This window comes from Hyphomicrobiales bacterium (assembly GCA_039973685.1).
Taxonomy (GTDB): Bacteria; Pseudomonadota; Alphaproteobacteria; order Rhizobiales; family JACESI01; genus JACESI01.
In genome coordinates, this window is the sequence record JBDWKL010000046.1 from 1 (window position 1) to 57671 (window position 57671).

General features: G+C 48.5%; 43 protein-coding genes and 2 tRNA genes (1 of these 45 running past the window's edge). 15 read left to right on the top strand and 30 right to left on the bottom strand.

What is annotated here, in order from left to right; genetic code table 11:
* Both ABJO30_12815 and fdhF read left to right on the top strand, forming a co-directional pair.
* A partial coding sequence (locus ABJO30_12815; GenBank protein MEP3233700.1) for a hypothetical protein occupies positions 1–222 on the top strand: 222 nt, incomplete at its 5' end.
* 13 nt (positions 223–235) lie between these two features.
* Positions 236–3037, top strand: a complete 2802-nt coding sequence (gene fdhF / locus ABJO30_12820; GenBank protein ID MEP3233701.1) for a formate dehydrogenase subunit alpha — start codon at positions 236–238, stop codon at positions 3035–3037.
* An 83-nt stretch (positions 3038–3120) separates the two neighbouring features.
* On the opposite strand, the gene ABJO30_12825 is transcribed toward fdhF, so the two are convergent.
* The 5 genes from ABJO30_12825 to ABJO30_12845 form a co-directional block, all read right to left on the bottom strand.
* The gene (locus tag ABJO30_12825) at positions 3121–3801 is read right to left on the bottom strand and encodes an outer membrane protein (GenBank protein ID MEP3233702.1); all 681 of its coding nucleotides are present in this window, start codon (positions 3799–3801) and stop codon (positions 3121–3123) included.
* A gap of 169 nt (positions 3802–3970) precedes the next feature.
* Entirely contained in the window at positions 3971–5404 is a 1434-nt protein-coding gene (locus tag ABJO30_12830) for an NAD(P)(+) transhydrogenase (Re/Si-specific) subunit beta (protein ID MEP3233703.1), read from the bottom strand.
* Between the two features lie 13 nt (positions 5405–5417).
* Complete coding sequence (locus tag ABJO30_12835; protein MEP3233704.1) at positions 5418–6989, bottom strand: Re/Si-specific NAD(P)(+) transhydrogenase subunit alpha; 1572 nt, start codon at positions 6987–6989, stop codon at positions 5418–5420.
* Positions 6990–7203: 214 nt separating this feature from the next.
* Complete coding sequence (locus ABJO30_12840) at positions 7204–7539, bottom strand: ArsC/Spx/MgsR family protein (protein ID MEP3233705.1); 336 nt, start codon at positions 7537–7539, stop codon at positions 7204–7206.
* A 14-nt stretch (positions 7540–7553) separates the two neighbouring features.
* A complete protein-coding gene (locus ABJO30_12845) occupies positions 7554–8531 on the bottom strand; it encodes a quinone oxidoreductase (protein MEP3233706.1) in 978 nt (325 codons plus the stop codon).
* 117 nt (positions 8532–8648) lie between these two features.
* Here ABJO30_12845 and ABJO30_12850 point away from each other — a divergent pair, with 117 nt between their 5' ends.
* The 3 genes from ABJO30_12850 to hspQ all read left to right on the top strand — a co-directional run bounded on the left by ABJO30_12850 (position 8649) and on the right by hspQ (position 11201).
* Positions 8649–9815: a UbiH/UbiF family hydroxylase gene (locus ABJO30_12850; GenBank protein MEP3233707.1), complete on the top strand. Its 1167-nt coding sequence runs from the start codon at positions 8649–8651 to the stop codon at positions 9813–9815.
* Positions 9816–9829: 14 nt separating this feature from the next.
* Complete coding sequence (locus tag ABJO30_12855; protein MEP3233708.1) at positions 9830–10801, top strand: hypothetical protein; 972 nt, start codon at positions 9830–9832, stop codon at positions 10799–10801.
* Positions 10802–10868: 67 nt separating this feature from the next.
* A complete protein-coding gene (hspQ, locus tag ABJO30_12860; protein MEP3233709.1) occupies positions 10869–11201 on the top strand; it encodes a heat shock protein HspQ in 333 nt (110 codons plus the stop codon).
* 88 nt (positions 11202–11289) lie between these two features.
* Here hspQ and ABJO30_12865 read toward each other — a convergent pair whose 3' ends face one another.
* Positions 11290–11934, bottom strand: coding sequence for an invasion associated locus B family protein (locus ABJO30_12865; GenBank protein MEP3233710.1), 645 nt, complete (start codon positions 11932–11934; stop codon positions 11290–11292).
* Between the two features lie 281 nt (positions 11935–12215).
* Here ABJO30_12865 and ABJO30_12870 point away from each other — a divergent pair, with 281 nt between their 5' ends.
* The 4 genes from ABJO30_12870 to ABJO30_12885 all read left to right on the top strand — a co-directional run bounded on the left by ABJO30_12870 (position 12216) and on the right by ABJO30_12885 (position 17918).
* Positions 12216–14048: an extracellular solute-binding protein gene (locus ABJO30_12870; GenBank protein MEP3233711.1), complete on the top strand. Its 1833-nt coding sequence runs from the start codon at positions 12216–12218 to the stop codon at positions 14046–14048.
* Positions 14045–15745 carry an AMP-binding protein gene (locus ABJO30_12875; GenBank protein ID MEP3233712.1) on the top strand — a complete coding sequence of 567 codons (1701 nt, stop codon included), beginning with the start codon at positions 14045–14047 and terminating at the stop codon, positions 15743–15745. Before ABJO30_12870 ends, ABJO30_12875 begins: the two co-directional genes overlap by 4 nt.
* Positions 15746–15820: 75 nt before the next feature.
* Positions 15821–17143: a diguanylate cyclase gene (locus ABJO30_12880; protein MEP3233713.1), complete on the top strand. Its 1323-nt coding sequence runs from the start codon at positions 15821–15823 to the stop codon at positions 17141–17143.
* 124 nt (positions 17144–17267) lie between these two features.
* The gene (locus ABJO30_12885) at positions 17268–17918 is read left to right on the top strand and encodes a DsbA family oxidoreductase (GenBank protein ID MEP3233714.1); all 651 of its coding nucleotides are present in this window, start codon (positions 17268–17270) and stop codon (positions 17916–17918) included.
* 1 nt (position 17919) lies between these two features.
* Here the strand turns inward: ABJO30_12885 and mfd are convergent, their stop codons facing one another.
* Entirely contained in the window at positions 17920–21417 is a 3498-nt protein-coding gene (mfd, locus tag ABJO30_12890; GenBank protein MEP3233715.1) for a transcription-repair coupling factor, read from the bottom strand.
* A gap of 33 nt (positions 21418–21450) precedes the next feature.
* On the bottom strand, positions 21451–21738 hold the full coding sequence (locus ABJO30_12895) for a succinate dehydrogenase assembly factor 2 (GenBank protein MEP3233716.1): 288 nt from the start codon (positions 21736–21738) through the stop codon (positions 21451–21453).
* Between the two features lie 148 nt (positions 21739–21886).
* Here ABJO30_12895 and recG point away from each other — a divergent pair, with 148 nt between their 5' ends.
* Positions 21887–24001 (top strand): ATP-dependent DNA helicase RecG, encoded by a 2115-nt coding sequence (gene recG, locus ABJO30_12900; protein ID MEP3233717.1) that lies wholly within the window; start codon positions 21887–21889, stop codon positions 23999–24001.
* Positions 24002–24005: 4 nt separating this feature from the next.
* On the opposite strand, the gene ABJO30_12905 is transcribed toward recG, so the two are convergent.
* The 3 genes from ABJO30_12905 to glmU form a co-directional block, all read right to left on the bottom strand.
* Positions 24006–24740, bottom strand: coding sequence for a DUF502 domain-containing protein (locus ABJO30_12905; protein MEP3233718.1), 735 nt, complete (start codon positions 24738–24740; stop codon positions 24006–24008).
* A gap of 116 nt (positions 24741–24856) precedes the next feature.
* A complete protein-coding gene (glmS, locus tag ABJO30_12910) occupies positions 24857–26683 on the bottom strand; it encodes a glutamine--fructose-6-phosphate transaminase (isomerizing) (GenBank protein ID MEP3233719.1) in 1827 nt (608 codons plus the stop codon).
* Between the two features lie 121 nt (positions 26684–26804).
* Complete coding sequence (gene glmU, locus ABJO30_12915) at positions 26805–28160, bottom strand: bifunctional UDP-N-acetylglucosamine diphosphorylase/glucosamine-1-phosphate N-acetyltransferase GlmU (GenBank protein MEP3233720.1); 1356 nt, start codon at positions 28158–28160, stop codon at positions 26805–26807.
* A 92-nt stretch (positions 28161–28252) separates the two neighbouring features.
* Here glmU and ABJO30_12920 point away from each other — a divergent pair, with 92 nt between their 5' ends.
* Entirely contained in the window at positions 28253–29209 is a 957-nt protein-coding gene (locus ABJO30_12920) for an SPOR domain-containing protein (protein MEP3233721.1), read from the top strand.
* Between the two features lie 52 nt (positions 29210–29261).
* Here ABJO30_12920 and ABJO30_12925 read toward each other — a convergent pair whose 3' ends face one another.
* Positions 29262–30023 carry a cytochrome c biogenesis protein CcdA gene (locus tag ABJO30_12925; GenBank protein ID MEP3233722.1) on the bottom strand — a complete coding sequence of 254 codons (762 nt, stop codon included), beginning with the start codon at positions 30021–30023 and terminating at the stop codon, positions 29262–29264.
* Positions 30024–30301: 278 nt separating this feature from the next.
* Between ABJO30_12925 and ABJO30_12930 the strand changes: the two genes are divergently transcribed.
* Positions 30302–30377: transfer RNA gene (locus ABJO30_12930), tRNA-Lys, on the top strand.
* Between the two features lie 362 nt (positions 30378–30739).
* On the opposite strand, the gene ABJO30_12935 is transcribed toward ABJO30_12930, so the two are convergent.
* Together ABJO30_12935 and ABJO30_12940 are read right to left on the bottom strand one after the other, a co-directional pair.
* A tRNA-Leu gene (locus tag ABJO30_12935) sits at positions 30740–30826 on the bottom strand.
* A gap of 100 nt (positions 30827–30926) precedes the next feature.
* Entirely contained in the window at positions 30927–31259 is a 333-nt protein-coding gene (locus ABJO30_12940; GenBank protein ID MEP3233723.1) for a FliM/FliN family flagellar motor switch protein, read from the bottom strand.
* A 94-nt stretch (positions 31260–31353) separates the two neighbouring features.
* On the opposite strand from ABJO30_12940, the gene lipB reads away from it, so the two are divergent.
* Positions 31354–32094, top strand: a complete 741-nt coding sequence (gene lipB, locus ABJO30_12945; protein MEP3233724.1) for a lipoyl(octanoyl) transferase LipB — start codon at positions 31354–31356, stop codon at positions 32092–32094.
* Here the strand turns inward: lipB and ABJO30_12950 are convergent.
* From ABJO30_12950 to ABJO30_13010, 13 genes are all read right to left on the bottom strand, one after another.
* Positions 32078–34093, bottom strand: a complete 2016-nt coding sequence (locus ABJO30_12950) for an acetyl/propionyl/methylcrotonyl-CoA carboxylase subunit alpha (GenBank protein ID MEP3233725.1) — start codon at positions 34091–34093, stop codon at positions 32078–32080. The genes lipB and ABJO30_12950 overlap by 17 nt on opposite strands.
* Before the next feature lie 37 nt (positions 34094–34130).
* Entirely contained in the window at positions 34131–35114 is a 984-nt protein-coding gene (locus ABJO30_12955) for a DMT family transporter (GenBank protein MEP3233726.1), read from the bottom strand.
* Between the two features lie 10 nt (positions 35115–35124).
* Entirely contained in the window at positions 35125–36657 is a 1533-nt protein-coding gene (locus tag ABJO30_12960; GenBank protein MEP3233727.1) for an acyl-CoA carboxylase subunit beta, read from the bottom strand.
* Between the two features lie 108 nt (positions 36658–36765).
* Positions 36766–38178: a ribosome biogenesis GTPase Der gene (gene der, locus ABJO30_12965; GenBank protein ID MEP3233728.1), complete on the bottom strand. Its 1413-nt coding sequence runs from the start codon at positions 38176–38178 to the stop codon at positions 36766–36768.
* A 52-nt stretch (positions 38179–38230) separates the two neighbouring features.
* Positions 38231–39589 carry a PQQ-binding-like beta-propeller repeat protein gene (locus ABJO30_12970; protein MEP3233729.1) on the bottom strand — a complete coding sequence of 453 codons (1359 nt, stop codon included), beginning with the start codon at positions 39587–39589 and terminating at the stop codon, positions 38231–38233.
* Between the two features lie 63 nt (positions 39590–39652).
* Positions 39653–40330: a tetratricopeptide repeat protein gene (locus ABJO30_12975; GenBank protein ID MEP3233730.1), complete on the bottom strand. Its 678-nt coding sequence runs from the start codon at positions 40328–40330 to the stop codon at positions 39653–39655.
* Between the two features lie 82 nt (positions 40331–40412).
* Positions 40413–41249, bottom strand: a complete 837-nt coding sequence (panB, locus tag ABJO30_12980) for a 3-methyl-2-oxobutanoate hydroxymethyltransferase (GenBank protein MEP3233731.1) — start codon at positions 41247–41249, stop codon at positions 40413–40415.
* A 189-nt stretch (positions 41250–41438) separates the two neighbouring features.
* Positions 41439–42176 carry an SCO family protein gene (locus ABJO30_12985; GenBank protein ID MEP3233732.1) on the bottom strand — a complete coding sequence of 246 codons (738 nt, stop codon included), beginning with the start codon at positions 42174–42176 and terminating at the stop codon, positions 41439–41441.
* An 11-nt stretch (positions 42177–42187) separates the two neighbouring features.
* Positions 42188–42739 carry a hypothetical protein gene (locus tag ABJO30_12990; protein MEP3233733.1) on the bottom strand — a complete coding sequence of 184 codons (552 nt, stop codon included), beginning with the start codon at positions 42737–42739 and terminating at the stop codon, positions 42188–42190.
* A gap of 4 nt (positions 42740–42743) precedes the next feature.
* Positions 42744–43211: a hypothetical protein gene (locus ABJO30_12995; GenBank protein ID MEP3233734.1), complete on the bottom strand. Its 468-nt coding sequence runs from the start codon at positions 43209–43211 to the stop codon at positions 42744–42746.
* 133 nt (positions 43212–43344) lie between these two features.
* A complete protein-coding gene (locus ABJO30_13000) occupies positions 43345–46842 on the bottom strand; it encodes an indolepyruvate ferredoxin oxidoreductase family protein (GenBank protein ID MEP3233735.1) in 3498 nt (1165 codons plus the stop codon).
* A gap of 136 nt (positions 46843–46978) precedes the next feature.
* Positions 46979–47716 carry an SDR family NAD(P)-dependent oxidoreductase gene (locus ABJO30_13005; GenBank protein MEP3233736.1) on the bottom strand — a complete coding sequence of 246 codons (738 nt, stop codon included), beginning with the start codon at positions 47714–47716 and terminating at the stop codon, positions 46979–46981.
* Between the two features lie 61 nt (positions 47717–47777).
* Positions 47778–49112, bottom strand: coding sequence for an FAD-binding oxidoreductase (locus tag ABJO30_13010; GenBank protein MEP3233737.1), 1335 nt, complete (start codon positions 49110–49112; stop codon positions 47778–47780).
* 363 nt (positions 49113–49475) lie between these two features.
* On the opposite strand from ABJO30_13010, the gene ABJO30_13015 reads away from it, so the two are divergent.
* Positions 49476–50246, top strand: a complete 771-nt coding sequence (locus ABJO30_13015) for an NAD kinase (GenBank protein MEP3233738.1) — start codon at positions 49476–49478, stop codon at positions 50244–50246.
* 16 nt (positions 50247–50262) lie between these two features.
* Here the strand turns inward: ABJO30_13015 and prfB are convergent.
* The 3 genes from prfB to ABJO30_13030 form a co-directional block, all read right to left on the bottom strand.
* Positions 50263–51394 (bottom strand): peptide chain release factor 2 gene (gene prfB / locus ABJO30_13020; GenBank protein MEP3233739.1). Its coding sequence is split into 2 segments (ribosomal slippage): positions 50263–51324 and positions 51326–51394, totalling 1131 coding nucleotides; the frame shifts between segments, so codons are not numbered across the junction.
* An 81-nt stretch (positions 51395–51475) separates the two neighbouring features.
* A complete protein-coding gene (locus ABJO30_13025; GenBank protein MEP3233740.1) occupies positions 51476–53950 on the bottom strand; it encodes a penicillin-binding protein 1A in 2475 nt (824 codons plus the stop codon).
* A gap of 225 nt (positions 53951–54175) precedes the next feature.
* Positions 54176–55426 (bottom strand): N-acetylmuramoyl-L-alanine amidase, encoded by a 1251-nt coding sequence (locus ABJO30_13030; protein ID MEP3233741.1) that lies wholly within the window; start codon positions 55424–55426, stop codon positions 54176–54178.
* A gap of 756 nt (positions 55427–56182) precedes the next feature.
* On the opposite strand from ABJO30_13030, the gene ABJO30_13035 reads away from it, so the two are divergent.
* On the top strand, positions 56183–57671 hold the 5' portion of the coding sequence (locus ABJO30_13035; protein ID MEP3233742.1) for a ribonuclease E/G. 1343 nt of this gene lie beyond the right edge of the window; 1489 of the gene's 2832 nt are visible here — the first part of the coding sequence; its start codon is at positions 56183–56185; the stop codon falls past the right edge of the window.

Consider the following 57671-nt stretch of genomic DNA (forward strand, 5'->3'; position numbering starts at 1 on the left):
AATTTGGAACTAGACGATAGACAATTAAAGGGCCGTCATCCCACCGTGGTTACGTGTCGTTATCTCATCGACGAAATAGATGGAAGAAAACTACTACAACTGAATACTTACGGTTCTGAGCAACGTGAAGTTCCTAACAAACTAAGTCAGACCCTACAATTTGATGAACTTGCTGCTAAGCAGCTGTTTAACTTGCTCAAACGCGAATTTTCGCTCGAATAATTGGACGCTAATCATGTTGGATACAAACCAAGATAACCGCGTTACCTTCACGCTGAATGGTAAAGAGATTAAAGCCACCAAAGGCAAAACCATTTGGGAAGTTGCGAAAGCAGATGGCAACACCATCCCACACCTTTGCCATAAAGATGCCAGCGGCTACCGCCCAGACGGCAATTGCCGTGCTTGTATGGTGGAAGTGGAAGGTGAGCGCACGCTTGTGGCGTCCTGTATTCGCCCTGTAGCCGACGGCATGGTTGTGACGACTGACAGCGAGCGGGCTGAGAAATCGCGCAAGATGGTGATGGAGCTATTGCTCGCGGACCAACCAGATCGCGATGTGGCGCATGATAAGTCATCTCATTTTTGGGACATGGCTGACGTCCAAGACATATCTGAAAGCCGCTTTCCAGCGATTGAAAAAGAATTCGTACCGCTGCTTGATTCAAGCCATGTCGCCATGCGCGTCAATCTTGATGCTTGCATCCAATGTAACCTTTGCACCCGCGCTTGCCGTGAAGTGCAGGTGAATGATGTGATTGGCATGTCCGGCCGAGGCAAGACGTCTGAGATCACCTTCGATATTCACGACCCGATGGGCTCATCTACCTGTGTTGCCTGTGGCGAATGTGTTCAGGCCTGCCCAACAGGTGCACTGATGGAAGCCAATGTGCTTGATGACAGTCAAGTAGGTGACAGCGCTGACTTTGACCGCGAGGTGCAATCTGTTTGCCCTTATTGCGGTGTTGGTTGCCAGCTTTCTTTCAAAATCAAAGACGAGAAAATTGTTCGCGTTGAAGGTGTCGAAGGACCATCAAACGAGAACCGTCTCTGCGTAAAAGGCCGTTTTGGGTTCGATTATGTTGACCACCCTCACCGACTAACCAAGCCAATGATCCGCCGTGATGATGCGCCAGAAAAAGGCCTCAACGTTGATCCGAACAATCCGTGGACTCATTTCCGTGAAGCCTCATGGGAAGAAGCCTTGGATGTTGCAGCAGGCGGTTGGAACAAGCTTAAAGAAACACATGGCGGCGCCTCTATCGCGGGCTTTGGTTCTGCGAAATGTTCGAATGAGGAAGCTTATCTTTTCCAAAAGCTTATCCGTCAGGCCTTCAAGCATAACAACGTTGACCACTGCACCCGTCTTTGCCACGCCTCTTCTGTGGCCGCTTTGATGGAGAACGTCGGTTCTGGTGCGGTAACGGCTACTTTCAACGAGATTGAAAATGCAGACGTTGCCATCGTAATTGGTGCGAACCCGACCGAGAACCATCCAGTTGCGGCGACCTATTTCAAGCAGTTCTCAAAACGTGGCGGCAAGCTGATTGTTATGGACCCTCGCGGCCAAGGCTTGAAGCGTCATGCCTCTCACATGCTACAATTCCGCCCCGGTGCGGATGTGGCAATGCTCAACGCGATCATGCATGTGATCGTGGAAGAAAAGCTCTACGACGAACAATATATTCAAGCGTTCACCGAAAACTGGGACGCAATGAAAGAGCACCTCAAAGGCTTCCCGCCTGAGCGTATGGCTGATCTATGCGGCGTTGAAGCGGATGTGTTGCGCGATGTGGCTCGCACCTTTGCGAACGCCAAAGCAGGCATGATCTTCTGGGGCATGGGCATTAGCCAGCACATTCACGGCACGGACAATTCTCGTTGCTTAATCTCTCTTGCGCTGATGTGTGGTCATGTTGGTCGCTCTGGCGCTGGTTTGCACCCATTGCGCGGGCAAAACAACGTGCAAGGCGCATCGGATGCTGGATTGATCCCAATGTTCTTGCCTGATTACCAGCCTGTCTCGGATGATGGCGTGCGTGCTGCGTTCAACGATATTTGGCAGTCAGAAGATTGGTCAAGCGAACGCGGTCTGACCGTTGTCGAGATTATGGACGCAGTGCATGAGGGTCATATCAAAGGCATGTATGTGCTGGGCGAAAACCCTGCCATGTCTGATCCAGATGTTGAACACGCGCGTGATGCATTGGCAGCCCTTGATCATTTGGTTGTTCAAGACATCTTCCTAACGGAAACGGCAAACTATGCTGACGTTATCTTGCCTGCCTCTGCATGGGCTGAGAAAACGGGTACGGTGACAAACACCAATCGTCAGGTTCAAATGGGCCGTCCTGCAATTGCCCCTCCGGGAGAAGCGCGGGAAGATTGGTCGATCACTGTTGATCTAGCAAACCGCCTCGGCCTCAACTGGGATTATAAGCACCCAAGCGAAATCTTTGCTGAGATGAAACGCAGCATGAAGTCACTCGACAATATCACTTGGGATCGGTTGGAGAGCCAAGACGTGGTGACTTACCCGTCGCTTTCGCCAGAAGATCCGGGTCAACCGATTGTGTTTGGTGATGGCTTCCCGCGCCCTGAAGGCCGTGCACGGTTTACGCCAGCGCAGGTTACATCTCCGGCGGAAGTGCCAGATGATGAGTTCCCGATGATCTTAACCACGGGTCGCCAGTTGGAACATTGGCATACTGGCTCAATGACACGCCGCACAATGGTGCTTGATGCTGTGGAACCACAAGCCAACGCCTCACTGCATCCGCGCACCTTGCGTAAGATGGGTGTTCAACCGGGTGAAATGATCGACATTGAAACCCGTCGTGGTGCTGTGTCTGTTATGGCGCGGGCTGATCGGGCCGTTGCAGAAGACATGGTGTTTATGCCGTTTGCCTTCGTGGAGGCTGCAGCCAACACACTGACCAATCCGCAGCTTGATCCCTTTGGCAAAATTCCAGAATTCAAATTCTCCGCCTGCCGTGTTGCGGCAACCAATAGTGGCGATTTAGAAGCCGCTGAGTAATAACGCTTCAGCCCTTCTCGATGCTAGAAATAAAAAAGCCCCGCAACATGTGCGGGGCTTTTTAATTCAAACTATGTCGTCAACTACCGACCTAAAATCTTATTCCAAAGCGGTGCCGTTTTGATGGAAACGCCAGCACGGATTGTGTGGATGCCACCAAGGTCAATGGTCACACCGCCCAATCCATTGGGTAGGAAGTCATCACTGCCCAAATCCGAATAAGTGTATTGCACACGCGCTGAAACGTAGTCAGTTAGCGCGGCTTCAACACCTGCACCCGCTGTCCAACCAAATTGAAATTGACTATCCGAACCGAGGTTGGCTGTACTAAATCGAACATTCCCGTACGCTAACCCGCCCGTGACATAAGGTAAAACACCGTCGAAAGCATAACCAACACGACCACGAACAGATGACAAGGTTCTCAAATCAGTCGTTGCTATGCCAATAGAGCTATCGCCGCTGGTGAAAGAAAAATCATTATCAATACCAAAAACAATATTACCGCTTTGGAAGTTATAACCACCAAATATGCCGCCATGAACGCCGTCTAAATCAGAACCATCAAGGAACAAAAATGGGGCGGCGGCTGGCGTAGATCCTGTTACATTAGAACCGAAAACTCCACCACCTTGGATACCAAAATAAGAACCACGCCAGTCGTGCGTTGGCTCTGCAACTGGAGTTGGTTCGATGTCAGCTGCTTGCACGCCTACACCTGCCAGCATGGTTGCTGCGAGGGCTAGTGAAATGATATATTTCATGGATTAGTCCTGTTTTCCAAATCGAATCTCAGTGATTGCGGAACAGACGCCTATTCATATCAAAATACAACTCAATTCCCACAGGTGCGTGGAGTTCAAGAAATTTTGTGACCCAAACAGCACAAAAGCCCGACAAGATCGGGCTTTTGTTTGTTGAAACTGCGATTAATCAGCTAATTTTTTGAAGCAATGCATCAACGGATGCTTTTGCATCACCGTAGAACATACGTGTGTTTTCTTTGAAGAATAGTGGGTTTTCGATGCCAGAATAACCAGCACCCTGCCCGCGTTTTGAGACAAACACTTGCTTAGCTTTCCAAACTTCTAATACTGGCATGCCAGCAATTGGGGAGTTTGGATCATCTTGAGCTGCTGGGTTTACGATGTCATTTGAACCAACAACGATCACCACGTCTGTGTCCGGTAGATCATCATTGATCTCATCCATCTCCAATACGATGTCGTATGGCACTTTTGCTTCTGCAAGCAGAACATTCATGTGGCCTGGCAAACGACCAGCAACGGGATGAATTGCAAAGCGTACATTTTTACCCGCAGCGCGAAGGCGCTTCGTCAACTCAGAGACAGATTGCTGCGCCTGAGCAACGGCCATGCCGTAGCCGGGCACGATCACAACGCTATCAGCTTCTTCCAAAGCCGTTGCAACGCCGTCGGCATCGATTGCAACCTGTTCGCCCTCAATCTCCATGGCTGGGCCTGATGAACCACCAAAGCCGCCCAATATAACGGAGACGAAGGATCGGTTCATCGCCTTACACATGATGTATGAAAGGATCGCGCCAGAAGAACCGACCAGCGCACCAACCACGATCAAGAGATCGTTGCCAAGTGAGAAACCAATCGCGGCAGCGGCCCAACCTGAATAGGAATTCAGCATAGACACAACAACAGGCATATCAGCGCCACCAATACCCATGATGAGGTGATAACCAATGAAGAGCGCGAAGATGGTGAGCAGGATCAATGTCCAGCTGCCTGAGCCATTAAGGTACATTAGCATCATGATGACCGACAGTGCCGCAGCACCCGCATTGAGCATGTGACCACCCGGCAATTGGTTCGCGCCAGAATCAACCCGACCAGCCAACTTGCCATAAGCAATCAGCGAGCCTGTGAAGGTTACCGCACCAATCCACACACCGAGAACAAGCTCGATACGTAGAATACCAATTTCAACGGCTGACTTCTTTGAGACAAGTTCTGCAAAAGTACCTGTTATCGCATCCCCGCCTTGTTGTGCTGCTTGCACACCAAGAATGGTAAGATCAGCATTAAAGCCAACAATGACAGCAGCTAAACCAACGAGCGAGTGCATGATAGCCACCAGCTCTGGCATTTGTGTCATTTGCACTTTGGTCGCCAGTTGATAACCAACGGCTGCACCAAGCGCTATAAGCACCAGCGACGCACCCCAAAGGCCACTACCCGGCCCCATAAGAGTTGCAAGCACGGCAATTGTCATACCCGCAATACCGTACCATACCGCACGTTTTGCGCTTTCTTGATCGCTCAACCCACCCAATGAGAGGATGAAGAGAACGGCCGCAACAACATATGCTGCAATTGTAAATCCGAAATCCATGACGCTATGCTCCTTATGACTTTTGGAACATGGCGAGCATGCGCCGTGTTACGAGGAAACCGCCGAAGATATTCACGGAAGCCATGAATATCCCTGCTGCGGACAAAATAGTAATCAGCCAAGAACTCGACCCAAGCTGGATCAGCGCACCAAGGATGATGATGGATGAAATCGCGTTCGTCACCGCCATAAGGGGGGTGTGCAGGCTGTGCGCGACATTCCAAATAACTTGGAAGCCGATAAAGACTGACAATACGAATACGATGAAGTGCTGCATAAAGCTTGCAGGAGCCACGAGGCCCATCAGCAAAAGGGCCGCTGCAGAAACACCAATCAGTGTAACTTGGTTTCTGGTCTGCTTTTTAAAGGCTGCCTCTTCTTCAGCTTTAATTTCTTCAGCTGTCTTTTCCGGTGCCTTAGGCTTTTGCGCTGCAATCGCCTGAACTTTTGGCGGCGGCGGTGGGAAGGTAATCTCACCAGCGTGCGTTACTGTTGCACCACGGATCACATCATCTTCCATGTTGATGTTTGGAACGCCGTCTTTTTCTGGCGTTAAATCATCCATCATATGGCGAATGTTGGTGGAATAAAGCATTGATGACTGCGCGGACATTTGGCTTGGGAAATCTGTGTAACCAATAACGGTAACGCCGCCTTTAGTTTCGATTTTCTCATCCATGACAGTGTAATCACAGTTGCCGCCACGTTCGGCTGCAAGGTCGACCACAACTGAACCCGGCTTCATGGCATCAACCATGTCTGCAAGCCACAATTTCGGCGCATCGCGTCCTGGTATCAGCGCTGTTGTTATGACGATATCAACGTCAGGCGCTTGCTCGCGGAAGAGTTCTAGCTGCTTCTCGCGGAACTCTGGTGACGACGGCGGGGCATAACCACCCGTTGCAGCGCCATCTACCTGTGTATCAGTGAAATCGAGGAACAGAAATTCTGCGCCCATTGATTCAATTTGTTCGGCCACTTCAGGGCGCACATCAAAGGCGCGAACGATTGCGCCCATGCTTTGTGCTGCACCAATCGCTGCAAGACCAGCAACACCAGCACCCACGACCAAGATTTTAGCGGGTGGTACTTTACCAGCGGCTGTAATTTGACCCGTGAAGAAACGACCGAAGTTGTTACCAGCTTCAATAACTGAGCGGTAACCTGCGATGTTTGCCATCGAAGACAACGCATCCATTTTTTGGGCCCGAGAAATACGCGGCACCATGTCCATTGCAAGACAAGTCACGTTTTTCTTCTTGAGCGCTTTAAGAAGCTTCTCGTTTTGGGCAGGCCAAATGAACGAGATGAGCGTTTGCCCCTCTTGCACGCGCTTGAGCTCAGTTGCCCCTTCAGGCGCGCGAACTTTCACAATAATTTCGCAAGCTTTCCAAAGGGCTGCAGCGGTTTTGATAACCTCAACGCCGGCCTCTTTGTAATCTGCGTCTGAGAAACGTGCGCCTGCTCCAGCACCACTTTCAACGGCAACTTCATAGCCAAGCTTTTGCAATTGCAAAGCGCTTTGAGGACTTAAAGCGACCCGCGCCTCACCCTCAAATATTTCTTTGGGACAACCAATTTTCATTAAGTGTTTCCATTCAAAATTATTCTTAACGCGGCATCTCAACAAAATGCGCCGCAAATAACAGCCAGTAACAGTTACACCATCATTGAATCAAAAATTCAACTTTCGTCTAACTTAAATCTGGCAGGTTCTCTGTTTAGGCAAGCAAAAGACGAAAGTCCAGCCGCAGCTAACTGAAAAATGACGTTTTTATGGTATTTTTTTTACTGCCAAACTAAATAGGCGTTTTGCTCGACCAACCAATATGGATTGCATTGGGCGTTTTGACGACAGGTCGCTTAATAAGCGTTGGATGGTCTGAAAGCAATTTAACTAAACCCGCTTCGCCCTCATAACTGCGGTCACCTTCTGACAGGCCACGCCACGTTGTAGAACGCGTGTTTAGAATTTTGTCAGGCGTGGTTGAAGCAACCCATTCGCTTAAAACGGCTGATGAAGGCGTGTCTTCTCGAATATCAATAAATGACACGTCTTTGCCCTGCGCCTTTAGTTCTTTTAAAGCAGCACGGCATTTGTCGCAGTTTTTCAAACCATAAAGTTCGATCGTCATCTTCGGTATTACCTTTATGGAATAAGAACTGTTGTGCCTGTTGTTTGGCGACCTTCAAGTGCTTCATGGGCCGCGACCGCATCCCGCAAATCAAATTGCTGATTGATCGATATATCGACATGCCCTTGACCGACAACATCAAACAAATCTTTCGCCATTGCTTCCAAATCTTCGCGCTTGGCGGTGTAGTTGAATAATGTTGGACGCGTTGCAAACAACGAGCCTTTTTGCGCAAGCGATGCGAGGTTGAAATCGGTGATCGGTCCGGACGATTGGCCGAATGATACCCACGTACCCAAGGGCTTCAAACAATCGAGTGATCCCGGATGCGTATCCTTACCAACGGAATCGTAGACAACATCTGCGCCATTGCCATCAGTAATTTCAGCAACCTTGGCGACAAAATCCTCATCACGGTACAAAATTGTGTGGTCGCACCCATTGGCTTTTGCAAGAGCTGCTTTTTCTTCAGAGCCGACGGTGCCAATAACCTTGGCACCCAAATGCTGAGCCCATTGGCAAACGATAAGCCCGACACCACCAGCGGCGGCATGAATAAGAATGGTGTCGCCTGCTTTGACATCATAAGTACGGCGCAACAAATATTGAGCCGTTAAGCCCTTAAGCATCATGGCAGCGGCTGTTTTGTCGTCTACAGAATCTGGAATACTAACAAGCTTATCGACAGGCACCACACGGTCGGTGGTGTAGGCACCAAGTGGCAAAACGTAAGCAACACGGTCGCCTATTTCCAAATTGGTAACGCCTGCACCGATCATCTCAACGACACCCGCAGCCTCAGCGCCTGGCGTGAACGGCAATCCACCAGCCGCTGGATAAAGCCCTGAACGGAAATAAGTGTCGATGAAATTCACACCAATGGCCGTGTGACGCACCAAAACTTCACCGGAGCCAGGTGTTTGCGTGTCTGTCGTTTCAAATTTCATCACATCTGGCCCGCCTGTTTCGCGAACGATCATCGAATTTGTCATCAATTATGCCTTCCGTAATGAGAACTTATCTAAATACTCTATTTGGTTTTGTGGTAATATGTTAGAGCCTGTTCCGCAATTAAAATAACCCACTACACCCGATAAAGAGGACCAATCTTGGCAGACGCCGTTATAAAAGCAAATGTAGTCGTGGTTGGCGCTGGTCCGCTTGGTTTAATGGCGGCTCTTGCGCTTGCGAAATCATCAAACAGCATTGTCCTCATCGGCCCCAAAGCACCCGTAGATGGCCGCACAACGGCGATCTTGAATGAAGGTGTCTCTTTTTTGGAGCAAATCGGCGTATGGGACGCCCTCCAAACTCAAACGGCGCCCTTGCGTATTATGCGGTTGGTTGATGGAACAAACCGCCTCATCCGCGCACCTGAAGCAAGCTTTGATGCCAATGAATTAGACCTGCCAGCTTTTGGCTATAACGTCAAAAACAACGACCTGCTTACCGTCCTCCAAAATGCGATCAACGAAAACGCCAATATCAAATGGTACGAAAACCTAGTTGAAGAGTGCACATTAGATGAGGCCCCTCACCTAACTTTAGACAATGGCACGCGTGTCGAAGGCTCGCTCATTGTCGCAGCTGACGGTCGAGGCTCCAGACTTCGCGATGCGGCAGGTATCGAAACCAAGACATGGCAATATCCACAAACAGCCTTGGTAATGAACCTGAGGCACACCCGCGACCATCAAAACGCTTCGACTGAGTTCCACACAGAAACTGGCCCTTTTACGCTGGTGCCATTGCCAGGCAAGCAATCAAGTCTTGTTTGGGTTGAAACACCAGAAAAAGCGGCTGAGCTTAAAACCTTGCCCCTCGAAGAATTGAGCGCGCTTGTATCCGAAAAATCCCATCACCTACTTGGGGACGTGACCGTTCAAAACAAACCGATGGCCTATCCCTTATCTGGCCTAACGGCATTAGAATACGGACGAAACAAAGTCGTCTTAATTGGAGAAAGCGCGCATGTCTTCCCGCCCATTGGGGCACAGGGCATGAACCTTGGTATTCGTGACATCAAAGTTGTGAGTGAATTGTTGGAAGGACAAACAATCAATAACGCAGGTGAAGTTGACGCCCTTGTCGATCAGTATTCTGCGAAGCGTAAAATTGATATTTCTGTTCGAACCCGCGCGGTAGATGCATTGAACCGATCTTTGCTAACCGACTTATTGCCCGTGCATCTTGGGCGTGGTCTTGGTCTTTATGCTCTTAATAAAATCCCGTCTGCGCGCAAGTTCGTTATGCGTCAGGGCCTTGGTGCTCGTTGAAGTTGGCTGATCAATTGACAAAAGCACAAGAACCTCAGCCGCCAATTTCGCATCGATTTGAATTATATGGGCTGAAATTTCTACGCGCCATTTTGCTCGCCTTACGAATAGATGCGGCTTCTTGGGTGATGGGGAAAGTGTGGCGATTAATTGGCCCCCTCAATGTTCGCCATAAAAGAGTATTACGGCATATGGAATGGGCGCTTGGGGATGAAACCACGCCCTCGCAGCGCGATAAAATTGCGCGTGACATGTGGGAGAATTTGGGACGCACATTTGCTGAAGCGCTTATTGTCGACAAAATCGTTCAAGACCGAAGCCGCATCCAAGTTGACCAAGCTGTACTTTCTCAATGGACAGATAGCGGCGACAAAGCTGCTGTATTCATGAGCCATCACTTCGGCAATTGGGAACTTAATGCGGTCCCTGCTTTATGGCACACAGATCACGATGTTTTGGGCGTTTATAAGCGGGTTAAAAATCGATTGGTCGAAGATTGGTTCAAATCAATCCGTGATGAACTTTATAAAGGTGGCCTTTATACTGAAAGCGACAAGCCTGCCCGCACCATATTACAGAAGCTTCGCAAAGGGGTGAGCTTCGCAATGATCTCTGATTTGCGCGATGGTAAAGGCGTTGATGTCGACTTGTTTGGTATGCCCACAAAAGTATCCATATTTCCCACTAGCTTAGCGGTGAAGGTTGGCTTGCCTGTATTCTTAACTCAAATTCGGCGAACTAATGGTGCTAATTTCACGTTGGATATGGTCAAAATCGACATTGAGAAATCAGGCGATCAACAACATGATATTGAAACACTAACACAAGCCTGCCACAGCCAGTTTGAAGAATGGATAAAAGATCAACCAGAACAGTGGATGTGGGCGCCTTACCGTTGGAAGGGTCGTTATGAAGGCGACGAAAAACCAATGTCATGGACAAAATTTAATGCAAAAAATGAAACCGCAGGATCCAGTTCGTCTTGACATTTCGGCTTCAAAGCCCAAGTTTAAACAGTAATCTCCCGTAAGAAGGCTCATTTAGAAAATGAATTTGAGTGCCCCAAAAACTGCCCGTTTTCAGATTGGTCAGGTCGTTAAACACCGTATCTTCGATTTTCGGGGTGTTATTTTTGATATTGATCCTGAATTCGGCAATACAGAGGAATGGTGGTTGTCCATTCCAGAAGATGTTCGCCCTCGTAAAGACCAACCGTTTTACCACCTCCTCGCTGAAAATGAGGAAACTGAGTATATTGCCTATGTGTCTGAGCAAAATTTGCTCATTGATGGAACAGGCCTACCTGTTCGGCATCCACAAATTCCAGAGGTCTTTGGCGAATTGCGCGATGGTGTTTATGAAAACAATAACCAGATCTTGCATTAAGCGCTTAGATTTCAGTTTCTACCCATAAAAAAACCGGCAATTGATGCCGGTTTTTGTTTTTGTTCAAACGTAATTTGAAGATCACGTCTTACTCAGAAGCGGCTTCTTCTTTTTTCTTTTCTTCAAGCAAACGTTGACGCGCTTCATCGGCCTTACGTTGAAGTTTTTGTTGAAGCGTTTCTGTTTTTTCCTGCAGTTCTTTCGGATCGATTGGGTCGCCATCATAGGCAGCGGTAAAGCCTGATAATGTCACCTTGAATCCAGCCTGTTTACGGGCTTGATCAATTCCAACGATATTCATCTCGTTGCCGCGCTTCAAACTACCAATAAATTTACTGCCTAAGGTTGTTTCTGCAATACATGCTTGCGGTGTGCAAACTTGAAATTTGGCAGTGCCAATATTTGTTTTATCAACTTGAATACGCATACCAGGCTGAATCAATAATCCAGGAGGCATAATAATTGATAACAGTTTTTTGGCGGCACCCTTTTGTTCAACAATCCGAACCTGCGCAATCGGTTTTTGTTCTGGGCTGAGAACTTGAATGTTCATGACACAAATTTCTTTTTTCGTGTCTTTGTTAACTTCACAAATTTTGAGCCAAGGATTGTTGGCTGGCTTTTTAGCAGCCGCTTCTTCTGTTTTTTCTTGAGCACTTGCACCGCCAATTGCGATGGTTGCACCGAGCGCGATGCTCATTACCGATTTTAATGTCCACGACATTACAGTCATATAAACCTCTTGTATTGGATCCTACCAAGCTTGTTGCTTATCTAGAGATTGACGTAGCCTAAAATAAGGCAGCTTTAAACTTCGCTACCACAATTCTTTTGCTTAAACCACCCAAAACGGTGTGATCGCAGGACCGTGTGTTGGGCGCCAATTTATCGGTGAAAGCAATTAATGTTGATTATCACCTTTGTTTCAATCGAAAAACTGGTTCATCATTAGACAGCGATTCGGAAAACGTGGCGTCCCTGATTGACTGCAATAACCAATTATTTGAGGTGATATTGACCAACCGTTCGATAAATATGGCGACATTCTATGTCTTGATGATGGCAGTGCTCGTTTGGCCGCAATTTGGTTTGGCGAACGACAACGGACCTGTACATGGCATTTCAATGCACGGAACGCCGACGCTTGCCGTTGATTTCACTCATCTTCCCTATGCAAACGTTGACGCACCTAAGGGCGGCAAAATCACCTATGGGGTTAGAGGATCGTTTGACAGCGTAAATCCATTCATCCTGCGCGGCCAAAAAGTCGGCGGATTGCGAGATGGTTTTTATGGCAACAATGTCTATGAGAGCCTCTTGATGCGGAACCGCGATGAACCCTTCACCATGTACGGCTTGCTTGCTGAGAGTGTCGTGACACCGGATGATCGGTCTTACATTGAGTTCAAGATTAATCCAAAAGCAGCGTTCTCAGATGGACACCCAGTAACGGCGGATGATGTCATTTTTTCAGCCGAGCTGTTAGCCGAAAAAGGTCGTCCTAACTATCAAAAATATTATTCAAAAATTGCCTCAATCGATAAAATTGATGAGCGCACCGTCCGCATTGTATTCAACGACGAAGCTGATCGAGAAATTCCTTTGTTGCTTGGGCTCCTCCCTATTTTGCCAGAACACGCAATCGACAAAGAAACCTTCGATAAAACGACACTTACGCCCATACTTGGCAGCGGACCTTATGTTTTATCCAAAGTTGAACAAGGAACCAGCGTAACGCTCACTCGCAATCCAGATTATTGGGCCAAAGACCTGCCGATCAAACAGGGGCTCCATAATTTTGATACGATTGAATTTACGTATTATCGTGACAAGAACGCATTGTTTGAAGCGTTTAAGAAAGGCATTGTTGATGTCTATTTTGAATCCAACCCAGACAATTGGAAAACTGCCTATGGTGGAGGCGCACTCGCAGAGGGCCGAATTACTCAATCGGAAGTAACACCGCGCAGTTCAACTGGTTTGCGTGGTTATGCGTTCAACACACGAAGACCTAATTTTATGAACATCAAAATACGCGAAGCGCTAACGATGCTTTTTGATTTTGAATGGATGAATTCAAATTTGTTCAACAAAGGCTTCCAACGCACTGAAAGCTTTTTCCACGGCTCCAATCTTTCTAGTATCGGCGTTGCGGCCTCTGCTCACGAGAGAGAGCTATTAAAAGATCATATCGACCTAATAAGACCCGATATTTTGGATGGAACGTTCCTGCAAACAAAGAGCGATGGTTCTGGACGAGATCGCACAATCTTACGCAAAGCGCTCGGCCTATTTCGTGAAGCTGGTTACTCTCTCAAAAATCGGATTATGGTCGATGCCCAAGGCAAACCATTTGAAATTGAACTGCTACTGCCCGGCGGCTCATCGTCGGAGCGAATTGCTCTTTCTTACGCCGCTAATCTGCGTAACTTAGGGATCGATTTAAACATCAGAAATGTTGATGCGGCGCAATTTGAAGAACGCCGCAAGAATTTTGATTTTGATATGATTTCGTGGCGTTGGAACGGTTCCTTATCGCCTGGCAATGAACAGTATTTTCGCTGGAGCAGTCCCTTCGCCGATCGCAAGGGATCATACAATTTTTCCGGCGTTAAAAACCCAGGTGTCGATGCGATGATTGATGAGCTTTTGAAAGCTCGCAAGCGCGAAGATTTCGTGGATGCAGTACGCGCATTGGACCGCCTCTTAGTTTCCGGCTTTTACGTGCTTCCTCATTATCACCTTGGCAACCAGTTGATTGCGCTGAGCAGCCATATTCACATGCCCGATTATTCATCACTATACGGCACACAGCCTACAACATGGTGGGCGGAGAAAAACAAATGATCCTCGCAGATGACAACACAATAAAAGATCATGTTTCCAAAGGGTTATGGGGCTCTGAGAGCCAAGACTTTAGTTTGGCTGGATTGTTGGCCAAATGTGCGAACGAACGTCCTGACCACGTGGCTGTATGTGATGATTTTCGTTCAGAAAAATGGTCTCAACACCAACCAAGACAACTTACGTGGCGCGCGCTTAATCAAGAGGTAGAAACACTCGCTCTATTCTTCCGCGGACTTGGATTACCAGAAGACGCCGTTATCGCCACTTACGGTGCAAACACTGTCGATTTTTATGCAACAATTCTTGCGATACATCGCGCTGGTTTCGTTGCCGCACCTCTACCACTGTATTGGCGTGAACATGAATTAAGCGCTTATTGTCGCGAAACAGAAATCAGTATGCTCATAGCGGCTGACCGCGTGGAAGACGATGAGCCAGCTCTGCGCATTCGCGATTTGTCTCAAGACCTGCTTGATGTCAAATACGTATTTGGTTTTGGGAGTAATTTGCCAGATGGTGTTTTGAATGTTGGCGAGATTTTAAAATCAATCGGAGGAATGGTTGAAGCTGCCGATCCCCTACCCCTGCCAGATCCTAATGCGGTGGTTAGTATTCACCCTGCAGATCTTGATTGGAACAAGACTGAAACTGTTCTGCCCCGCTCTTCCAATCAATGGCTTGCACTTGAACAAGCTTGTTTCGCCGATCAAGATACAAAGCCAATCACAACCCTTAATCCATACGCATTATCGGGTCTAACCGGCTTTTTAATCAGTATCGTTCAAGGGCTGAAATCTGGAAACAAAACGCAATTACACCACTACCACAACGAGCACAGCCTCAAATATGCGCTCAACCAATGTGACGCGACACGAATTGTCGTGCCGGGTGCTCTGACTGACGCAATGGCCGCTCTTGATTCAACGGATGAAAAGCAGGTGTGCCTCGTTTGGAAGAACCATGAAGCGGCAACGAAACAAGCGTCATCTCTACCAAATTGCCGTTCCATTTTTGATCTTACAGTTTTGAATAATGTTGGGGCAATCACGCAAACACGAAACGCAGGCGACTTAAGCTGCGCTCCTCTTCCTCTCGATGCTGATAATAACGCGGTGAGTTTGAGCATCAAAGGCGCCACGGGCAAAGTGCAAGCGGTTAAAACGGGCGGCGAACTTGTAATGACAGGTGCTGCTATCCCGACTGACCTTTATCCTACAAACAACGAACACCGCGCATTAAGGCGGCTACGCAACAAGAATAAAGATAACTTTGCCAGCACCCACCTTGCCTGTCGGTTTGCCGATGAAAACAAAGAAACGGTAGAACCAATCGGTTTCTTACCAGACTGCATTTTCCATTCGGGCCAATGTGTCTTGCGTGAAGATTTGGAAAAAACATTTCGCTCGATCGAAGGTATTGAAGACCTCGCTTTATACCATGACACAATGAACGACACGCTTAACCTTGCTATTGTTCTTGAACGTGGAAGAGCGATGACAGTGGCAACGTTTGAACATCACTTGAAACAGAAAAACCTGTCCCTCACCAAGTATCCTGACATAATTATTGAAGTCGACAAGATTGAAACCGGCCCCACGGGCATGGCTGATACAAAGGCGTTACAGGGGATTTTCGAGGAAGATGCCGTACACATCTATGAGCTTGAGAAAAAAATCAATTTACTGAAATCTGCCTAACTCATTCAATTTGTCTCGATTGTTTTCACTGAACTTTTAAAGTTCGTCGGTATAGTTTCGCTACTTAGTATCTGTATGACGGTTTTTGTAATGGTTCGAAACATCAACGCATTGCTTATTCAATGCACACCCAGTGGTCTCAACGACACGTCTCAATCGCTCGTTAAATTACAACGATTTGGGATAGGGTTAGAAGCAATCATTACAGACAAAAAGCCTGATCTGAGCGCTGTGGAAGCTGTTCCGGATATCATAATCCTTAATGCTATTGATGATGACCATCATGAAAAACTTGTGCAAGTTGCCGCTGATTTGCGGGAGGCAAAATTAATTGAAAACCTGCCAGTGGTGGTTATCGGACCGATTTCACGTTTTGCAGATTTTGATGTCGATGCTCACCTAGATCACAGAGCACCAGCAAACGTCCTTGCCCAAAAATTGAAGCACACGATCCGGTTGCATTCAATGAAGACCGAGTACAATCACCGCTTCCATACAATATCGACCTTTGGTGTTAAGACCGAGAACTTGTCAGACACATCACTCAATAATGTCACTCGATTGCTGGTTGTTGGTAAGGGTGAACGTTATTTCGAATTAGCAGGCCTCTTCCAAGGTGAGGCGCAATTGCGAGCTGTCGGCAGCTTTGAAGAAGCCCGCCCTGAGCTTGAAAGCAACACTTATGATTGTTTGGTTGTTGATAGTGTGAGCACCGCAGATCTGACGGTTTCCGCGCTGAAAGATTTTAAATTCAACGCAAAGTTTTTCAATTTCCCTGTGGTGATATTCCAAGAAGGGTTACATGAGGTTGCTCAGCAAGAATTCTTGCAATGCAGTGGATGCGCCCTGTTTGATCTTCATTCTACGGCAAAAGAAGTTGTCACCCATATCAAGACCGTGGTTGAGGGCGAAGATATACGCAAAGGTTTGTTGAGAGCCTTTAGTTCCGATGCATTCCTCTCCATCAAGGATGAAATGACAGGCTTACCAAGTTTGAATTTCTTCGAACGACATTTGGAACGACTAGCCAATCAAAGCACGGCTTGGAACCAACCTCTCACCTTTGGTGTATTCCAAGTGCATCCAATGCTCACCACTGGCGTGGATGAAGGCGACGAGATTGTTATAAATCTCATGCGCCAAGTCGGACAAACCATCCATTCGCTCATGCGTGCAGAGGACATTGCCACCTATTTAGGCGATGGACGATTTGTTGTCGCTACGCCCAACACATCAGGTTTGTCGATCTCCGCGCTAATTGGTCGTATAGGTTCCGTTATCAAGATGACTGAATTTCATATCGGTAGCGATACATCGCGTGTTGATGTGGATAGCCACTATTTTGACAATACGAAGTCGAAATCTGCGCCTGAAATTATGCAACGATTGTACGCATAACACACCAGCCATACTTTTCTTACGAACTTGATAGTTCACAAGCGCGCCTGATGTCTCTATAAGACCCCTTATAATTAATCTGGCGCTCTTTTAGCCTGATAAAATACTGGCTTAGGAGAACCCCATGCAAACCAAACCAATCATTGTTGATGTTGTTTCTGATGTAATGTGCCCTTGGTGCTATATTGGCAAACGTCGATTGGAAAAAGCATTGGAGCTTGCTGGCAATATTGACGTGGAAATTCGCTGGCGGCCTTTTCAGTTGGATGGCACTATTCCAGAAAACGGCATGTCTCGCAGCGAGTACCTATCAAACAAATTCGGCGGCGACGAACGGGCGAAGCAGGTTTATTCACAAATCGAAGAAGCCGGGGAAGCTGAAGAGCTGCCATTCGCATTTGATCTCATCGAAAAATCGCCCAACACACTCAATGCTCACCGCCTTATTCGCTGGTCGCAGACAACTGACAATCAAAATGCTTTGGTCGAAATTTTGTTCCGCATGTTCTTCATTGACGGCGCAGACATTGGTGACAAAGAAATTCTTGCAAATGCGGCAGAAGAAGCGGGCATGGACCGTGATGTTGTTGAACGCCTCTTTGATGGTGACAACGACATGAAAGAGGTTAAGGCCGAAATTGCTCACGCACAGCAAATTGGCGTAACAGGTGTACCGTGTTTCATTATTGATGAGAAATACGCCGTTATGGGTGCTCAGCAGCCAGAAACACTTGCTCAAGCGCTAGAACAAGCTTTGGCTGAACGCGACGCCTAGTTTATGCAGGTTGTTTAGCAAGCTTTGCTAGCTGACTTAAAATCACCGCACTGCCTTTAAGCCGTTTTTCAGGCACAGGCCAATCGCGTAATATGACGATGCGTTGGTCTGGCTTGATCTTGGCAAGCGTCCCCTGCTCTCCAATATAACGCACAAGCGCTGTCGGATTTGGGAACTCTTTGTTGCGGAAGGTAATCACGAGACCTTTTGGCCCTGCATCCACCTTTTCAACATTGGCAATACGGCAAAGCCCTTTGATGAAGACGATCTTCAACAAGTGCTCAACTTCATCGGGCAAGGGACCGAAACGGTCAATCAATTCAGCGCCAAAGCCGTCGATCTCTTTTGAATCAGTTAGATCTGCAAGACGACGATAGAGCGACAAGCGCAGGTTCAAATCGGGCACATACTCTTCTGGAATAAGAACGGGCGTTCCAACCGTAATTTGCGGTGACCACTTGCCGTCATCCTCAACTTCACCACCTGCTTTTTGTTGGGCAACGGCTTCTTCCAGCATTTGCTGATAAAGCTCAAAGCCAACTTCGCGCACATGACCAGATTGCTCTTCACCCAACAGATTACCAGAACCACGTTGGTCAAGGTCATGGCTTGCAAGTTGGAAACCAGCGCCAAGGCTGTCGAGTGATTGCAACACTTTAAGACGACGTTCAGCGGCTTTGGTCAGCACCTTGTTTACTGGCGTGGTCAAGATTGCATAAGCACGCGTTTTAGAACGGCCGACGCGGCCACGAATTTGGTATAATTGAGCAAGACCGAACATATCGGCGCGGTGAACAATCAGCGTGTTGGCGCGCGGTACATCAAGGCCAGACTCAACGATGGTGGTTGATAAAAGCACATCGAACTGACCTTCATAAAAAGCGTTCATCACGTCTTCAAGCTCAGTCGGCGCCATTTGTCCGTGGGCGACGGTGACCTTTAGCTCGGGCACTTTCTCATCCAAGAATTCTTTGATTTGGCGAATATCAGAAATGCGCGGGCAAACGTAGAAACTCTGCCCACCGCGATACCGTTCCCGCAAGAGCGCCTCGCGAATGGTAAGCCCATCAAACGGTGAGACGAATGTGCGAACAGCAAGGCGGTCAATCGGTGCTGTTGTGATCAGTGAGAGTTCACGCACACCTGTAAGCGCCAATTGCAACGTGCGTGGGATCGGCGTTGCTGACAGTGTAAGTACATGGACATCAGACTTCAGTTCTTTAAGCCGTTCCTTATGCTTCACCCCGAAGCGTTGTTCTTCATCAATGATGAGAAGGCCTAAATCTTTAAACTCAATCGCCTTACCAAGCAGCGCGTGGGTGCCAACCACGATTTCCACATCACCTTCTTTAAGGCCACGTTTGGTGTTGCTGAGTGCTTTACCGCCAACCAAACGAGAGGCTTGCTCCACGCGGATCGGCAAGCCTGCGAAGCGTTCTTTGAAGGTCTTATAATGTTGACGAGCAAGCAGTGTTGTTGGCACGACGATTGCGACTTGTTTGCCATTTAAAGCCGCAACAAAGGCCGCACGTAGTGCGACTTCGGTTTTACCGAAACCAACATCACCACAAACCAAGCGATCCATTGGACGGCCAGAAACGAGATCATCAAGAACGCTTTCGATTGCGCCTAATTGGTCTTCAGTTTCATCATACGGAAAGCGGGCAACGAACTCGCCATAAAGGCCATCTGGTGTTGGTAGCGGCGTGCCTTTTCGCAATGCACGTTGAGCGGCAACAGCAATGAGTTGATCTGCCATATCAAGCAGACGTTTTTTAAGCTTCGCTTTACGTGCTTGCCACGCAGTGCCGCCCAACCGATCAAGCTGCGCATCACCCTCGCCTGAACCGTAACGAGATAACAACTCGATATTTTCAACCGGCAGGAACAAGCGGTCACCACCGTGATAAACAAGCTCCAAACAATCATGCGGCGCGCCCGTTACATCAATCGTTTTCAGCCCTTCAAATCGACCGATACCGTGGTCAATGTGAACAACCAAATCACCTTCTGAAAGGCTCGCCACTTCTGAGATGAAATCAGCGTCTTTGCGGCGGCGTTTTGATTTTCTGACGAGACGGTCGCCGAGAATATCTTGCTCACCAATGATGGTGACACTGGCGCCCTCGAACCCCTGCTCCAGCGGCAAAACAATCAAGGCCGCCTTCTTTTGCGGCAGCGCTAAAACATCATCCCACGTATCGCAAATTGTCATGGTTTGCAGACCATGATCCGTCAGCATTTGCCCCATGCGTTCAGCTGTACCGCGAGACCAACAGGCGATCGCGACACGTTGCTCCGCTTTGTGCTGGGCAATAATATGATCGCTCACTTCATCAAAGACGTTCACCGCTTCACTAGACCGTTCAACCGAGAAGCTGCGACCCGCTTTGCCTGAGAGTTCAATCACAGGGCGGTCTGTTTGCATCACATTGAAAATAGATAAATCAATCCGTTGCAGACTTTGCAATGATGTGAAGAAATCATCTTTTGAAAGATAAAGCGTATCTGGCTCTACGGGCTTATAAGGCGACGAACCATCCGATAGCCCAATTTCCATAGCCTCAAGACGCGCGTCATAATGGTCTTTCATCTGCGTGCTGCGAGACGCCATAGCTTCAGCAGCCAAATGATCGACAACAAAAGGCGCATCACCGCTATAATCGGTCAGATCGCTCAACTCATCTAAAAAGAGCGGCAGCCAATGCTCCATGCCTGCAAAGCGTCTGCCTTCGCTGATTGCCTGATAAAGTGCATCATCTCTCGTCGTGGCGCCAAACAAGCGCACATAAGATTCGCGGAACCGACGGATCACCGCTTCATCGAGTTGTATCTCACTCATCGGTACAAGCTCAAAGCTTTTCAGCTGAGCAATTGAGCGCTGACTGTCTGGATCAAAGGTGCGGATTGATTCCAATGTATCACCGAAGAAATCGAGCCGCAGCGCGTCACCACTCCCCGGTGAATAAAGATCAATGATACCACCACGCACCGCGTATTCACCCCGCTCGCGAACGGTGGGTGTACGGTCGAAGCCGTTATTCTCAAGCCATTCCACAATCTGCTTCATGTCAAAGCGATTGCCCGGACGACCAGCCAGCGCTTTACCGTTCAACGCGGATGCACTTGGCATTTTTTGTAAGACGGCATTGGCCGATGTCAGCAAGATCGTCGGCTTTGCAAGACTATCTGGTGCCGCCAAACGCGCCAGTGTCGCCATACGCTGAGAAGATACCGCAGATGACGGTGAAACCCGATCATAAGGCAAGCAATCCCAAGCGGGCAGGATTAGCGTTTCCATTTCTGGTGCAAAAAACTGAAGTGCCTCTTCAATCATCGAAAGACGATTGCCGTCTCGCGCAACAAACACCAGACACAAACCAATTTTCTTGCGCGCACGAGCAAGGTCCGCCAACACCAAGCCTTCCATGCCATCGGCAACACCAGAAAGAATGACGTCTTCCTGATTACTGATAATGTCGGAGATCGGGTTTTGCATTTAGGCCGCTCAGAGGTTTGGTAGGTGTCTTAATTACACACCATGAAACTTTTGGATTTTGATCAATACATCTGTTTGATACTTTGCAGGTGTTGGCTCTTCGCCACTGATCCACTTAAACAAATCACGATCAGGCGCGGACATAAGGTGCTCAAGCAAATCGAGTTCATCCTCACTCAATTTAGCAATGTTAGCGTCTGCAAATGTACCAAAGACAATATCCATTTCTTTGGTACCTCGATGCCAAGCGCGAAACAGAATTTTCTTGCGTCTTGGGTCAAGACCATCGGAAGTAATTGTAGGGCCGCTGCGGTCAGTCATAATTGGTTCGTCCAATGGGCGTTGTGTTATGATCAAAAACGATTGTGGAAGCCGTAAAAGTTCGTTCTTAAGGCGGTTCTATAGCGTCTTGAAAGCAGCTAGGCTATAGCCGAGTTTTGTAAATACACAGATAGGCCTAAACCAAACCATGGCAACGCGCCCAAATGACCTTGATCCACTGTTTAGACCAGCAACGGTACTGGATGGTATTGGCCCAAAACTCGCCAAGGTTTTGGTGAAGCTTTTTCCATCCCTAAAGCTGGAACAAGATGCCCGTGTGCTCGATATGATTTTGCATATGCCAAGCGGTGCAATTGATCGACGCAATCAACCGGGCATAGCAAATGCCATCCCCGGTGAGATTGTCACGCTTAAGGTGATGATTGACGAACACCGCGCACCCCCGCGCGGCAATAAACGTGTGCCTTACCGCATTGCCGTGCATGACGAGACGGGCGCTTTGAACCTGATATTCTTTCACGCGCACGGTGATTATCTCGCCAAGCAAATACCCGTTGGTGAAATGCGATACATCAGCGGCAAAATCGAGGTCTTTGGCGACCTGCCTCAAATGCCGCACCCTGATCATATTGTTGATGAAGAGGCCTTCAAAGCTCTGCCTTTAATTGAGCCTGTTTATCCAATGACGGCAGGTCTATCGCCGAAGACATTCGGCAAGGCACTGCGCCAAAGTCTGACCTTTATCCCTGATATGAAGGAATGGATTGATCCTTCCATCATGGAGCGCGAACGCTGGCCATCGTTTAAAACAGCCATGCAGACCGCCCATGTGCCACCTGACGCGAAAGCTTTTGGTGCGGAGAGCATATCAAACAGACGCTTGGCCTATGATGAATTACTCGCAAGCCAATTAGCTCTAGGATTGATGCGGGCAAAGGTTCGCAAAACTAAAGGTATTCAAAAATTTGGTACGGGTAAGCTCAAAAACCAGATCATCAATGCCCTGCCCTTTACGTTGACTGAAACCCAGCAAGCAGCTGTTAAAGATATGGAGCATGACCTCGAAGCGCCAGAACGCATGTTGCGCTTGCTGCAAGGTGATGTGGGTGCTGGTAAGACGGTTGTGGGTCTTCTCGCTATGGCAAGGGCTGCTGAGGCTGGTTTTCAATCGGCTCTTATGGCGCCAACGGAAATACTCGCCCGTCAGCATATGAAAACCATCCAACCACTTTGTGAGGCAGCTGGGCTAAAAGCTGCGATCTTAACCGGACGGGAAAAAGGCGCGGAACGAAAAGCCATCCTTGAAGGTCTTCGCGATGGCAGCATTGATGTCGTGACGGGAACTCATGCACTCTTCCAAGAAGCAGTCGAATTTCAGCGTCTTGGTTTTGTGGTGATTGATGAGCAACATCGCTTTGGTGTGCAGCAACGCTTGGCGCTAACCTCTAAGGGCGAAGCGACTGATTTGATGGTGATGACCGCCACGCCAATTCCTCGCACGTTGGTGCTGACTTATTTTGGCGATATGGACGTTTCCAAACTGGCGGGCAAGCCAAAGGGACGCAAGCCAATTGAAACTCGCACGGTATCACTCGACCGGATCGAGGATGTAGCGCAACGGATTATCAATGCGGTAGAGCAAGGTGAAAAGGTATATTGGGTTTGCCCTCTTGTTGAAGAAAACGAAGAGCTCAACTTCACCGCTGCTGAGGAGCGCCACCGCACTCTGTTTAATTTGGTTGGTGATCGTGCTGCCCTCGTGCACGGGCAAATGCCTGCGGAGCAAAAAGATGAAGCCATGCAACGCTTCCAAAACGGTGATGCGCGTATTTTGGTGGCAACCACGGTTATTGAAGTTGGCGTTGATGTGCCAGATGCAACAATCATCGTGATTGAACATGCTGAACGTTTTGGCCTTGCACAATTACACCAGTTGCGCGGACGTGTTGGCCGTGGCGAAAAGCAATCAACCTGCCTCCTACTTTATAAGGGGCCATTGGGGGAAGTGAGCCGCGCGCGCTTGCAGGTGATGAAAGATACAGAAGACGGCTTTGTTATCGCGGAAGAAGATTTGAAACTGCGCGGTGAAGGCGATGTATTGGGCACCCGACAAAGCGGCATGCCAGGCTTTAAAGTCGCAGACCTTGCCGTTCATTCTGATTTGCTCGCAACCGCACGCGATGATGCACGGCTGTTTTTAACCCGCGACCCAGACCTCACCAGCGAGCGCGGTGATGCGCTGCGTCGATTGCTTTATGTATTTGATAGAGATGAGGCAATCCGACTTCTAAGAGCTGGATAAAGCTCTATTCAGCCGCGTCTTTTGCTTCTTCAGCCAGCGCTTCTAATTCGTTTTGAGAATTAGGTGCAACGAGACCTGCTGAAATCACCAATTTTGCCGCGTCTTCAACGGACATATCCAGCATTTGGATGTCTTTCTCTTTCACAAACAGCAAAAAGCCAGATGTTGGGTTGGGCGTTGTCGGCAGAAAGACGCTGATCATCTTATCGCCATTACTACCTTCCAACTTGTCCTTCACCTCACCCAACGCTTCGGTCGAGATAAACACCACAGCAAAGAGCCCTTTGCGCGGGTATTCGATGATACCTGCTTTTTGGAAACTCTTTTGTTGTTGCGAAAGTACCGTCTCAAAAATCTGTTTTAAAGCACTGTATACATTGCGAATAAGCGGCATTCCGAAAAGCATGCGCTGACCAAATGCAATGACGCTGCGGCCCAAATAATTCGCGGTGAAAAAGCCAAGTAATGTCAGCACCAAAATCGCAACGATAAGGCCGACACCCGGTACTGAGAATGGTAGGTAATTATCTGGATTGTAGATTGCCGGAATAAGCGGCTTTACCCGCACATCGACAAAAGAAACAAACGCCCATGTTAGATAGATGGTGATGCTAATTGGCGCGGCAATGACCAAGCCAGTCAGAAAATAATTTCTGATTCTCGCCGAAGCCTTGGGCTTTTTCTTAGTGCCAACCTGCAAGCCGGCAACTTCTACTTCTGTTTTGTTCTTCTTAGCCATGACCATCCAATGAATAACGGGGATATAAATGTGTCCCGTCCGGTCATTAGATAGTCATTTTGAGCCAGATGCCAAGCTTATAAAGCGACTTCCAGCAAACAAATCGTTATCAAAGACTATTCTACCGTCACTGATTTCGCGAGGTTGCGCGGCTGATCCACATCAGTACCCATGAATACAGCCGTATGATAGGCTAATAGTTGGATAGGAATGGAATATACCAGTGGCGCTATAACTGCAGGCATGTCTGGCATAACAATCGTTTCTAGAGCTTCAATCGCCGCCTCTTGGGCACCACGACGATCCGTAATCAAAATGATCTTACCGCCCCGTGCTGCAACTTCTTGCATATTGGAAACTGTCTTTTCAAAAATTTCATCATATGGCGCAATAACGACCACAGGCATATTTTCATCAATCAGCGCGATTGGACCATGTTTCAACTCACCCGCTGCATAGCCTTCTGCGTGGATGTATGAGATTTCCTTAAGCTTCAACGCTCCTTCCATAGCAAGCGCAAAGCTGGTGCCGCGACCGAGATAAAGAACGTCTTTTGCCTTTGAAAGATCTTTCGACATGCCGTCTATTTCTTTTTCAAGCTGCAGTGCTTGCTCGATATAAGACGGTACATCATTCAAGATGTTGATGAGATCACGCTCTTGCTCGTCATTCAGCATACCGCGCTCTACGGCGGCAGCAACTACCAATGATAGTAATGTCGCAAGTTGGCAGGTGAAGGCTTTTGTTGACGCAACACCAATTTCAGGGCCAGCAAGTGTCGGGAAAACAACAGTGCTTTCACGGGCAATGGTTGATTCTTGAACATTAACGACGGCTGCAATCGGCAGACCATTTTCTTTACAATAGCGAAGCGAGGCAAGCGTATCTGCTGTTTCGCCAGATTGGGAAATGAACAGAGCTAGGCCGTCCTTGTCCAATGGCATTTCGCGATAACGAAATTCAGAAGCGACATCCATGTCAACGGGGATGCCTGCAATCTTTTCAAACCAATATTTAGCAACCACGCCCGCATAGTAAGCCGTGCCACATGCTGTAATATAGATCCGACCAATATCTTTGAAACTAAAAGGGATTTCCTGATGCAGGCGCACTTTAGCCTCATCAAGATCAAGATAGTGAGCAAAGGTATGGGCAATAACATCACCCTGTTCGTAAATCTCTTTTTGCATGAAGTGGCGGTGGTTACCCTTTTCCGCCATGCGTGCGACAGCAGTCGATGTTTGTTTCGCACGCTCTACTGGTGTGTCATCTTCATCGAAAATATCGATTGAGTTACGGGTTACAATCGCCCAATCGCCATCTTGGAGATAGGTGATTGAGTTAGTGAATGGTGATAGCGCAATCGCGTCAGAACCGATGAAATTCTCGCCCTCCCCGTGACCAATGGCCAACGGGCTACCAAGACGCGCACAAACCATGAGGTCGTCTTCGCCTTCAAACAACACAGCAAGCGCGAAGGCTCCGGTGAATTGTTTAATCGCCAAGCGCGCAGCGTTTACAGGCGTTTCACCCGCTTCAAGGTGAGAATCAATTAGGTGAGCCACGACTTCAGTGTCTGTCTCAGATTCAAATTGATAACCCTTGGCTTTAAGTTCACGACGCAATTCGCGGAAATTCTCGATAATACCGTTATGAACAACAGCTACCCGTTTACTTCTGTGCGGGTGTGCATTTGCAATGCTGGGACGGCCGTGGGTTGCCCAACGTGTATGCCCTATCCCGCTCATTCCAGAAAGAGATTGACTGTCAAGCGCGGCTTCCAAGTTAATGAGCTTACCTTCAGCGCGGCACCGCTCCAATGCATTGCCTTCTAACGTTGCAACGCCTGCGGAATCATAACCGCGATATTCCAACCGTTTCAGCGCATCAACTAATAATGGCGCAACTGGTTTGTTCCCCAAAATCCCAACAATACCGCACATATTCCAAAGCCCTCGTGAATCTGATTGCTAATTTTTAGCGCCTTTAATGCGCCAATAAAAATCAAGCTATGTGAAAATTATTACAGCTATTCTGTGAAATAAGTGTTCACAATACTCAAGTTCATTTAGTGTTCTTATCCCTGAAGGTATCCGCCCAACCTTTGAACTCAACTTGACGCCCACGTGCTAAGGCCAAGGCGTTCGGTGAGACGTCATCGGTAATGACACTGCCGGATCCAATAAAAGAACCCTCTGCAATGGTAACAGGCGCAACCAATGCAGAGTTTGACCCGACAAACGCGCCCGCTCCAATAATAGTTTTAAACTTCGAGAACCCGTCGTAGTTGCACGTGATGGTGCCAGCGCCGATATTACACCCCTCGCCCAATTCACTATCACCGATGTAGGTGAGATGGTTGATCTTCGCACCTTTAGCGACCTTGGCATTTTTCACTTCGCAAAAATTACCGACCTTAACATCTTCGCCAATATCAGCACCGGGGCGCAGCCTCGCATAGGGGCCGATTTCCGCGCCAGTTGAGATTTCGACGTAAAGACCTTTTTTCAAGTCACCTTCAAAATAGGAATTCGCTTTAATCATTACACCGTCCGCAATTTTCACACCGGGTGCGAAAAAGCAGTTTGGTTCAATGATGGTGTCGCGGCCAATCTCAGTATCGAATGAAAAATGAACTGTATCGGGCGCCCTTAAGGTAACACCATCCAGCATAAATTGAAGACGACGACGGGATTGATAGATTGTTTCTGCTTCACTCAACTCTGCGCGGTTGTTTACGCCAAGAGTGTCTTCTTCCGCGCCACTAACTGCGCGCACATCAAGACCGCGCTCACGAGCAATCTCCACAGCATCAGTGAGATAATACTCACCCTTCAAATTGTCGTTGCCGATTGCTTCAAGCAGCGATAGGGCATGATCCCCTTTAAGGCCCATAATGCCGCTATTACAAAACGTCACTTTACGCTCTTCATCGCTGGCATCTTTTTCTTCTCGAATGGCCATCAACTGATCGCCTTTCATCAAAAGGCGGCCATATCCTGTTGGTTGTTCTGTTTCAAAACCTAAAACAGCAACATCCGCACCGGCGGTTAGGCAGTCTGAGATTGATTTGAACAAATCAGAAGTAACAAGAGGTGTATCGCCATATCCAATAATCACATCCATTTGTCCGTTGGCGATTGCGTCTTTTGCAGCCAACACGGCATGAGCCGTACCAAGACGTTCTGTTTGGATGAAAGTATCCATTGCCACGCCAAGCGCACCCGCTTCCGCTGATACTTTTTCTGCGCCATTGCCAACGACAAGTGCCATTTTTTGGCATCCAGCATCTTTGACCGCATGGATCACATGCCCCACCATGGCAAGCCCACCGACTTTGTGGAGAACCTTTGGTAAGGACGAGCGCATCCGAGTTCCCTCGCCCGCTGCCAATATGATTGCCAAGAAAGTACCAGACATACCCACCCCATATTTCATTACTCGCCGAGAATCAGCGAATCTCTTATGTTCATGCGTAACATAAGAACTTTAACAAATTTGCGAGCCAAGTAATGACGATCAAATCAATCACGCACAAAGTTGTTCAGGTCGAAAAACGTAAACTGGAGAATGAGCGCACGAGCACATTTTCAACCTTTGCATTGTTTGCTTTTTGGACGCTGGCCACCACTGGCGCTTTGTTTGTGGCAGCGATATCGTTTTATACAGCAGAACCCCGCGTAGAGTTGGCGGATCAACCATTTGGCATTGATAACGTAACGACAGCGGGTGTTAGCAAATCCTCTCGCCCTGAGAGCGCCAACCAACAAAGACGCAACTCGCCCCTGGTTAAACGCAATAACCAACGGATCGATGATGTGACTCGCGTTATTAGCCGTTTGCGTGGAGAACAATCTAGTTTGAACGAGCGGATTGCTGAATTGGATCTATCCGTTCGACACCTGCGCAGCGAAAACAAAACTCTAAAATCTCAAGTATCTGACTTAGTGAACAATACACAGATTGCAACCGCGCCCATAATAATACCAGCCAACCCTAAAAACGCGCGATTACCAGAACAAACCAACAAATTGATCCCTCGCACTGTGGATACCAAACGCGTGAGTAATGAAGCTGATGTCACTCTCAACAAACCCTTGGATGACATCGCTCTAAAAGACAAACCGGCGGACACAAGCAGCTTTCCAAAATCCGCGGCATCAGGCTTAGAAAATACAATTGATGGCATAAAAGTGGGAAGTATCCCAATTGCACAAACCTCACGATTTGCCCTCGATCTGGGCGCAAGCTCTACCGCTGCTCGCGCTAAAAACCTTTGGAACGAAATTGGGACGCAAAAACCAAGTGTCATATCAGCCCTCACACCCAAATTTATTGCAACAGGTGTTGAAGACGGTCAAACGCGCTTGATCGCTGGCCCATTCGAAAATGCGGGTGATGCGATACAGGCCTGCGTGCAGCTTCGCCAAGTTGACGCGTTCTGCAAAACAACTTTGTTTCCTCAATAACCGATCAACGCTCTAAATTAGGCGTTGAATGGCTCCGCCAGAAATACAGCTGCTAGCCGATGGTTGCGAGCGCTGGGAAAAACTCGATCAAGTAATTTGCGATCAAGGTCATTGATCCGGTGATGAATAACACACCAGTTGCAACCAATAGACCGCCCATTAGTTTTTCAACTGACCCAAGATGTTTCTTAAATCGGTTCATGAAAGACAAGAACGGCTTAGCAAAGAGGGCTGCCAGCATAAACGGCACACCAATCCCAATTGAATAAGCGCCCAGCAGCAACGCGCCTTTAGACGCGCTCGCTTCAGCGCCTGCAACCGCGAGGATTGCAGCTAAGATAGGCCCGATGCAGGGGGTCCAGCCAAAGGCAAAGGCAAGGCCCATCACATAAGAACCCAACGGTCCAGAGGAGACGTGGGTCGAATCAGCGCGGGCTTCTTTATACATAAAGGCAAACCGGAAGACGCCGAGGAAGTGCAGCCCCATGATGATGATCACAACACCAGATATCTGAGACATAATGACTTGGTGCTTCAGCAAGAACTGGCCAATGAACGACGCACCTGTGCCAAGGGCTACAAACACCGTTGTGAAGCCGAGTACGAAGCACAGCGACACAAAGGAAATATAAGCCTGCGAACGCGGTGATTCTTCCTCACCTGTAAGCTGATCCAACGACACGCCTGCCATATAGCAAAGATACGGCGGTACGAGCGGCAAAACGCAGGGCGAGATAAAAGAGATAAAACCACCCAATAGTGCTGCCCATATTGTAACATCACTAAGGTCTATGCCTAATGAGGAAAGATCCATTTATATTCGCCGTTCTAATTCGATTGAATTTAATGCGCCCCATAAAGCCGCACAGCCTCTAGTTGATGAAATGCAAATCAATCATGCAAATTGCTTGAGCCTTCATCGGCAGTCATACCCCCATGACTAAGTAGGCACAACTCACGGGATCTAACAACTTCGAGAAGAGTAAGAAATGACGAAAATCAACCACTGTTAGGGATAGTGTAAAACAAACTGAAAAAACAGGTTGACTGTCGGTATAACAGCGCCTATCAAGCCGCCTATTGAATTGGATCGAGCCGGTAGCTCAGTTGGTAGAGCAACTGACTTTTAATCAGTAGGTCCAGGGTTCGAACCCCTGCCGGCTCACCATTTTTCTCAGCGAAAACAATAAACTAAAGTTCGTTTTGCGTCTTCATGCGCCAAAACCGCACGCTTTCACGCACTTACCCAAAATACACACTGTTTGTGGTGTCGATACAGACGACACAAAACTTCATATCTAAGTCCATTGCGTCGAATCGTTTTTTGATTTGCCGAGGAACCTTCTGCCAGCCGCGCAAAATTGAAGGCCAGCAACAAAATCAATAACAGCTAAGTTTGAATTTGAGCGCGAGGTAAACTGGAAAAGGTCAGACGCCTTTTAAAAATAAGAGCTTGAGGTAATTTATCACACGCCCAATTAGTCTTACTATTCAGGTGGTTCGATAGCATTTCAAAGGGAGGTTATGAAATGGTGCGGCCGAGAAGACTCGAACTTCCACGGGTTTTACCCCACAGCGACCTCAACGCTGCGCGTCTACCAATTCCGCCACGGCCGCAACCAAATACCGAAGATTTCTCTTCAGTTGCGCTGACTTAGCAAATGCGGACTGTGAGAACAAGCCGCAATTTCGCTATTACGCGTTTTTTAAAAAGAAATTATCCAGCCGTTTCGGGTGGTTTGACGAACTTATCAGATGGCGCGCGATAAACTTGGCCGCGCAATTGATTCTCACTCACCGTTACTTCGATCTGTTCGCCGTTGAGACGCAGTTGACCGCTTGCAATTTGAGTGTCACCCGCAAGAATGCGAACATCGTCATCTTCCGTGGAATCAAGAGCAATCACTGCCCCTCGCCCAAGACGGAACAATTCGTGCAAAGCCATTTCGGTTTCGCCTAAAACAACATCAAGAGCAATGACGACATCATCAATTGGCGTATCTTGAGGCTTTTCGCTTACGCTACCTGCTGATATTAACTCTTCTGACAAACTGGCCTCTTTACAGATACAACCCGATGCTTACAAAACGGGGTTACTATAGTGAATTTGCCCTTTTAAAATGCCTCTTTATGGTTACTGAAACATGAATCAAAGCAGAACTATTTGCGAAAGACCGCTATTTTTTCCTAGCGCCAATCAACAACCGGTTGAATGGCTTATTTCTGATGGGGTGAGCGACTACGAAACGGCCCTGACCGCGATGGAAAATCGCGCGCAACAGATCGCCGATGGAACCGCCAATGAATGTGTATGGTTATTAGAGCATCCGCCGCTATACACCGCAGGCACCAGCGCAGATAGCAAAGATCTTGTTAGTCCAGATCGCTTTCCAGTGCACCAAACAGGACGTGGCGGCCAGTATACCTATCATGGACCCGGACAACGCGTTGCTTATGTCATGCTAGACCTTAAGACCCGCGCCCAAGATGTGCGCCTTTATGTGCAAGCGCTGGAACAATGGCTGATTGATACTCTCGATGCTTTCAACATTAAAGGTGAGCGCCGTGAGGATCGGGTTGGGGTTTGGGTGTCACGGCCAGAACGGCCCCGCTCTATCGATGGCAGTATGGCAGAAGACAAGATTGCAGCACTCGGCATTCGCCTGCGTAAATGGGTAAGCTTCCATGGGGTTAGCCTAAATGTCAGCCCCGATCTATCACACTTTGAAGGGATCATAGCCTGCGGCGTGCAAGATCACGGCGTCACCAGCTTTGAAGACCTTGGTTATTTGCTACCGATGAGTGACATCGACGTGGCGATGAAACAGGCGTTTGAACAGACGTTTGGCCCTGTTGGGGAAACGACTGCTATTCAAACTCCATAATCACCGCATCAACGGCGAGGCTCTCGCCTACCTCTGCATTGATTTTAGAAATCACAACGTCTTGCTCTGCGCGCAATACGTTTTCCATTTTCATGGCTTCAACGCTCGCAAGCGTCTCGCCTGCCTGCACAGTTTGGCCTTCTTCCACAACAATGGAAACAACCAAGCCCGGCATAGGGCATAGAAGTAGTTTCGACGTATCCGGTGGTAGTTTGATCGGCATGTGCCCCATCAATGCCGCATCTTGCGGGCGCATCAAGCGAGCCTTAACCGTAGAACCGCGCTGGCTGAGTTCAATAACGCTACCAGTCTGATTAACTTGCAAATTCACAATACGGCCATCAATTTGGGCGGTGAATAGTTTTTCTCCTGCTTCCCAATTTGTCACGATGGTGATCGGGTCTTCCCCTTCATACAAAACGGCTTCAATGATGGTGTCTTCGTCTTGTTCGAAGCCTGCCAAGATGACTGGATGGGCATCACGGCCCAACATTGCCACCCAGTTGGGGTTCAGCGCGCCATTGTGCGGTCGTAGGCGATTGCCGAGATTATCGGTTCTAACGCGCTGTAGAAGGCCAATTGCAAGCGTTGCAGCCACAAAGGCTTCTTGTGTCACATCATCCGCTTCAACGCCTTCAAAGCCCTCTGGGTACTCGGCAGCGATGAAGTTTGTGGAAATATCGCCGCTCATCCATTTTGGGTGAGCCATTAGCGCTGAGAGGAATGGCACATTGTGCTGAATGCCTTCAACGATGAATTGATCAAGCGCCTCGCTCATGGCAAGCGTTGCCTCTTCCCGCGTTGCGGCATGGGTGCAGAGTTTTGCGATCATCGGATCGTAAAACATTGAGATTTCCGAACCTTCGGTCACACCTGTATCGTTTCGGATAGTAATCCCGTCAAAATCGCCTTCTTCTGGCGGTCGGTAGGTTGTTAGGCGTCCAATGGATGGCAAGAAGTTACGGAATGGGTCTTCGGCATAAATGCGGCTTTCAATCGCCCAACCATTTAGCGTGATGTCTTCTTGCGCCAGCGCCAGCTTTTCACCATGCGCAACACGAATCATCTGCTCAACCAGATCAACGCCTGTAATCATCTCGGTCACTGGGTGCTCGACCTGAAGGCGGGTGTTCATCTCAAGGAAGTAAAAGTTTCTGTCCTTATCAACGATGAACTCAACCGTGCCGGCACTTTCATAATCAACTGCTTTAGCAAGAGCCACAGACTGCTCGCCCATAGCGCGGCGGGTTGCTTCGTCCAAGAAGGCTGATGGTGCTTCTTCGATAACTTTTTGATTGCGGCGCTGGATAGAACACTCACGCTCACCCAAATAGATCGCATTGCCGTGCTTATCGCCTAGAACCTGAATTTCAATATGGCGTGGTTCTTCGACATATTTTTCGATGAAGACGCGATCATCACCGAAAGAGTTTTTAGCTTCAGACTTTGCAAGCTGGTAGCCTTCGGGAACCTCGGAGGCAGAACGAGCAATACGCATACCCTTGCCGCCGCCGCCAGCTGATGCTTTGATCATCACGGGAAAGCCGATGTCTTCAGCAATTTTCAGCGCTTCTTCAGGGCTTTCAATCTCGCCGAGATAACCTGGCACGGTGCTGACATTCGCAGCATTGGCGAACTTCTTGGATTCAATTTTGTCACCCATCACCTCAATGGCGCGGATATTAGGACCGATAAAAGCAATGCCCTCTTTGTCGAGTGCTTTCGCGAATACTGGATTTTCGGAGAGGAAGCCATAACCGGGGTGAACCGCTTGAGCGCCGGTCTGTTTGCAAGCATCGATAATTTTGTCGATCACCAAATAGGATTCAGACGCTGTGGGCGGACCGATGTTGACCGCTTCATCTGCCATCAAGACATGGGGAGCACGCGCGTCAGCATCAGAATAAACAGCAACCGTTTTAATGCCCATGAGGCTCGCCGTCTTCATAACACGACAAGCGATTTCGCCACGGTTTGCAATGAGTATCTTATCGAACATTGTCTTTAGTTTCCTATTTCGGTTGTCGCGCAGGTCTTCACGACTTCCCTTCTGATTTTGAGATCATTGCCTCACGCCAAAAGATATAAATGCCTGATCCAACGATGATTGAAATACCAACCCATTTGATGAGATCAGGAAAATCACGGAACACCACATAACCAAGGATCGTGCCGCTGACGATCTCGATATATTGGAACGGGGCTAAAATACTGGCTGGAGCACGCGCGAAGGCGAAAACGATCAACAGATGGCTCGCGGTACCAAGCAACCCTAAAGCGACGACGAGAGACCATGTGAAGGTGGTTTGAGGCCATGTGGCGACCAACGGATCAATGCCTAGCATGTTGCCGCCAACGATGAGCGCAATCAGCATCGTCAATGCACCACCGACACCAGCCGTTAGTTGCATGGAAAACGGATCATCCTGCCCTGCATATTTGCGGGTTAAAATGAGATAGAGCGCAAAGATAAAGGCTGTGACAACAGGTAGAAACGCCACGGCACCAAGTTCTTGGAAACTTGGCTGGATAATCAACAGCGCACCGCCAAAGCCGACTAAGACTGCAATGCGTCGACGCCAACCCACAGTTTCACCCAACAAGAGCGCTGAGAAGATTGTCAAAATGAACGGCTCAACAAAGAAGATCGCAATCGCATCAGCCACGGGCATGAAGGTGACGGCAGTAAAAAACAGGAAGGCGGCCATCCCCATCATCGCGCCACGTAGCAAGTTGACGGCGATGTTCTTCGGCCAAATGCGCTTTCTGCGGGAGGTTGCAACCAATAACAACATCAAGGCAAACAAGATAACCGCTTGCACCACGAAACGGCCAAAAGTCACGACACCAGGTGCCACCTCGCCCACCGTACCTAAATACTTAGCGATGATATCCATGGCAGGTGCGCCAATCATGGCAGCACACATTAAGACCATGCCGAGAATGATATTCGGTTGCGGAGCAGATGGTAACATCTCCACAATCTCATTCGCAGCTTTTGGGCGGTCGTAGCGAGCCATTTAGGAACCTTTAGAGCGGAATATTGTCGTGCTTCTTCCAAGGATTTTGCAAATCCTTGTCACGCAACATTTGCAACGCACGAGAAACGCGTTTTCGGGTGGAACGTGGGAAAATCACCTCATCCACATAGCCGCGCTCGGCAGCAACGAATGGTGAGAGGAAACGCTCCTCATATTCTTGGGTCAATTCTTCGATCTTCTCATCATCACCAATATGCTGACGATGGATAATCTCAACGGCACCCTTTGCGCCCATAACCGCGATTTGCGCCGACGGCCATGCATAATTGATGTCACCGCGCAAATGCTTAGAGGCCATCACGTCGTAAGCACCACCAAAGGCTTTACGCGTAATCACAGTCACTTTCGGTACTGTTGCTTCTGCATAAGCAAACAAGAGTTTCGCGCCGTGCTTGATTAAGCCGCCATATTCTTGCGCTGTACCCGGCAAGAAGCCCGGCACATCAACAAGGGTGACAATTGGAATACCAAAACAATCGCAGAAACGAACGAACCGCGCAGCTTTCCGGCTGGCATCACTATCCAGAACACCTGCAAGCACCATGGGCTGATTTGCAACGAAACCAACCGTCTTGCCTTCCATGCGACCAAACCCCGTAACGATATTGGCGGCAAAGCTTGCTTGAAGCTCAAAGAAGTCGCCCTCGTCCACAATCTTATGGATCAGCTCTTTTACGTCATAAGGCTTGTTCGCGCTATCTGGGATCAACGTATCAAGCGATTCATCAACGCGGTCATAAGCGTCGCTTGTTTCCAACACAGGCACATCGTCCGTGTTTGATAGTGGCAAGAAGTCGATGAAACGGCGCAGCTCAATCAGCGCGTCAATATCGTTGTCAAAAGCACCGTCTGCGATAGATGACTTGGTGGTGTGAATAGAGGCACCGCCGAGTTCTTCATGGGTCACGGTTTCATTCGTCACCGTCTTCACCACATCAGGGCCAGTTACATACATGTAGCTAGTATCACGCACCATGAAGATGAAATCAGTCATCGCAGGTGAATAAACGTCACCACCCGCACATGGGCCCATGATCATAGAAATCTGCGGGATAACGCCAGAAGCCAACACATTGCGCTGGAAGACTTCCGCATATCCACCAAGGGCTGCAACGCCTTCTTGAATACGGGCACCGCCTGCATCCATCAAACCAATGATCGGCGCACGATTGCGCAAAGCCATGTCTTGCAGCTTACAAATTTTCTCTGCATGAGCTTCAGACAGCGAGCCACCAAAAATAGTGAAATCTTTTGCAAAGACGAAAATCTTGCGGCCATTAACAGTGCCCCAACCGGTCACAACACCGTCGCCGGGTATCTTGTTATCAGCCATACCAAAGTCTGTGGCGCGGTGTTGGACAAACATGCCGAATTCTTCAAACGAGCCTTCGTCAAGCAGCACATCAATGCGTTCGCGTGCCGTCAGTTTGCCGCGTTCATGTTGGCGATCAATACGCTTATCGCCGCCGCCCTTAAGGGCCAATTCACGGCGGTCCTTTAACTCGTCAATAATATCGCGCAATCTGTCCTCCCAAGGTCAATTAAGTCACCTACTAGACAGAATCTTAAAGCCCTGCAATGACCTAACGTCTAATCAGGCCATGCAAAACAGTTTTGCGCAAGGTCGCAACTAGTAAACCTTTTTTTTCTTTGGAGCGTAAGGGTTGTTACCTTCACGCATAATCAGCCGAAGGGGCACACCTGGGATCTCAAAATCCTCACGAATCGCATTCAACAAATAGCGCTTGTAAGATTCTGGCACCGCATCCGCACGGGTACAAAACACCACGAATGTCGGCGGGCGTGTTTTTGCCTGCGTGATATAGCGCAGCTTAACCCGACGACCAGCAACGGCGGGAGGTGGGTGATACTGCGTGATATTGTCGAACCAACGATTAAGCCGAGACGTTGAAAGTCTGGTGTTCCAAACTTCGTGGGTCTCGGTTACCGCCTTCAAAAGCTTTTCAAGGTTATAACCTGTTTGACCAGACATCGGCACCATCGGAACACCGCGCACTTGTGGCAGCAGACGTTCGCATTTTTCACGCAGATCAAGCATGGTCTGGTGGCGATCTTCGATGAGGTCCCATTTGTTAAGCGCAATCACGAGGGATCGCCCTTCACGGATCACCAAAGCGGCAATCTGCAAATCTTGCTTTTCAAAAGGCATCGTGGCGTCAAGCGTGACAACAACAACTTCCGCAAATCGAATAGCGCGCAGGCCATCGGCAACGGAAAGCTTTTCTAGCTTCGCGTTCACTTTGGCTTTTTTGCGGATACCAGCGGTATCAAACAGCTTAAGGCGACGGCCTTCCCATTCCCAATCGATTGAGATGGAATCGCGGGTGATGCCTGCTTCTGGACCTGTCAGCAGTCTATCTTCGCCAAGTAACGTATTGATGAGTGTCGACTTACCCGCATTCGGACGTCCAACCACGGCGATCTTCATCGGCTTTTCGCGGTCATATTTGATAGTTTCGTCGAACTCGCCTATTTCATCATCTTGCCAATCTGAATTGGCAGCAAGTTCTGCGGCTTCTTCAACTTCAGCGTCATCAACGAATGGGCGCAAAGCATCGTAAAGCGAACCGAGCCCCTCGCCGTGTTCAGCAGAAATCGCAACCGGATCACCAAGGCCAAGTGAAAAGGCTTCATAAGCACCCATCTCACCACGGCCTTCTGATTTATTCGCAAGCAGAATAACGGGCTTTGATGATTTACGTAGGAGCGATCCAAAATGCGCATCAATGGGGGTAACCCCTGCCCGTACATCCATCATGAACAAACAAACATCAGCGTCTTCAATCGCTGCCTCGGTTTGTTGGCGCATGCGTGCTTCTAGGCTGTCATCGGTTGCGTCTTCAAGTCCGGCTGTATCTATGATCGTGAAGGTGAGATCACCAAGCTTGCCATCACCTTCACGGCGATCGCGTGTAACACCTGGTGTATCATCCACGAGAGCGAGTTTGCGCCCAACCAGTCTGTTAAACAGGGTGGACTTGCCAACATTGGGGCGACCGACAATTGCGACGGTAAACGACATAAACGGACCTACTTAAAACCAAAGAGGCCCCATCCATAGAGATTGGCGCGTGTCAAAGTCGAAACACCTTGCCATTAGCCGCTATGATATAAAGCCTACCACTTGCCACAATCGGCGCTGAATTAATGGGCGCATTGATGTTGCGCAACAAAATTAGCTTACCGTCATCGGCATTGAATGACGCGACATAGCCTGTATTGCTAGCAAGATGCAAGCGCCCACCCGCCAATATTGGCCTGCTCCAGCGTGTTGCCGTGCCATTCGTCTTGATTTCTGGCAATTTTGACCGCCAATTGAGCTTACCATTTGTACGTTTAAAGGCGCGCAACGCGTTGTCTATGCCCGTCGAAAAGACCGCATCGCCCGAAGCAATGATCCGCCCCTCAACCCCGTTTTTCTGGTTCCACAATATTTTAGTGCGCCGAGGTGTGTAGCGAGTAAGACCATTTTTGCCAGAAATAATAAGATCGTCGGTCGTGGCAATAAGCTGATTAGCTTCAACTACGGCAGAAACCTCGTTCTTGGTTTTCTGTTTTCCTGTGTCAGCGTCTAACCGTAAAAAGCTATTCTTGTTATCGAGCAATTGGATTGATCCATTAGAGACCGCCAAAGAGCTGATGGGATGGGTAGATTTATAGCGCCATCCGGCTTCCGCCTTATCTTTTGACAAGGTGATCAGCTGATCATTCCCCATTTGAAGGAGCAGCGTCTTGCCCAATGAACGCAATGCGCCCTTAATTGAACCGTCGCCACTTCCAGTTATTTTCTTCTTCCAAAGAATGGCGCCGTCTTTTACAGATACAGCAATGACATGCCCATTTTTCGTTGCCGCATAAAGTACATTTTGATCGGCAAATAATGTCGCGATTGGTTGATGTATCTTCCCGTCCGACAAGCGAACAGTCCATAACGACGCCCCATTGCTTGCAGAAACCGCATGAAGACCGCCTTTGTCATCGCCATAAAATAGGCGCCCAGCATTCAAAACCAGCGGCGTCGTAACCTGCCCTGCCTTCTTCGTTGGTTGCGATTGCCACGATGCACCGCCGCCTAGCAATAGATGGTCTATATTATTGCCGCTAAACCCATAGGTACTGGGAAACTCTTGATTGAGTGCGGGCAAATCAAAGCTTGCCTTTGCCACAAATTGATACGCGAGCGGCTTGGGTGATTTCGTTTCGGACGCTGTGGCCGTGCTCGCATCAGGGGCCAATTCTTTATCATTAGACACCACCTTGGTATCTGCCGACTTCGCCACTGGTGTTTCTAGATCGGGATTAAGGGCTGCGATGTCGGGTGCTGCTTGCTTGGCCACACAGCCTGTGAGAGCAACACACGCAATCACCATACTCAGCGTATTTAAACGCCACGCGTGATTACCGCCAACTGACCCAAATGGTGCCATCGACATATTTCATTCCTTCCAACGGCCACCGTGGAGGAACGCATCCAGCAATATTATAGGAACTTTATACTACGAATCGGAAGTTGATGGAAGCTTACCGCCGCGCGAAATGATCAGATCCTCAATGATCTGTATACGCGAACGCATGCCCTGCGGCAGTTCATCATTTGATTTCAACTCTTGCACCCATTTAGCCGCTTCTTCTAAATTGCCAGCTTTCCAAGCAGCCAAGGCGCGTGCTTCCCGCGCAAAATTGCTCCATGCGCTCTCTGGACCAAGCAGGCCACCGGTACGTGTAACAATTTGATCAAAGCTCTCAATATCCACGGCTGCCATTGCGGCCTGTACCCTGGCATAGTCTTGTAGGTCGCCTGACAATGCGCTGTTCGTTGAAAGAGCATCGAGGGCATCAATGCCTTCTTTGGTTTTTCCTTCAGCAATCAAAGTCGTTGCAGAACGAAGGCCAGCAAGGATCGGGTAACCGCCCCATCCATCTTGTGCCAAATTGTCCAAAATCTTGCGGGCACCTGCACGGTCACCATCATTGGCAAGGTCGAGCGCTTGCAAATATTGATCACCAGCGGCACCAGCCTGCTGCTCTTGCCAATGTAGATAATACCGATAGCCAGCGGTCGCGGCGATAAGCAATACGGCCACTCCGATGATAATCTTGCCGTAGTTCGTCCAAACGGCTTTCATTCGGTCATTGCGAAGCTCTTCATCTACTTCACGAAAAAAATCTGACATTCTGCAACCAGTTATAAGAGTTTGTAAGGTTCGCGGACATTATGCGCCACGTTCGAAAATTGCAACAAAAAGCAAGCTGTAATCAATCGTCTTTCTTTTGCTTTTTCATCGCATAGGTATGTTCAGCCGCTGGAAATGACTGATCACGAACCGCATCTGCGTAAGATGTAACGCTTTCTTCGATGTGATCTTTGATTGAACCAAATTTCTTGACGAACTTTGGCACCCAATCAGACAGGCCCAGCATATCTTCAAGTACGAGAATTTGACCATCACAATTCGCCGATGCGCCGATGCCAACCGTCGGGATTGGCACAAGCTCTGTCAGCTTATCCGCCAAAGGTGCAGCAACCCCCTCAATCACAACAGAAAACGCGCCCGCATCACTCACCGCACGCGCATCTTCTTCGATAATTGCCCATTCATCTTTGCTCTTACCTTGGACCTTAAAGCCGCCCATCGTGTTGACGCTTTGTGGTGTGAGGCCGATGTGAGCCATCACAGGAATGCCTCTGCTTGTGAGAAAGTCGATGGTCGGCGCCATTAACGCGCCACCCTCTAATTTAATCGCACCACAACCCGTTTCTTTCATGATCCGCGCTGCATTTCGAAATGCGACTTCTGGGCTTTCTTCATAAGAACCAAATGGCATATCAACAACGATCAGCGCCTGCTTAGAGCCACGCATAACGGCATGTCCCTGCAAGATCATCATATCCACAGTAACGGGGATCGTGGTCTCTAGCCCATGCATCACCATGCCGAGGCTATCGCCTACGAGAATGAAGTCCACATGGGAGTCGATAATGCCTGCCGTGTGCGCGTGATACGCCGTCAGCGAGACGATCTTGCGATCACCCTTCATTTTGAGAATATCAAGCGCGGTTTTGCGACGAACCGTTTCGGTTTGCGAAGACATGGATCAAAGCCTCATCTTTGTAATTTCATCAGTGAGCATGGGTCATACACAAATTTTCTAAAATGTGCGAGCATTGTGCCATGAATTGACTGCAACAATGTATGAGTTCGGCGATGTCGGTTGGTCGTCTCTCGCGTATGGATGCGCTTTGCATCAACTGTGCAGGATTAAGCGAACGCTGAAAAGCGTCTAGCTCGCCTCTTCTTCAAGAATATATTTCTTCATGATGTCCGCCATTTGTTGCGGCTCTAAGATCGGCGGCACCAAGGTTTTAACTTTGCCGTCTGGACCAAGCAGATAGATGAAGCTGCCGTGGTTATAGATCGGGTTATTGTCAATATCTGTCCCGACAAATTCAATCCGCACTTGAAACTTCTTGCGTACATCCGCCAACTGACCTTCAGAACCCGTCATACCGACAAGTGCTGGATGATATTCCGCCAGTTTCTCACGCATGAAGTCAGGCGTATCATTTTCAGGATCGACCGTGATCATCAGCGGCACTAGGTCTGCTTTGGCTTTATCGCCCAGCAAATCAATCGTATCAGCCATCAAAGGCAAGGCAGCAGAGCAAATGGCGAGGCAATTGGCATAGCCAAAAAATACCATCACATGCTTGCCCGCATAATCTTCCAACTGTTTCGGCTGACCAAAATGGTCAATTAGATCGAACGAACCGCCGAGATTAGTGCCAAACAATGCTGCTTGGAGGTCATCCGCTGACAGCGGGGCATTTGGAAGTGCTGCTGTTTGCGAGGATGTTTGCGGCTTTGCAACACTTGAAGAAGGCGCAGCATTGTCCGGAGTGCTCACTGATGCACTCGCGATCTTTGCTCCCTCATCTTGAGGCGCAAAAAAGAAGGCCGCCGCACTAAAACTAAGTGCGGCAAGCCCTGTTATGTATAGACCAGCAAAAAGCGGTTTCATTACGTAATCAACTAGTAGTTTTCAGCAATGAATTTCTTATCAACATCAGCACCAAGGCCAAGCCAACCGTCTTTTTCAAGTTGAGCTTTCACCCGTGGGTCACGACGGAACCAAGGACCTTTTCCACCAGCGTCAGGATATTTCTTTTTCCATGTTTTAGTGTGCAAATTAGCCTTCGCCCACTCACCACCTTCAACTTTAATCAGCTGAATTTGATAAAGTTGCTCAGGAATATCTGCACCAACAAGAAGTCCGTCCACTTCGACGTTCTTGCCGCAGTATGGAAGAAGATCATCGATTGCACCGTTGAACGATGTTTGGCCGTTTTTCATTGGCGGAATAAGCTTGCCGTCTGTGGTCAAAATGCCAAGTTGGTAAGCACCAGCTCCGCATTCGTCAGCGCAGTTGCCTGTAACTTCACAACGAATATCAACAATCTTACCAGAGAAAATTGCTTTCTTTTCGTCAACAAGGTTCCAGTTTTTCGCCTTACTGTTGGGATCATCAGCCATTGCAGCAAATGGGAACGAAGCGGCGCACAAAGCTATAATTAGTTTTTTCATGGTGTTAGCCTCCTCGTGCAGATTTTGGAATTGAGAACGCAGGGATCACGCCAAAATCTTCGTGGTTGAGATTGGTGATGCCTTCGTTTGACACAACTTTTTCAACGACAAGATATTTAAATCCATCACGCTCATAAAGCATCGCGTCTGCAGTGATCCGATCAGATTGGATATCTAGGAGGGTATCGTTACCATCACCGGTACCAGAACCTTCAACTTCAAGAACCAAGTAAACTTCGCCTTCATCGGTCAACAATCCAACAGGAATGCCGCCCGCAGCACACCAAACAGCGCAGGTATGGTGAGCAGAACCCACAACGGCATCTTGACCGCCCATAACGCCAGAATAATAACACCAAGTGTCCATAATTTCGCCAGATACTTGAACCCGTTGTGGTTCAGTGGCGGCAAATGCAGATACCGAGCTTGCTGCAACAATACATGCTGCCAAGGTCGATTTTAAAACTTTCATAGCGATCTCCCAATTAACTAAGTCTCAGAAGATAACATATATGAGAAGAGGTCAATACCGCCCGTCTCAAACTATCGTTATTCTCCTTGGCGTTATGGTCTTAAAGTTCGAGCGCACTTGAAGCGGAACTCTCCTATTCCGCTGCTTCTTTCAAGCGTTTTGGCTCAATCGCTGGTGGATTGTCGAGACGGTTCATCAAATCCGCATTTTTTGCATAATATTCAGCAATAGCCTTTTCTTTAATCGGGCCATACCCTCGAACATCTTTTGGCAAGGCTGCGATTTCGATGCCGAGTGATTCGGTTTTTCGCGAAACTTGTCTCAACACATGACGGATTGTCTTTTCGTAATCCTTGATCAATTGACGCTCAGCACGACGCTCTTCTGTGTAACCGAAGATATCAAATGGCGTCCCTCGCAAGAACTTAAATTTCTTCATCAAACGGAACATGCGCAGCATGGACGGACCATATTTCTTTTTCTTTGGTCGGCCATTATTCGGATCAATTTTCGACATTAACGGCGGCGCCAAATGGAAGTTTAAACGCCCGCCTTTTTCAAATGTTTGAGCGACTTCTGCCTCAAATTCTGGCGTAGTGAAGAGACGCGCAACTTCATACTCATCTTTGTAAGAAAGCAGTTTTGCGTAATTTCTGGCAATCTCAACCGTAATCGTATCGCTCACTCCAGCGTTCAACGTTCCATCCTGACATTTTGCCATGAAGGCGCGGAAACGTTTGGCGAGTGCTTTATTTTGATACTTCGTCAAATGCTGGGCGCGGTGTTCAACGATCTCTTCCAAGGTTTGCGGAATGACCACATGCTTCGGCATAGAGTCACCAAGCAGGTTTTTTAAGCGTTCTGGATCATGAGCCAGCAAGCGCCCCCAGTTAAAGGCACGCAAGTTAAATTCAACAGCAACGCCGTTTAGTTCAACCGCTCGTTCAATGGCCTCGCGTGTTACTGGCAATTTACCTGTTTGATAGGCGTAACCAACCATCATGATGTTGGTCGCAATGGTGTCACCACATGCTGCTTCAGCAATCTCTGTGAAGTTGTGGGTGCTGAGATCATCGCCAACGGCATCTTTGATTTTACCCATCACCGCATATTCTTGGAAATCAAAATCGCGCTCACGCACAAATTCTTGCGTTGGAGTTAGGTGGGAATTAACGACACCTGATGTGTGATCCTCTTCGCAAAGCACAACACCATCCACGGTGCCAGCAACAACATTATCAGCCGCGATCAGCAAATCAGCAGATCCTGTCGACAAGCGAGCAGATCCGATGTCTTCTGTATTCTCGGCAAGTCTCAAATGACTAATAACCGCCCCGCCCTTTTGGGCAATGCCAGACATATCGAGGATGTTTGCAGCTTTTCCGTCAAGGTGCGCGGCCATGCCGATGATTGCGCCAACAGTCAAAACACCCGTTCCGCCCACGCCTGTCACAGCAATATTATACGGTTTGTTTAATGCAGGCGTTTTTTGCGCATCTGGCAGAAAGGAGAAATCGACGTTTTGAAGGCCTTCGCTCTTCTTCAAATCAGCACCCTCAACCGTCACAAAGGACGGGCAGAAGCCGTTTACGCAGGAGAAGTCCTTGTTACAGGAAGATTGATTGATCTTACGCTTACGTCCAAGTGGCGTTTCCAGTGGTTCTACCGAAACGCAATTTGATTGAACGGAACAATCACCACAGCCTTCACAAACGGCTGAATTGATCAAGACGCGTTTTGATGGGTCTTCCATCAAACCACGCTTACGACGACGTCGTTTTTCCGCAGCACAGGTCTGATCATAAACGATTGCCGTACAACCTGGTGTTTCTTTCAAATCAAGCATAGCAGCATCAAGTGTGTCGCGATGGCCTAGGGTTACGCCCGGCGCCAAAGATGATTGTGGGTAGCGCTCTGGTTCATCTGAAATCAGATAGATTTTATTGACACCTTCATGGTGCAACTGGTGCGTGATTTGCGGAGGCGTTAAGCTGCCGTCCACCGATTGCCCGCCTGTCATGGCGACAGCGTCATTATAGAGAATTTTGTAGGTTATATTCGCACCACTGGATACAGCTTGGCGGATGGCCAATGAGCCAGAGTGGAAGTAAGTTCCGTCGCCTAAGTTAGCGAAAATATGATTTTCTTTGGTGTAAGGCGCTGATCCTGTCCACGCGATACCTTCACCACCCATATGGCTAAAGGTTTCCGTATTGCGGTCCATCCAAAGCACCATAAAATGGCACCCAATCCCGCCAAGCGCACGGCTACCGTCTGGCAGTTTTGTTGATGAGTTATGCGGGCAGCCAGAACAGAAATAAGGCAATCTTTCAGTCGCGGCCACATGCTTCTTGCGCATTTCTGCACGGCGAGCAAACCAATCTAGTTTTTTCTGCAATTGCTCTTTTAGGCCAGAATCCATTTGCACCTTCATCACAAGGTTACAAATTGCACGGGCAATAACGCCTGTGGTCAGCTCTGTGCCCAATGGCAACAACGGTTTGTCTTCATGGTCAAATTTGCCGATCACCGTTGGTCGCTTGTTCGGCGTCCAATTGTAGAGCTGCTGTTTGATTTGATTTTCAATGATTTCACGACGTTCTTCGACCACAAGTATGGTATCCAAACCTTCAGCAAATTCTCGCACGCCATAAGGTTCTAGTGGCCAAGGCATCGCTACTTTGTAGACACGAAGACCGAGACGGTCGGCCGTTACCTCGTCTATCTCTAATTCACGCAGTGCTTGACGCACGTCTTCATACGATTTGCCAGACGCAATGATGCCAATGCGCGGACGTTTGGTGTCCATCACAACATGATCAAGCTTGTTTGCTCGTGCCCACGCAAGAGCGGCATATGCTTTTTGCTCTTGCAAGCGTTGGTCCTGTGCCCAGCGATCATCTGGCCAACGAATATTGAGCCCGCCTTCAGGCATATCAAAATCAGTCGGCTCAACGAATTGGCGCATCTCACCTGCAAGATCAACCACGCCGGTGGTTTCAATCGTATCGGCGATCACTTTCATGCCTGTCCAGCAACCAGAATAACGCGACATCGCAATGCCTGCCAAACCCAGTTCCAAAAACTCACCTGCATGACTTGGATAAAGCATCGGCATCACAGCGCTCATAAAGGCGTGATCAGACTGATGCGGTAATGTTGATGATTTGGCTGCATGGTCATCACCCGCCAAACACAAAACGCCGCCATGCTTGCTGCTACCTGCAGCATTACCGTGTTTGAAAACATCGCCCGAACGATCAACGCCCGGCCCTTTGCCGTACCAAATGCCAAACACGCCATCATATTCAGCGCCCGGCGACAAATGGAGTTGTTGGCTTCCCCACACAGCGGTCGCGGCCAATTCTTCATTTACACCGGGTTGAAATTTTACGTTGTGTTGATCCAGCCAGATTTTACTTTTTTGAAGTTGCTGGTCGTAATTACCAAGGGGCGAACCGCGATAGCCTGAAATGAAGCCACCAGTTTTCAAGCCCGCAGCACGGTCTCGTTTAATCTGCGTCATCGGCAAGCGAATGAGGGTTTGAATCCCACTCATAAAGACCTTACCACTTTCTGCGTTGTACTTGTCTTCCAAAGTCACATGTGCATTCGGCAGTTCGTGCTTCATAACCTTCTCCCGATAACGGTCTCTCCAACAATTAGGTCAACAATACTGACCTTTTTTGAAAAATCAATCTACAATTGATAGCTCGCCCAATATTATAATATCAATATAGCCCTACAACCCAGCAAAACCAAGGGTTTCATGGTGTTATGGTTGACCCGTCCCATGAAATAAGATTGCCAGAATTGGGGAACTCAAGATCATTTAGGACTGACAACAATTGCGTTGCGGCTTTGTTTTGATCAAATAATTTGCCTGGCTGGACATTGGCTTGAAAAGGCGCGGACAGGTCGGTTGCGACCGTGCCGGGGTGTAACCCAACACAGATGGCGTTCTTGTTTTTGCGCCCAAGTTCTATCGCGCTACATTTGATATATTGATTGAGTGCCGCCTTGGAGGCGCGGTACGTGTACCAGCCACCTAGTTCATTATCTGATATTGACCCGACCTTAGCTGAGAGTGCGGCGAAGACCGATTTTTGTTCGCTGTTTAATTTTGCCAAGAAATGTTTAGCGATTAACATTGGGCCAAAAGCATTTACCCGAAATATTTTCTCAGCATCACTCACGGAAAATTGCCGCCAAGTTTTCTCTGGTCCTGTATCATCGTCATGCAAAAGGCCCGTGGCCACGATTACCATATCCAACGGCGCTTTAATGGCGGAGGCTGCTGCAATCACGCTGCTTTCGTCCAGCATATCGGCTGAGATAAGAACGGACTTATTTCCGATTTTTTCGGGCTTGGTACGTCCCAGTTCAAAAATTACTTCAACTTTTTGGCTGGCCGTCAACGCTTTGACTATCGCTGATCCTATGCCACCATTTGAACCTACGACGGCAACGTTTAGCTCTTCGCCAAAACTGGTTAAATCTATCAAGTGATATACCTTTCAAGCTGCCCCCTAGATGAGTATGGAGTGTTCGCCAGAAAGGTAAAGCTTAAAGCCTGTCTCTAATTGCATAATAAGTCATAGCAGCAGTCAGCAATGGCCAGCGCAAGAGTGAATTTCCAGGGAAACCCATCTTTGGTACTTTTTGGAAGAGATCGAAACGCTCACTATCGCCAAGCACCACATCAGCCAGCATTTTGCCGCCCATGGTTGCCATGCCGACCCCATGGCCTGAATAACCACTGGCTGAATACATATTTGCACTGAGACGCTGGAAAGCAGGCATTCGTGGCACGGTGATCGCAAGCGTACCACCCCACCCATAATCGATCACCCGCGGCACCATTTGCGGATAAACCTTGACCATCGGCTTTTTCACAAAGGCTTTAATATCTTTTGGAAATTTATAGCCATAATTCTCACCACCACCAAAAAGCAGTCGTTTCGGTTTATCAGGCGCATCGCGCACCATTCTGAAATAATTCACGACGAAACGGCTATCAGCCACAGCATAATCGTTCTTCAGCACACTATCAGCGAAATCACCATCCAAGGGCTCACTAACAACGATGAAATTGTTGATCGGCATAACGCGGTGACGGCATGGGGCCGTTGCCTTACCGCCTAGATTGCCGAGATAGCCATTGGTGGCAAAGAGAAGCGTATCGCAATGGACTTCCCCAGTGGCCGTTTTAACAATGGCCTTCTCGCCTTCGCGAACCTCGGTTACGAAACTATTTTCATAAATTTGGACGCCTGCCTCAATCGCGGCCTTGGCGAGGCCAATGGCAAATTTGAGGGGATGAAGATGCCCTGCTCCTAAATCGAGCGTTCCGCCATAATATCCTTCAGACCCAACGATCTCGCGCGCAGATGTTTGATCAAGGAACGAAATTTCATCGTACCCATATTCCTTTTGAAGAAAGTCGGCATATTGCTCGCTTTCCTTCACATAGGATCTTTTGTGGTCTGCGTGCACAATGCCTGCGCGGTAATCACAATCAATATCAAGATCGCTGATCAGGGATTTTACGAGCCTTTTGGCATCTTCTGCCAAGGTCCACATGTCGCGCGCGGCTGACTTGCCGAGCATTGCTTCCAGCTCATCTTGGTCGCGACGTTGCCCTGTTCCAAGCTGTCCACCATTGCGCCCTGATGCGCCCCACCCCACACGATGAGCCTCCAGCACCACAACGCGCCGTCCTGCTCGTGCAAGATGAAGGGCGGCAGATAAGCCTGTATATCCCGCGCCAATAATGCAGACCTCGGCTGAAACTTTGTCATTCAATGTCGGTTGAAGCGGCGCTTGAGACGCAGTTGCCGTATAGTAGGATGACGGATATTCACCCAACGTATCATTCACGGTCAGCAGATTTAACGCCAAGCTTTACCTCAATCCAATACAATCAATACCCACCCCTATCTTTGGCATAATCGGATCATTCAATCCAGCATCACATGCGCCTCACTAGAAGATGAGAACGGTTTATTCGCTTCCCATCTCACCGTTCTCTAGCCTTAAATCAAGAAAGGGGAATAACATGGCGAACAAAAACAAAAATTCGATTTGGCGGCATTTTGCAATTGCCCTTGGATTTGCGCTTGTTTTATGGATTGGCGTTATAGCATCACTTATGGTGTAGGCTTGTGATGCCTCGTTGGAAATTGCCTTAAACGCGGTAATTGATCATACGATGCTAGGTGTGATAAGACGAGTTCTCGTAACTTATGGGCATGGCGCGACACAGTGACTATTACTTTCCATTTTGTCGCCTCACAGGCGGATGACGCGCAACAAGCGCTGCAAGAATGCCTCGACCTTTATGGCCAGTGCGATGCGGAAAGTGCTGATGTTATTGTTGCCCTTGGTGGTGACGGTATGATGCTGCAAGCAGTCAATTCTGTCCTCAACAAAAACAAACCAATTTACGGTATGAACAAAGGAACCATTGGTTTCTTGATGAATGAATATAGCGCGGAAGACCTACCAAAGCGGGTTGAGCAAGCGGTATCAACGCGTATTTATCCGCTCTCCATGACGACAGTCGATGTCGAAGGCGATATTTCTCATGCCCTCGCCCTCAATGAGGTTTCGCTGTTTCGCCAATCTTATCAAGCGGCAAAATTGCGTATTTCAATTGATGGCAAAGTGCGGCTTCCAGAACTGATTTGTGATGGTATTTTGTGTGCAACGCCGCAAGGCAGCACGGCCTATAACTTTTCTGCTCAAGGCCCAATTATCCCAATCCGTGCGCCTTTATTGGCACTAACGCCGATCAGCCCCTTTAGACCAAGACGCTGGAATGGTGCTTTGTTGCCAAACCAATCCCACGTAAAGATTGAAGTGTTGGAGCACGAAAAACGCCCTGTGAACGCCGTTGCAGACCATAGCGAAGTTAAATCTGTGGCTGAGGTGCGCATCCATGAAGATCAAAGCCAAAGTGCTGTGATCATGTTTGATGCAAGCCATTCATGGGAAGACCGGATTTTGGACGAACAGTTTAGAAACTCAGGCTAACCCTTTAGCCTGAAACCTAAGCGTCCAAATCCTCGACAGGTTCACCGCCGCCCATAACCCGCTGAGCAAGCGCTGCTTCCATATATTTATCCAAGTCACCATCGAGGACTGCTTGCGGATTTCCGCTTTCAACGCCTGTGCGCAAATCTTTGACCATTTGGTATGGCTGCAACACATAAGAGCGAATTTGGTGGCCCCAACCAATATCTGTCTTGGTGACGGACGTGGCATTGGCTTCTTCTTCGCGACGTTTCAGCTCTTCTTCATAAAGCCGCGCGCGCAACATTTGCCAAGCAGTTGCTTTGTTTTGGTGCTGTGAACGACCATTTTGACACTGGGCAACGATGCCCGTTTCAATATGAGTGATACGAACAGCACTATCGGTCGTATTAACGTGCTGCCCACCTGCGCCAGAGGCACGGTAGGTATCAATGCGCACGTCACTTTCAGACACTTCTATCTCAATTGAATCGTCAACAACGGGATAGACCCAAACGCTTGCAAAACTGGTGTGGCGACGATTTTGGCTATCAAACGGGGAAATGCGGACCAGACGGTGTACGCCTGACTCTGTCTTACCCCAGCCATAGGCATTTTGGCCCTTAATCAACAAAGTCACGGATTTGATGCCAGCTTCTTCGCCGTCCTGCATCTCCAGCACTTCAACCTTGTATTTGCTGCGTTCAGCCCAGCGCGTGTACATGCGCATGAGCATAGACGCCCAATCTTGGCTTTCTGTACCGCCCGCGCCTGAATGGACTTCAATATAGGTGTCATTGCCGTCAGCTTCGCCAGATAGAAGCGTTTCCACCTGCTTGCGGGCAATCATCTCGAGCATGTCGGCTAGACCTGCCTCAGCTTCCGCGACAACATCGGCGTCGTCTTCCATCTCGCCAAGTTCAATCAACTCGATGGCGTCATTAAGGTCTGTCTCAACTTTGGAAACAGATGACATTTGGTCATCTAGTTGTTGACGCTCACGCATAACCTTTTGCGCGTTGGCGGCATCGTCCCAAAGGTTTGGGTCTTCGACCTTGGCATTTAACGCAGCTAATCGTTTGACGGCGCTATCCCAGTCAAAGATGCCTCCTTAGCAAGCTAAGAGCCTGCTTGATTTCTTCAATGGTAGATAGGGTTTCTGCGCGCATAGTTTTCTAGCCTTTAACGATCTGCCGCGACAATAGTCATACGCGGCAAACCGTCAAGGATGGAATTTGCTTGTTAGCTACTTAATAAAGTCCGCCAGTACCCGAGATGATTGCTCGGTCTGTTTCTTGCGAACGTGTGATTGGTGCGCCGCCAAGGGATGCTGAATAGCCAATAACGTCTGTTTGGCTAGGTGGAGCAGTACCCGGTTTGAAAGCTTCCAATATTGTCCCGTCTCCGCTGGCACTCGTACGAAGGCCAGTTTTCGCATTAATCGAAATCAGTGTCAGACCTTCAGGAACACGAAACTCTACAGGCGGCTTACCCTTTAGCGCTTCTTTCATGAAATCAGCAAAGATCGGTGCTGCCAACTGACCACCCGTGTTGCCTTTACCCATAGCGCGTGGTGTGTCGTAACCGACATAAACACCAACCACGAGGTCAGGTGCATAGCCAACAAACCATGCGTCTTTCTCATCGTTTGTTGTACCAGTTTTACCAGCAATCGGCTTGCCAAGAGCTTTAACAGCAACACCAGTACCGCGCTTCACAACGCCTTCCATCATGGAAGTCACTTGATAAGCAGTCATTGGGTCAAGCACTTGTTCGCGCTCGTCAATCAGAACTGGTTCATTTTGGTTTTCCCACTCAGTCGCCTCACAACCCTCGCAAACACGTTTATCATGCTTAAACACGGTCTTGCCGTAGCGATCTTGAATGCGGTCAATCAAAGTTGGTTCAATCTTACGGCCACCATTTGCAAGCACTGAATAAGCACTCACCATTCTAATAGCTGTGGTTTCACCAGCTCCAAGAGACATAGCAAGCACTGGAGATAGATTGTCATAAATACCAAAACGCTTTGAGTATTCTGCAACAAGCGGCATACCCATGTCTTTCGCCAAGCGAACGGTCATAGCGTTTCTAGAACGCTCAATACCGAGACGAAGGGTCGACGGACCATAGAATTTTTTGCCATAGTTTTTAGGCTTCCAAATACCAAGACCGTTACCTTGGTCGATGGCAATTTCAGCATCAAGCACAACAGACGATGGCGTGTAGCCATTATCGAGAGCTGCAGCATAAACAAACGGCTTGAACGAAGAACCAGGCTGTCGTTTTGCTTGTGATGCACGGTTGAATTGGCTGTCTGCGAAACTGAAGCCGCCGACCATAGCAAGAACGCGGCCCGTGTATGGGTCCATTGCTGTAATAGCACCCTCAATTTCAGGCAACTGTCTCAGCGCATAATCACCAGCTGTCGCCCGACGGTTTTTAGGTTCAACAAAAACCACGTCACCAATTGAGAGAATATCTCTTGGGGTTTTAACCGCGATACCGCGACGATCACCTTTCGCCCAACGTGCCCATTTCATCGTGTCAAGAGGAACGCTCACTTTATTGCGTTCATCTGAAAGAGCGCCCGAAACGAGTTTAGCAGGCTGCAAGCCAACTGTTGCGGCTTGATCATCCAAATCTAATACAACAGCAAGTTGCCATTCAGGAACATCACGAAGGCCTTTAACGTCGCCAAGTTCTTTGCCCCACTCATCTTTAAGCTCTAGTGTCGCATGTGGCCCACGCCATCCACGGCGGCGATCAAAGGCCAACAAGCCATTTTGCAACGCGCGGCGTGCTTTAACCTGCAATGAAGGGTCAAGCGTTGTACGAACAGAAAGTCCACCTTCATAAAGGCCCTTCGTTCCATATAGTTTAATCAATTCACGGCGAACATCTTCAGCGAAGTAATCGGCTGCAAAGAGTTTTGTGCCTTTCTTGCGCGGACGTACGACTAAATCTTCTTCTTTTGCCGCCTCACCATCTTCTGTCGAGATATAACCGTTAGCGACCATTCGATCGATAACCCAGTTACGGCGCCCGATTGCGCGATCTTTGTTTCTGAATGGGTGATAGTTTGTTGGACCTTTCGGCAAAGCTGCCAAATAGGCCGCTTCGGCAAGTGAAATTTCACTGACTGAACGATCGAAATAAACCAACGACGCAGCCCCTACGCCGTAAGCGCCAAGGCCGAGATAAATTTCATTCAAATAAAGCTCAAGGATTTTCTCTTTCGAATAAGCTGCTTCAATGCGCAGCGACAAGAGCATTTCTTGTACTTTGCGTTCGAATTTCTGCTCACTCGTCAAAAGAAAGTTTTTCGCAACCTGCTGCGTAATCGTAGACGCACCAACAAGCCGGCGGTTACGGCCACCCAGTTTGTTTTGGATGTTCACATAAACCGCACGACCAATACCCGTCAGGTCAATACCCGTATGGCTGTAGAAGTTTTTGTCTTCAGCAGAAATAAACGCCGCTTTGATGAGGTCCGGAATGGTCGGGCTTGGCAAGAACAGGCGACGCTGTTTTGCGTATTCCGCCATCAACGCACCATCTGAGGCGTGAATGCGGGTCATCACTGGCGGTTCATATTGGCTCAGCACTTCGTAATCAGGCAAAACCTTGTTCTGTTCGCTGATATAATAGGTGACACCTGCAGCAACAATGATGAAACACACCGTGCCGATGCCAAACAAATATCCAAAAAACCTGAAAAACATGCAGCTTTAGTCCTTGAGCCATTCAATTAGTGTGCGCATTTAAACTGTTTACCAGCAAAATGCGAGACACACTTTGTTAACTATACGCAGTGAGTCCCTAAATATTAGTTATTAATCCACAACAAACCAAATTGAGACCGCAATATGGCAAGCCGTTAAAACCATGCCATATTTTACCCGACACATCCAATTTCCTCAAATTTTTCTAAATGAGTTGCGATGTTGTCACTCCCCTAGCCCCGACAACGGGACTTTAAAGTAGGATGCAATTGTTCCAGCCATTTCCAAAGCAATACGCTCGCGCCATTCATTAGAAGATAAAAGCGCAGCATCAGCATTGTTTGATAAAAAGCCGAGTTCTATCAGGGCAGATGGAACGTCTGGCACTTGTAACACCGTGAAAGCACCACGCTGGAGGGGGATTTTGAAAAACCTGACCTTCCCTTTCATATCTTGCAAAAAGTGGCGCGCAAACAAGACGGAGAGATTGCTCGTTTCCCGCCTCGTGAGATCGAACAAAATATCCACCACCTCATTCGGCCCGTCTTTTATATCGTAACCTGCAATTGCATCAGATTGGTTTTGTTGAGCAACCAAAGTGGCGGCCATACTGTCTGAGGCTTTTTTGGAAATGGTGTAAATCGCAGTACCTCGGACGCGACGGTCTCGAGGAAAGCTGTCAGAATGGATTGAAACGAACAAATCAGCATCGTTGTCGCGCGCTATTTTCACCCGCTCTTTCAAGGGCACAAATGTATCTGATGTCCGCGTCAAAATGACATCGAACTGCCCGCTTCCACTTAAAGCTGACGCAAGATGTTCGGCAAACGAAAGAACAATTTCTTTCTCCAACACCCCTTTTCGGGTTTTTGCGCCACCATCTTTTCCACCGTGCCCAGGATCCACAACAATTCGCCACCGCCGTCTCAGCCTAGGTGAATCGCCTTTGCTGGCTGCTTTCGTTTCCTGTTTTTTTGCTTCTTCCTGTCTGTCTTTTTCAAGGCGCGCTTCTTCTGCTTGCCGCGCCATAGCGATGCGAAACTGGGATTCTGTCGCTTTGCTGAAATCAAATACTAGCCTCGTTGGTTGATCGCCTTGCTTGGGAACGACAAACGAGTCTTTCAAAACAAAAGGCACTTCCGTGCCGACGATGAGGCGTAGCTCGTTGTTTTCATTTCGGCCATATTTGATCGATTTTAGAAAACCTGGGTCACCTTTTATCGCTTTGCCTGTCAGACCGACTTTTGTGTTGGGAAGATCAATCGCATATCGAAACGGCGCACTAGACAGGAAGCCCGTTGGCACAAGAAACCCATCGATCTCTAAAACAAGGCGCGCTTTTTCCTCGTTGCCCGCAATCTTAAACCCAACCAATTTCGCAACCGATTCTTCTGTGGATGGCTGCTGTGCAAAGGCTTTATCGACCGAGATCTCAACGGCGAGCACAAAAATCAAAACCTTCAACAAACCGAACAAGGTGACTAAACATCCCTGCTTCAACTTTGATAAAACGTATATATCCTCGAGGAATTTCAAGCTTTTATCACCTTTGGATAGTCAATCATAACGGTCTCTAAGCCCCACCTACCTAGCAGAACTATTTTCTTTATCCTTGAATTATTATAGATTCGCACCTAGAGATATAAATGCGGCAAAATTTTTGACGCTTTGTACAGCTATCTCAGGCGTAACAAAGGCGAGCAAAGTAGCAGGAAGCTTTTTGATCACGTTATCAAAGCATCCGATTGAATTCGACCCCACACTTTATAGGGGCATGTTCAAACCACTTTGCGATGACCGTTTGATACCATGGGAACGTGGATAAAGATGCATCTTTGGAACGCAACTCGTTCAAGATCTTTAACTTCCGCGCAATGCTAACTGAAGCGCCAAGATTGCCGCCATAACAGATTTTCCCTCTATCGGAACTTCAGTTGTGCCTACTTCTTCATTTGGAACAAATTTGTTCCTTCAGGTATTAAAATTGCCAAGCGAACTGTTAAACGACGAAACCTTTATTCTTGCAGCGCTCGCGTCTGCAGCACTCCTATACGCTGGTTTCGCAACACGTATGTCTATGATCAGTGTTGAAACAAAAAGTTTAACCTCGTCTAGCTTGGCCCATAACCCAACCAACCTCCTCGCACAAAACGGCTCTAGTCTAGTGGATCGGCATTCTGATCACTATGACGCTTGCCATGATTTGCGGCGCGGTTGTGGAGACCAGACTACATGGACAACAAGATGCTCATTGATGCCGCCCACCCCGAGGAAACTCGGGTTGTGGTGGTTCGCGGCAACCGGGTCGAGGAATTCGATTTTGAAGCTGAAAACAAGAAACAACTAAAAGGTAATATCTACCTTGCGAAAGTAACGCGAGTAGAGCCATCACTACAGGCAGCCTTTGTCGACTATGGCGGAAACCGTCATGGCTTCCTTGCTTTCTCGGAAATTCATCCAGACTATTATCAAATTCCAGTTGCAGACCGTCAGGCTTTGCTTGAGGAAGAAGCGGCAGCCCACAAAGCAGCCAACGAAGAAGACGAAGAAGAAGCGCCGAAAAAGCGTGGACGTCGTCGTCGTGGCTCAAGTAAGGCTGCCCGCGCCAAGCAAGACGAAGTTCAATCTGATGTTGTTGAGGAAGCTGCAAGTGATGCTGCTGAAGATGGCGCAAAAGATGAAGCCACCGCTTCAACTGAAGGCGAAGACGCTGCAGTAGAAGCATCATCAGAAAATGCTGAAGAAGCAGCGGCTGAAGACGCACCGAAAACAGACGTTGCTGCTGAGGCTGATGCTGGCGAAGAAACAGAAGCTGAAAGCGCACCCGAAGCGAAAGCTGATGCTGAAGACAGCGACGAAGACGACGATGATACGGATGAAGACGATTCTGGCGACGACGCTGAAGAAGGCGTTGAATCAGTTGGTTCAGAAGATGCCTTAGAAGAAGTTCCAGAGCGTCGCTCTCGCCCTCGTGCGAAACAATATAAAATTCAAGAAGTCATCAAGCGTCGCCAAATCATTTTGGTGCAAGTTGTAAAAGAAGAGCGCGGCAACAAGGGTGCAGCCCTCACCACGTATCTCTCTCTTGCTGGTCGCTATTCAGTGTTGATGCCAAATACGGACCGTGGTGGTGGGATTTCTCGCAAGATTACCAATCAATCTGACCGCAAACGTCTGCGGGCAATTGCAACTGATCTTGATGTTGCTGAAGGCATGGGCGTGATTTTGCGTACTGCTGGTGCAAACCGCACTAAGCCTGAAATCAATCGCGACTTTGAATACCTGATGCGCCTTTGGGAAAATGTGCGTGATTTCACCTTGAAATCATCGGCCCCTTCCCTCGTTTATGAGGAAGGCAGTCTGCTGAAACGCTCCATTCGTGACCTCTATAACAAAGACATCAAGCAGGTGCTTGTGTCTGGTGATGAGGGTTATCGCGAAGCAAAAGAATTCATGCGGATGTTGATGCCGAGCCACGCGAAGAACGTGCAACCTTATAAGGATTTGCAACCGATCTTTGCCCGTCACGGTGTTGAAGCTCAACTGGATGCCATGTTCTCCACACGGGTAACATTGAAATCTGGCGGTTATATCATCATCAACCAGACGGAAGCCTTGGTTTCCATTGATGTGAACTCAGGCCGTTCAACTCGTGAAAGCTCGATTGAAGAAACAGCACTCAGCACAAACCTAGAGACTGCCGAAGAAGTTGCCCGTCAGC

Bases quoted from the DNA above. Each gene is read 5' to 3' on its own strand.
- fdhF (MEP3233701.1), top strand. From the start codon at position 236: ATGTTGGATACAAACCAAGATAACCGCGTTACCTTCACGCTGAATGGT.
- ABJO30_12825 (MEP3233702.1), bottom strand. From the start codon at position 3,801: ATGAAATATATCATTTCACTAGCCCTCGCAGCAACCATGCTGGCAGGT.
- ABJO30_12830 (MEP3233703.1), bottom strand. From the start codon at position 5,404: ATGGATTTCGGATTTACAATTGCAGCATATGTTGTTGCGGCCGTTCTC.
- ABJO30_12835 (MEP3233704.1), bottom strand. From the start codon at position 6,989: ATGAAAATTGGTTGTCCCAAAGAAATATTTGAGGGTGAGGCGCGGGTC.
- ABJO30_12840 (MEP3233705.1), bottom strand. From the start codon at position 7,539: ATGACGATCGAACTTTATGGTTTGAAAAACTGCGACAAATGCCGTGCT.
- ABJO30_12845 (MEP3233706.1), bottom strand. From the start codon at position 8,531: ATGACAAATTCGATGATCGTTCGCGAAACAGGCGGGCCAGATGTGATG.
- ABJO30_12865 (MEP3233710.1), bottom strand. From the start codon at position 11,934: ATGACTGTAATGTCGTGGACATTAAAATCGGTAATGAGCATCGCGCTC.
- ABJO30_12875 (MEP3233712.1), top strand. From the start codon at position 14,045: ATGATCCTCGCAGATGACAACACAATAAAAGATCATGTTTCCAAAGGG.
- ABJO30_12880 (MEP3233713.1), top strand. From the start codon at position 15,821: ATGACGGTTTTTGTAATGGTTCGAAACATCAACGCATTGCTTATTCAA.
- ABJO30_12885 (MEP3233714.1), top strand. From the start codon at position 17,268: ATGCAAACCAAACCAATCATTGTTGATGTTGTTTCTGATGTAATGTGC.
- mfd (MEP3233715.1), bottom strand. From the start codon at position 21,417: ATGCAAAACCCGATCTCCGACATTATCAGTAATCAGGAAGACGTCATT.
- ABJO30_12895 (MEP3233716.1), bottom strand. From the start codon at position 21,738: ATGACTGACCGCAGCGGCCCTACAATTACTTCCGATGGTCTTGACCCA.
- recG (MEP3233717.1), top strand. From the start codon at position 21,887: ATGGCAACGCGCCCAAATGACCTTGATCCACTGTTTAGACCAGCAACG.
- ABJO30_12905 (MEP3233718.1), bottom strand. From the start codon at position 24,740: ATGGCTAAGAAGAACAAAACAGAAGTAGAAGTTGCCGGCTTGCAGGTT.
- glmS (MEP3233719.1), bottom strand. From the start codon at position 26,683: ATGTGCGGTATTGTTGGGATTTTGGGGAACAAACCAGTTGCGCCATTA.
- glmU (MEP3233720.1), bottom strand. From the start codon at position 28,160: ATGTCTGGTACTTTCTTGGCAATCATATTGGCAGCGGGCGAGGGAACT.
- ABJO30_12920 (MEP3233721.1), top strand. From the start codon at position 28,253: ATGACGATCAAATCAATCACGCACAAAGTTGTTCAGGTCGAAAAACGT.
- ABJO30_12925 (MEP3233722.1), bottom strand. From the start codon at position 30,023: ATGGATCTTTCCTCATTAGGCATAGACCTTAGTGATGTTACAATATGG.
- lipB (MEP3233724.1), top strand. From the start codon at position 31,354: ATGAATCAAAGCAGAACTATTTGCGAAAGACCGCTATTTTTTCCTAGC.
- ABJO30_12950 (MEP3233725.1), bottom strand. From the start codon at position 34,093: ATGTTCGATAAGATACTCATTGCAAACCGTGGCGAAATCGCTTGTCGT.
- ABJO30_12955 (MEP3233726.1), bottom strand. From the start codon at position 35,114: ATGGCTCGCTACGACCGCCCAAAAGCTGCGAATGAGATTGTGGAGATG.
- der (MEP3233728.1), bottom strand. From the start codon at position 38,178: ATGTCGTTTACCGTCGCAATTGTCGGTCGCCCCAATGTTGGCAAGTCC.
- ABJO30_12970 (MEP3233729.1), bottom strand. From the start codon at position 39,589: ATGTCGATGGCACCATTTGGGTCAGTTGGCGGTAATCACGCGTGGCGT.
- ABJO30_12975 (MEP3233730.1), bottom strand. From the start codon at position 40,330: ATGTCAGATTTTTTTCGTGAAGTAGATGAAGAGCTTCGCAATGACCGA.
- panB (MEP3233731.1), bottom strand. From the start codon at position 41,249: ATGTCTTCGCAAACCGAAACGGTTCGTCGCAAAACCGCGCTTGATATT.
- ABJO30_12985 (MEP3233732.1), bottom strand. From the start codon at position 42,176: ATGAAACCGCTTTTTGCTGGTCTATACATAACAGGGCTTGCCGCACTT.
- ABJO30_12990 (MEP3233733.1), bottom strand. From the start codon at position 42,739: ATGAAAAAACTAATTATAGCTTTGTGCGCCGCTTCGTTCCCATTTGCT.
- ABJO30_12995 (MEP3233734.1), bottom strand. From the start codon at position 43,211: ATGAAAGTTTTAAAATCGACCTTGGCAGCATGTATTGTTGCAGCAAGC.
- ABJO30_13000 (MEP3233735.1), bottom strand. From the start codon at position 46,842: ATGAAGCACGAACTGCCGAATGCACATGTGACTTTGGAAGACAAGTAC.
- ABJO30_13025 (MEP3233740.1), bottom strand. From the start codon at position 53,950: ATGTTTTTCAGGTTTTTTGGATATTTGTTTGGCATCGGCACGGTGTGT.